This is a genomic window from Tenacibaculum sp. M341 (assembly GCF_004337695.1).
Lineage (GTDB): Bacteria > Bacteroidota > Bacteroidia > Flavobacteriales > Flavobacteriaceae > Polaribacter.
The window spans coordinates 1-57,671 of sequence record NZ_SJXJ01000012.1; the positions used below are offsets into that span (position 1 = coordinate 1).

The following is a 57,671-nucleotide window of genomic DNA, read 5'->3' on the forward strand; positions in this document are numbered from 1 at the left end:
GTAATTAATAACTCTGGTAGTATAAATTTTAAAACCTCTAGTGATAATTCCAAGTAATAATCTATTTTTTACAAAAATCAACATTCTATTTTAATTCACACACAACTTTTGGGATTGATCCATTATTTTATTTCCAAGATGAAGAGAATAGAAAAAAGTAATTTTAATGTAGAGGTGTAAGTTTTTGTTTTTTAGAAGGCTATTGTTTTATCTGTAGTAAAGTTTGATGAAATTAATTTAAAAGTGATTAATTTTTTTGCGTATTTGTAAAAATGTTGTAGATTTGCGGTCTCAAACAAGGTATTGGCCTATGGTGTAATGGTAACACACCGGTTTTTGGTACCGATATTCAAGGTTCGAGTCCTTGTAGGCCAACGAAAGCTTCTAGATTTTCTAGAGGCTTTTTTGTTTTTAGAAAAACTTCTCTCATTTTTCATAGTATAGCAGTTGTAATAGCAAATCTTATAGCTAAAAGTTAAATGTTTACCATGTTTTTTATAAATAGGTTAAAAAAGAGCGCGATATGGACTGAAAGAAGTGAGTTTTAAAGGGATTATGTTCTGTATACATTTGTTTGGTATAAAATAAGTTCCTATATTTGCACAGAATTTCTCAATAATGATGAATGTAGGGGACGAAAGTCCCCTCTTTTTATATCTAAAATGAATCAAGATAGAGTAAAACAATTATTAGAAGAAGCTTTAAGTGAAAATGAATCATTATTTTTGATAGACTTAAAGTTTCTGCCGAATAATAAAATTCAAGTTATAGTTGACGGAGATTCAGGTATTCCCCTGAGTGAGTGTGTGAGGATAAGTAGGAATATTGAGCATAACTTAGATAGAGAAGAAGAAGATTTTTCTCTTGAAGTAACCTCTCCTGATATATCTCATCCATTAAAGGTAAAACGTCAATACAACAAGAATTTAAATAGAATAGTAAAGGTTAAAACGGAAACTCAAGAGTTTGAAGGAACACTGTCTGAAGTTAAAGATGACAGTATTGTTTTAAAATGGAAAGCAAGAGAGCCGAAACCAATAGGGAAAGGGAAACATACCGTTGAAAAAATGGTAGAAGTTACTTTCGAAGAAATTAAAGAAGCAAAAGTGAAGATTATTTTTTAACAGCAGGAAAATGGAAAACATTGCATTAATTGAGTCATTTTCGGATTTTAAAGACAATAAAAGTATAGACAGGGTAACACTAATGTCTATATTAGAAGAGGTGTTTCGTGCGGCATTAAAGCGTAAGTACGGTTCTGATGATAATTTCGATATAATTATAAATCCTGATAAAGGAGATTTAGAAATTTGGAGAAACAGAGTTGTAGTAGCAGATGGAATGTCAGAAGATGATAATGAAGAAATAGAATTATCAGAAGCAAGAAAGATAGAGCCTGATTTTGAAATCGGAGAAGATGTTTCTGAAGAGGTGAAGTTGATAGATTTAGGAAGAAGATCTATTCTTGCGTTACGTCAGAATTTAATCTCTAAAATACATGAGCACGATAGTACAAATGTATTTAAACAGTTTAAAGATTTAGAAGGAGATATTTACAGTGCAGAAGTACACCATATTCGTCACAATGCTGTAATATTACTAGATGATGAAGGAAACGAGATTGTTTTACCAAAAACAGAACAAATTCGTTCAGATTTCTTTAGAAAAGGTGATGCTGTTAGAGGAGTTATAAAAAAGGTAGAGTTAAGAGGAAATAAACCTTCTATAATTTTATCTAGAACGGCTCCTGAATTTTTAGTGAAATTATTTGAGCAGGAAATTCCAGAAGTATTTGATGGTTTAATTACTATTGAAGGTGTAGCTAGAATTCCTGGAGATAAAGCTAAGATAGCTGTAGATTCTTATGATGATAGAATTGATCCTGTAGGAGCATGTGTCGGAGTTAAAGGATCTCGTATTCACGGAATTGTTCGTGAATTAGGGAACGAAAATATAGATGTAATAAACTATACAAAAAACGAACAGTTATTCATTGCAAGAGCATTAAGTCCTGCTAAAGTAACTTCTGTAACTATTCAAAAGTTTGAAGAAGAGAAAAATGGTAAGAAAGGAAGAGTAAATGTTTTATTGAAACCAGAAGAAGTATCTAAAGCAATAGGTAGATCTGGTGTTAACATTAGATTAGCAAGTCAATTAACAGGTTACGAAATAGATGTTCAAAGAGAAGGTTTAGAAGAAGAAGATGTAGAGTTAACAGAATTCTCTGATGAAATAGAAGCATGGGTAATTGAAGAATTCAAGAAGATTGGTTTAGATACAGCGAAGAGTGTATTAGATAAAGACATCACTGAGCTAGTAAAAAGAACCGATTTAGAAGAAGAAACAATTATAGAAGTTCAGCGAATTTTAAGAGAAGAATTCGAGGAATAAGAATAAAATTAATAGGGTTTTTCGATGCCTTTAAATCGAAGTTTAAATAAGTTTTTTAACAAACTTATTTGTAATAAAAGAAGTATAATAACTATTTATGGCTGAAGCTAAAACATTAAGACTAAACAGAGTTTTAAGAGAATTAAATATCTCTTTAGACCGAGCAGTAGAACACTTGGCAAAAAATGGTCACGAAATCGAAGCAAGACCTACGACTAAGATTTCTGATACAGAATATCGAGTGCTTTTAGACGGTTTTCAAACAGATAAGTCTAAGAAGGTTGCATCTAAAGAGGTAAGCGAAGAAAAGCGAAAAGAGAAAGAGGAAATTCGCAAACGATTAGAAGCAGAACAAGAGGCTAAGAGAGCTGAGGAGGTTAAGAAGCAAGAGGTACTTAAGGCAAAGTCAGAAAAACTACAGTTAAAAACTGTGGGGAAAATAGATATTAATAAATCAAAACCTGTAAAAAAGGAAGAGCAGCCTAAAGTAGAAAAGACTCCAGAAAAGAAAGAAGAGAAGGTTGTGACTCCACCACCAGTTGTGGAAGAAAAGAAAGAAGACAAGGTTGAGAAAAAAGCACAACCAAGAAAACCTCTTGTAGAATTAAGAGGTCCTAAAATTATATCTACAATTAAGCAGCCTATTTCTAACAAAAAGAAAGAAGAGCCTAAAAAAGAGGTGAAGCAAACTCCTAAAAAGGAGGAGCCAAAACCAGTGGCTCAACAACAAAAAAAGCAAGCTCCAAAGGAAATTACTCCAGAGAATGCTGAAAAAATTAAAACGAAGTATCAAAAGCTTGATGGTCCTAAAATGACAGGTCAAAAAATTGATTTAAAACAATTTGAAAGACCTAAAAAGAAGAAACCTGAAGCAAAAGATAATAAAGACGCAGACAAGAGAAAGCGTAGAAGAATCTCTAAGCCTGGTACTGGAAATAATAACCAAGGAAACAACACTCAAGGAAACAGAGGTGGTGGACAAGGTAATAACAGAGGCGGCGGTCAAGGAAATCGTGGCGGTGGTCAAGGAAACCGAGGAGGTCAAGGAAATAACCGTGGCGGTCAAGGTGGTAACAGAAGAGGTAACAATAGAAGAGGTAACTTCAGAAGACCAGAGGTTAAGAAGGAAGAGCTTACAGAAGCAGAAATCCAAAAACAAGTAAGAGAAACTCTTGAAAAGCTTCAAGGGAAATCTAATAAAGGTAAGGGAGCTAAGTATCGTAGAGAGAAAAGAGACCAACACCGTCAGCAAGCTGAGGCAGAAATGCAAGCAGCTCAAGAAAAAGTACTTAAAGTAACAGAGTTTGTTACTGTAAGTGAGGTAGCTACCATGATGGATAAACCTGTTACAGATATTATTTCTGCATGTATGATGTTAGGAATGATGGTAACAATGAATCAGCGTTTAGATGCTGAAACACTTAAAATTGTTGCTGAAGAATTCAACTATAAAGTAGAGTTCGTTGGTGCAGAAGTGGAAGAGTCTATTGAAGAGGTAGAAGATAAACCTGAAGATTTATTACCTCGTGCTCCAATTATTACAGTAATGGGACACGTTGATCACGGTAAAACATCGTTATTAGACTACGTTCGTAAGGCAAATGTAATTGCTGGAGAAAGTGGAGGTATCACACAGCATATTGGTGCTTACAGTGTAACTTTAGAAGATGGTCAAAAGATAGCCTTCTTAGATACACCAGGTCACGAGGCCTTTACAGCAATGCGTGCTCGTGGTGCACAAGTTACCGATTTAGTAATTATTGTAATTGCTGCGGATGATGATGTAATGCCACAAACAAAAGAAGCAATTTCTCACGCTCAGGCAGCCAATGTACCTATCGTTTTTGCGATAAACAAGGTTGATAAGCCTAATGCGAATCCAGATAATATTAAAACACAACTTTCTTCTATGAATTTATTAGTAGAAGATTGGGGAGGAAACATTCAATCTCAAGATATTTCTGCTAAAACAGGACAAGGAGTTGAAGAGTTACTAGAAAAAGTGTTATTAGAAGCAGAAGTATTAGAATTAAAAGCGAATCCAGAAAAGAAAGCTATTGGTACTGTAGTAGAAGCTCAGTTAGATAAAGGTAGAGGATACGTTTCAACAATATTAGTACAAGCAGGAACTTTACGTATTGGTGATTACTTATTAGCAGGTAAGCACAGTGGTAAGGTAAGAGCAATGTTTGATGAGCGTGGTAATAAAGTAAAAGAGGCAGGACCTTCAACACCAGTATCTATTTTAGGTTTAGATGGTGCTCCTCAAGCAGGTGATAAGTTTAATGTATTTGAAGACGAAAGAGAAGCAAAACAAATTGCGGCTAAGCGTTCTCAATTACAACGTGAGCAGTCTGTAAGAACTCAGAAAACATTAACATTAGACGAAATCGGTCGTCGTATTGCATTAGGAGACTTCAAAGAGTTAAATATCATCTTAAAAGGAGATGTGGATGGTTCGGTAGAAGCATTAACAGATTCTTTCCAGAAGTTATCTACTGAAGAAATCCAAGTTAACATACTTCATAAAGGAGTAGGAGCAATTACTGAATCTGATGTATTATTAGCATCAGCATCTGATGCAATTATTATCGGATTTAACGTAAGACCTCAGTCAAATGCAAGAATGATAGCAGATAGAGAAGAAGTTGATATTAGAACTTACTCAATTATCTATGATGCTATTAATGACCTTAAAGATGCAATGGAAGGGATGTTATCTCCTGAAATGAAAGAAGAGGTTATTGGTAATGTTGAAATTAGAGAAGTTTATAAGATTTCTAAGATTGGAAACATTGCAGGTTGTATGGTAATGAGTGGTAGAATTACAAGAGACGCTAATATCCGTATCATTAGAGAAGGTATTGTAGTTCATGATGGAGAATTAGCTTCATTGAAACGTTTCAAAGACGATGTTAAGGAAGTTAAGAAAGGATACGATTGTGGTTTACAAATTAAGAACTACAATGATATCAAAGAGAATGATGTTATAGAAGCTTACATTGAAGTTGCTGTTAAAAAGAAACTGAAGTAAGATTTTTATAAAATAATATAAGATGAAAGCCTGTTAATAATAAATATTAACAGGCTTTTTAAGTTAAAAGATTAACGTTTGAATATATTTAGTGATTTAACAAGTTTTTAATATGTAAAACAGTTGTTGATATTACAATTGATTGTCCATGTTTTTAATATAGAGACCAATTTAGTTGAGTCTATTTTATCTATAAGTAAGTTTACATATTATATGTTTTTAATTGGTGAAATTTAATATCCTTATTATTGTTAAATAGTTGTAGTGTATTATGGAGAATTAGCTTCTTTAAAGTGTTTAACGATGATGTTATAGAAGCTTACATTGAAGTTGTTGTTAAAAAGAAACTGAAGTAAGATTTTTATAAAATAATATAAGATAAAAGCCTGTTAATAAACATTAACAGGCTTTCTGATTAAATGGATGCTAGCATTTAAAAATGGATAACACCCACACGTAATTGGGGGACATTACAAAATCATTTTTAGTACTTAAAATAGAAATAGTTGTAATTACTAATACTTCTATTTTCATCCATTTTTAATTGTTGCTATCTAAATTTTATGATAGTACTATATCTGCTTTCAGTTGTTGTACTTTAGCTTTAGTCCAAGCATTTAACATCCAACTTTTCTTTTCTAAATCTTTAATATATCCACCAATTAAATCTATTGTACCTTCATCTTTTACCTTTCCGGCTTTATCTATAATTAAGTTCATTTGGTATAGTAATTTCTTATGATCATCTAACAGAATAAATATCATATCTCTGTCAGTTTGAAAAGGAGAAGTTTCCGAAATGGAAGCAATCTTTAAATATCTACTATATCTACTTACTGGGTGGAATTGTAGCGTAAGTATTCGTTCTGCAATTTCATCAATCTTTACTCTTGCATCTTTATACATGTCTTCAAATTGATCATGTAAATCAAAGAAATTTTCTCCTACGATATTCCAGTGGAAATTTCTTAATTTTTGATAATAGACATGATAATCGGCTAATAATTGATTTAATTCTTTTGCTATTGTTAAGTTTTCTTCTTTATTTCTAGTTAAATAATTCATGTTTAGTATTTTAATTTTATATTAATGTTATGTTGAACAAACTGTGTTGAGTTTGTATAATTCAATCTCTATTTAGAGAGTTAATAAAAAAATTAGAATATTTCAGTCATTATTAATAACTCAGACTCAAGGTTTTCTTCATCTACAGTAGAAATGATAAAATTTCTATCATCATTTAACATTACTTTACCAGTAAATTCTTTAGGAGTGACTAGTGTTGAAACTTCGTAAGATAAAATTTTTGGTTCGTTGTGATAAATACCTTGTAATGAATTGTCTTTTCCTAACTTGTAAGAAACTATATATGCTTCATCATAATTTTTATCTCTATCATTATCAGTCATTACAATTTTTACTACTTCAGTAGCAGTATCAATTCGATCTTGATTTAATTTGTAGCGATCTTTTTCATCAAATTTTACATCTTGTTCTCTTAATGTAATAATTTTTTGCTTTTTAGAAGTTCATTTGTTGTTTTCAAAGACTTTAATTTTTTCAATTTCTGTGGTTTTAATGAAATCAGATTTTAAAGCATCTTGTTGAGAAAATAAAGTTCCGATTCCGAATAGTGTACCTATTAATATTGTTTTGTTCATAATATAAGTTTTAATTAAAAGTATTTTCTTTAAAGATGCATACTACTTTACATCATTGATTGTATTATTAAATAAATACACTACAAAATTACTAGATGTATAGGCTTTGGTTTAGCTCAATACATTTTAAGCTTAACTCATTTAGTAAATAGGTTTTTAAGTTTTACTTTTTTATGAAAAGAGCTAAGATTAAAATTGTAAAAGTCAATTGGTTATGTTTTTTTGTGTAGTTTATAATGAAACAAATAAAACACATATCATGAAAATTAATAAGTATTTAAAGACAAGAAGAAGAAGAGCTAAGCCTTTTAAGCAGAAGTATAGTTCAGCAAAAAATATAATTATCAAATTAGGTATCGCAACATTGTTTATATATATAGTATTGGCAATTATTCTAGTCAACATTGAAATTTGATAGTACATGCTATTTACAAAAAACTGTTTTTTAATATTTAGAAAGTATTTACGAAAATAGATTAAAAGGTATCACATATAGGTTAGCGGATTAAATAGGAGTGAATGTACTGTAATATTGTACACTAATTAATCAACTAGGTTTTATGAAAACAAGATTTCTGTTTGCCTTTTTATTTATAAGTCTACTTTCTTATGGAACTGAAAAGTTCCCAAAAGACTCTTTGTCTGAATTTAAAAGTAGATTCAATTCACGATACAATGTCAATATACATAAAGACATTTCACAGAACTTTACATGGGATAATATAGAACAATGGTATCCGACTAGCACTGAAATTATCGATGATAGAGATAAAGCATCTAGTTCTTTTAAAGTAATAGAAGAACATGAATCTTGGGTAGATTCTTTTTCTAATGAAGACATTCAAGAGTTACCTGTAGGTGTAAAATACACAAACGGGAACATTCAATACGCTATTGGAATTACGCATGCAGATATTTACAAAGATCATACAGAATTAACTGTTTTTGCTAGAGTGCGTTTACCACAAACCAATCAAAATGGTATACCAATTGAGCTATTTTTCGGTGCAAACAATGTGAAGTTATCACATCAGGGAGGAATTATAGGGGAAGCTAATTTAGTTCTGTTAGGAGATATGCACATTCCATTAAATTCAGGAAAATGGATGCTAACGCTTAATGGAGGTTTTGATTATAAATCAGGAAAAACTGAAAATAAAACCTATGTAACGATCACATGTGATGGAGTAAAAGAATTGGCAATTGAAGGAGAAGTAGAGTTTTCTAGAAGCTTAATTTTACCAGTAGAATCGAATGGAAAAGTAAATGAAACCAAAACTCAGATTGCTAAGCAAATAATTACAGAGAATGGAACACAATCTATTCAAGTTCCATATCGAGTAAAAGGAGGTTTTAAAATAGTGGCTTCTGATTGGAATGATTTATTGGTAGGGATTAATCTACAACCTTTTGTATTAGCAAAGAAAAGAAATCAGAAAAACTATGAAGGAAATTTTCAATTCCATGTAAATAATGCAGTATTAGATTTTAGTGATTTAAGAAATGATTCAAAAGTTGTTTTTCCACAGAGCTATCAAGAAAAAGGATTACTACTTCCAGCGGAGGAAACTTGGAGAGGAGTTTATATTAATACTATAGAAGTTAGACTACCTAAAGAGTTTAAAACTTCAGAAACCATTTCTCAAGATAAAAGAATAGCATTTGGTGCTCATCATTTATTGTTAGATAATTATGGAGTATCAGGATCTTTTTACGGAGAGAATATCTTCACTATAGATAAAGGAAGAACCAATAAGAAAAAAGCTTGGGCATATTCACTAGATAGGATAGAAATAACTTTAGATGCTAATAAATTAAAGAAAGCGTCTTTTAATGGAAAAATACAATTACCAGTTTCTAAAAATGACAGAAGAGTAGGTTTAAATTATAAAGGATTAATTTCTGACGAAGAATATTCATTGACAGTTAGTAATGATTCAGTCATAGATTTTAATTTATGGAAAGCGAAAGGAGAACTTTTACCGAATAGTGCTATTGAGTTAAAAGTGAAGGATGGTGAGTTTAAACCTAAAGCAGTATTGCATGGAAGATTGGCAGTAAGTGCTAGTCAAAAGGAAAATTTAGAAAACGAAGGAGAGGAAATTGTAGATGCATCTGGAAAGAAAAAATTAGTTGAGTTTAAAGGAATAGAATTTCAAAACTTAGTTTTAAAAACAGAAGGCAGCGTTTTTTCAGTAGACTATATGGGATATAAAGGTCAAAGTTTACTAGGGAATTTTCCTGTATCCATCTCTAAAATCGGAATTACAGCTAATGAAACAAATGCCAACTTATATTTTGATATTGGCGTTAACTTAATGGGAGAAAACAATGGTTTTGCAGCCAATACAAGTTTAGCCATTATAGGTGCTTTTGAGGAAAAAGATCACAAACAAAAATGGAAGTTTAAAGAACTGAAGTTAGAGGCGATATACTTAAAAGCCGATATGGGAGGCTTCTCTATGGAAGGAAGTTTAAAGTTAATGAATAACGATCCTGAGTATGGAGATGGTTTTGCCGCCAGCTTAAAAGCAGAGTTTAAATCTGGAAAAGGAATAAAAGTAGCAGCAAAAGGAGTTTTTGGAAAGACAGATTTTAGGTATTGGCAATTTGAAGCAATGGTTGATAATTTGCCACCAGGTACCGGAACTGGTTTGATAAACTTAGAAGGTTTTTCTGGAGGAGCATCATACCGAATGCGAAGAACAGATTTTAGTTCTTCTTTTTCTCCATCTGGAATAGGATATACTCCCGATAGAAATGTAGGTTTAGGTGTAAAAGCCATGGTAATGTTTAATGCCATTAAAAAAGAAATTATAAAAGGAGGTGCAGGATTTGAAATTGTTTTTAATAGAAGTGGAGGAGTTAATTTTTTAGGTTTTTATGGTCAAGCAACGTTTATGGATGTAAAAATTCCAGGAATGGATAAAGTAAGCGGATTGATGTCTAAACTAAAAGAGAACACCACAGCTCGAACAAAGTTTTTAGGAGTAACAGACGAAAATGTATCTAATTCTTGGGTAGGGAAAAATTTACTAGACAAAGCTTCAGGAGATTTCCCGCAATCGCCAACAGATAAAATGGCAATTAGTGCTAAAGTGTCTATTACGTACGATTTTGAAAACAAAGTATTACATGGAGAGTTAGATTCTTTTGTAAATGTAGCAGGAGGTTTTGTAAAAGGTGTTGGACCTGGCGGAAGAGCTGGTTGGGCAGTATTACATTTTGCACCTAAAGAATGGTATATCTACGTAGGTACGCCAGAAGATCGTTTAGGATTACAAATAGGGGTAGGATCTATAAGAGTAAAAACAGGTGGTTATTTTATGACAGGTTCAAAACTTTTACCTTCTCCACCGCCGCCGCCTTTAGTAGCAGAAATTATAAGAGTAGATAGGAAAGAATTAGATTATATGCGCGATGAAAACGCACTTGCTAGTGGAGGAGGATTCGCATTTGGTACGAATCTATCTATTGATACTGGAGATTTAAGATTCTTAATTTTTTATGCAAGTTTTAGAGCTGAAGCAGGTTTCGATATTATGTTGAGAAACTATGGAGAAGCAAAATGTTCTAATACAGGAAAACAAGTTGGTATTAATGGTTGGTATGCAAACGGACAAGCATATGCAGCCATGCAAGGAGAATTAGGACTACGCATTAAGCTATTCTTCATAAAAAAGAAAATATCAATTATAAAAGGAGCAGCAGCAGTTTTATTACAAGCAAAAGCACCAAACCCTATTTGGATGCGAGGTTATTTAGCAGGAGAATTTAGTGTACTAGGAGGCTTGGTAAAAGGAGGTTTCCGATTTAAAATGAGTTTAGGGGAAGAGTGTGTGTTTGATACTGGAGCACCGCTGGGCGGATTGAAAATTATATCAGATGTTACTCCTAAAAATGAGTCCAAAGATATAGATGTATTTGCCATTCCTCAAGCAAGTTTCAGCATGAAAGTAGGAGAGCCAATTGTAATTCCTGAAGATGATGGTGATAAAACATATAAAATCATTTTAGAAAAGTACAAGGTATTTCATAAAGGAAAAGAAATTCCGGGTGTTATAGAATGGTCAAGACATAAGGACAGAGCAAATTTTGTATCTACGGATATTTTACCTCCAAATGAGCCTATAACTGTACAAGTAGAAGTTACTTTTAAAGAAAAAATTAATGGAATTTTCAGAACCATTATGGTTGATGGTAAACCTGCAGTTGAAGTAGAAGAAAGAACTTTTACAACAGGTAAAGCTCCAACTAATATTCCGTTACATAATATCACATATGCATATCCAGTATTAGATCAAAAATACTTTTTAGAAGACGAGTATAAGCAAGGGTATATTCAACTAAAAAGAGGTCAGGATTATTTATTTGATAATACACAATGGAAAAGTAATATAGTGTATTATGATGATACAAAATTAATTGGTAAGAGCACCTTCAATTATCATACAGCAGATAATATCATTAGTTATGACTTACCTAACATTTCTCAGCAAACTAAATATCATATAAGTATTGTTAGTGAACCTAAAAATGCAGGAAATACATCAAGTAATTCAAATGATGATGATTATGAAAGAGTAGATTTAAATAATTCAGAAGGAAACTCCGTAGAAATTCAACAAATAAAAGCAGCTAATCTTTCTAAAGAAAGTGGATCTATAGAGCGTTTAGCCTATGATTTTACTACTTCAGAGTATAAAACTTTTAAAAGAAAGGTAAATGCAATGAAGGTAAGTGATTATAAATGGTTTCCTATTTATTCAGATGTCATTTATTTAAATAACTCAATTAAAAAACACGAACCTTTTGATTTAGTAGATTTAAAAGGAGTGGTGTACACAGATTACAAACCATTAGTAACTATTGAGGCAACTTTAGAAGATGATTATTATAAAAAAGATATGAATCCGCCGTTGTATTCAAAATATCCGATGGCTGGCTATCGCTTTACCAACAGAAATGATAGTGAATTAGGAACACCTCCAAAATATGCATTACCAATAGTAGAAAGCTATTTAACAAATTTAGAATATGATGTGAATAAGCATGAATTAGAAACCATGTTTCCTTACAGATATAATTTAGGTTTAGCATATAAATCAGATTGGGTAGATATTCATGAGCAATTAGTAAATGCACACATAGATGGTTTTATACAAGCAAATGATCCTGTATTGAACTTTTTAGATGAAGATTATGTTTTTATGAGATATGGATTTTATAAAACAAAACTGATTTACAATTTACCTGGAGGGAAAAAAGGTTCAGAAGCAATTTTCCAATTTAAAAATCCAAATAAGTTTAGATAATAACATTTACACCCCTAGAATTTATGAAAAGTTTATATATAAAAGCCAAAAAGTATTTGGTTGTTTTACTACTGCTTTTATGGAGTGGTCATATGTTTGGTCAAGTACAAACGCCAGAGGAAAGCATACAAATTATTTCAAGAGTACAAAAAGATAGAGTTTTGTTGCGTTGGGCAGCAAATACTCCAAGTGCTTGGAAAACCACAAATGCATCGGGATTTGTTTTAGAAAAATATGTGTTAGCCAGAGATGGAAAGCGTTTACAAACACTAGAAAAGGTATGGGAAAAAACAATAAAAGCAGATCCGTTAGAAACTTGGGAAGAGTTAGTAAATAATAATGACGATGCTGCGGTAATAGCTCAAGCTATTTTTGGAGAAAGTTTTTATGTGAGTGGTGGAAAAAGTACACAACTAGCAGATATTTATAATTTATCGAATGAAATTACACAGCGTTTTTCATTTTCATTATTAACTGCAGATGCCAATTTTGAGATAGCAAAAAAAGCAGGTTGGGGATATGAAGATACAGAGGTAAAACAGAATGAAAAATATGTATATAAGATAAAAGGGAATACGTTATCTGGAGGAAAGTTTATAAAAGGTACAGCTACTATTGCTTCAACAAAAGAGTATGAACCATTACCAAAACCCATTGATTTACGAGGAGTTTTTGGAGATAAAAACGTAGTGTTAACTTGGGAGTATGCTTTGTTTAAAAAGATATTTACTTCTTATAATTTAGAACGTTCAGAAGACGGTGTAAACTTTAAGCCTCTAAGTAAAGAACCAATTGTAAACTTAAATGATAAGCCAAATGCACCTGCAAAGAGAATCTTTTACATAGACTCTTTGGCTAGTAATGATAAAACCTATTATTATCGTGTAAACGGAATTACTTCTTTTGGAGAAAAGAGTGATTATTCAAAAGTGATTTCAGGAAAAGGTAGTCCTATTTTACCATACACTCCAAGAATAATAGATGTAAAGTTAACGAAGAAGGCTAATGAAGCAGAAATTTTTTGGGATTTTCCTAAAAAAGGAGAAGCAATTATTCAAAAGTTTCAATTATTAATTGCGCCTAAAGATGAAGGACCTTACAAGGTAGAAAAGGACAGTATTGGAGTAACGAATCGAAGATTAATTGTATCTCAATTGGCTTCTTCAAATTATGTGAAGATAAAAGCTGTAGGTAAAAATCCGAAACAACAAAAAAGTTCTTTCTCAACCTTAATTCAACCAGTAGATACCATACCTCCTGATGCTCCAATTAACTTACAAGGAAAGATAGATAGTTTAGGAGTAGTGCGTGTAACTTGGAAACAAAATGAAGAAAGTGATTTATTAGGGTATAGAATTTTTAGAGGTTTTACCAAAGAAGAAGAACCTTCTCAAATAACAGAGACTCCTTTTGCGAATAACTCTTTCACAGATTCAGTTGAAATAGAGAGTTTAAACTCAAAAGTTTATTATCAAGTTGTTGCTGTAGATAAAAGATTCAATCACTCAGAAAAGTCGGTTGTTTTAGTGTTAGAAAAACCTGACGTAATTCCTCCTACAGCTCCTGTTTTTTCAGACTATGATGTACAAGAAGGAAAGATTCAATTAAAATGGATACGTTCTTCAGAAGAAGGAGAAGTAACTCATGTATTATCACGAAAAAACTTAACTGAGAATTCAGAGTGGAAAACAGTGTTAACTACAAAAGATACAATTCAACAATTTGAAGATACACAATTAAAGGGGAATCATACTTACAGGTATCGTATTAAAGCAATTGACAGATCTGGATTATCATCAAAACCATCTTCACCTTTAACAATACAAGCACAATCATTGGAAGTTTTAACAGGTGTTAAAGGCTTGAATTACGTTGTGAATAGAGAAACCAACCAAATTGAAATTTTTTGGAGAGCAGATGAAAAAGAGATTTCTGAATACACTTTATACAAGCAATTAAAAGAAGAAAAACCGAGTACTTGGCGTGTTTTACCAGGTGCTATAAAAAAGGTAATAGACACAGAGGTAAGTCCGAATGAAACTTACATCTATCATGTTAGAGCATCGTTGTTAAATGGCGATTTCACAAAAGTAAAAACCATTGAAGTAAAATTTTAGAAGATGAAAAAGTATATACAAATATTTTTTACGGTCGTATTGTTATCAATAACAGGATTGATACATGGTCAAGAAGCATATTTTGAATTAAGTATTTCAGGATATGTACAAGATGGAGGAAGAAGTTGTGGAAGCCAAAGAGGTTTACAATGGATAGAGTTAGTATATGAAGATGGAAGAGTTGATAGGTATTTTGATCCTGGTATTTATGAAAACAGAGCATTAGTGACTCCTAAAGTAAAATTTTATGACTCTAATAAAATACGAACGATTAGATTTCATACCAATAGAAGGTATAAGAGATTTGGTGATTGTAGGTCTGACAGGTCTACTGGTGAGTATAACATGAGAAGAAGTTATAAAAGATGTAACAATAGAAGGTTAGAGTTTAATGGTTGGCTTAGTGTTGGTGGATATGCAGATATTAAGATTGTACCCGTAATAAAATTAAGAAGACCGCCAGGACTATTTAATTTTGGATCTAAAGATTATTTAAGAATACCAGCTATAAATGGAGGTAGTAGACTAGATTTTCATTGGGAGTATTCATTTAGTCCATTTGGAACCTATACTCCATTACCAGCTTATACTCAGGACAGAAATTTTTTAGAAGTTAAAGGAGAAGATTTCTTAGATCCTGAGAGAGATCATGGGAGATTAGTTTACATAAGAGTAAATACTCGTTGTAGAAGAAATTCACCTGTGCCTGTCTCCAATAGTATTAGTTTTCGCTTTTTCAGAGATGCACCAAGGTTTATTGATAGTACCAGTGAGCCCACAACATGTTACACGGCTACAGATGGAAAGATAAGATTAAGGTTTGATAGAAGTTTGTCACCAGGAGAAGTGTTGAGTATTACAAGTTCAAATCCGAATTTTAGAACAAGCGATTATGCAAATCTTACTGCGAGTGATTTTAGTGCTGGTAATTGGATTGAAATTAAAGATTTAGCTCCAGGTGTGTATCCTTTGGCAGTCTCAGGTTTTTACAGGGGGGCAAATACTTATACAGAATCAATCAATCATAGAAGGACGGTTACAGTTACTCGTCCAGAGCCAGTTGAATTTTGGTTGGATAATACAGATGTTTTTTGTCATGGAGGAAGTGATGGAACTATAAAAATATCTGCAAAAGGAGGAAGAAGTGGAGTGTTTCAATATACATTTAAAGAAGAAACAGATACTTCACCAATAGCAGCAAGCGATTGGAAAACCTTTGTAAATAGAGGAGGATCGCCTTCGTATCAAGTAGCAGAAGTTGTAGAAAACTTAAAAAAGGGAACATATAAAATTAGAGTAAGAGATGCGAATGGCTGTGAAGCTAAAGAAGTGACAAGAGATGCTAGTGGAAATGTAATAGGAGTGAATCCTTTATTAGAAAGATCAATAGAAGTAAAAGAGCCAGAAAAAGCATTAAATGTATCCTTAACAAGTGGAGGAACTATTAATCCTAGTGGATTTGGTTTTTCAGACGGACAAATCGTAGCGCACATTACAGGAGGAACTCCATTGCATGGAGGTCAGTATAATTACATTTGGACACATGAGAAAGATGGAATTATAACTACTTGGTCAGATGTTAAAGAAGAATTTGTATCAGGAGAAGAAGGTTGGTTTTTAACCTTAGAAAATGGAATTGATGGTACCTATTCATTAATAGTGACGGATGGAAACTTTAGCGGAGCGATTAATACAGAAGGTTGTGTTGCAAGTGCCAATACAACATTAATAGAACCAGATAAACTATCTGTAAGTATTCAAAAAACAAATCCGATTTCATGTAATCCTGCAAATACTTTTGGAGATACAGTTGACGATGGTGAATTAACGGCAATTGCTGATGGAGGTATACCTTTTGATCCTTTAATAGATGGAAAATATAAGTACGAATACACTTGGAAGAAAAAAGATGCGGCGGGAGTATATCAAATTATTTCTGGAGAAAATGGAGATGTTTTAAGTGGCAGAGAAGAAGGAGAGTATGCCGTAAATATTAAAGATAAAAATGGAATTATAGTTGGAACTTACATTAGTAATATTTTAGATACTTCTAATGATGCAACTTATAATTTAACACCACCAGATTTATTAAAAATAGAATATACAAAGCAAGATGTTTTTTGTAATAAAGGAACTGATGGCGCTATTGATGTAACAATCAAAGGAGGAACAGGTGCTTACACAATTCTTTGGAGTACCAATGAAACAACTGAAGATATTTCAAATTTAGTAGCTGGTAGTTACACAATTATGGTAACTGACGAAAAAGGATGTAATGGACAAGAAACAATTCAAATAGAAGAACCTAAAGAACCTCTTAAAATAGCATATCGATTTTTTGAACCAACTTTTGCAGGAGCAACAAATGGATGGTTAGAAGCTACAATTACTGGAGGAACTCCATTAGATTCAGGAGAGTATACGTTTCTTTGGCAAAACAGTTTAGGAAATGATTTAGTCAGTCAAGCAACAGTGTCAGCAAATGTAATTACACTGAATGATTTAGGAGAAGATACTTATAAGTTAACGATTCAGGATAAAAATTATCCGTTGGCAATAGACAAACCTAATTGTACCATTATTGAAAGTGAGTATTTCTTAAATGATCCAGAACCTTTACAAGCATCAATAAAAATAAACAAAGAAATATCTTGTAATGGGAATAACATTTATGGCGATCCATTTTCTGATGGAGAGTTGGAAGTAGTTGCTAGAGGAGGAATCAGATTGCAACCAAGTCAAAATGGAGGATTGCCTTATTTCTATACTTGGAAAAAAGAAACAAGTCCAGGAGTGTGGACAGAATTAACTTCTTACACAACCAATATTGCATCTGGATTAGGAGAAGGAAATTATGCTGTAAATATAAAAGATGCTAATGGAATTGTTTTGGGTGAGTATCAGAATAACATTTTAGTAATAGAGAAAGATATTACTCAAGAAATTAAAGAACCAACTTTATTAGAGGTTGATATTAAAAAACAAGATGCTTATTGTATAGGAGGAAGTGATGGTTGGATTGAAGCTTTTCCTAAAGGAGGAACTGCACCATATACTTTTGAATGGGAACATGGTGAAAATACTTCTAAAATAGAAGGTTTATCAAAAGGAACTTATAAATTAAAAATTACCGATAGTAGAGATTGTATTGTTGAAATAGAAGTACCAATTGAAGAACCTAAGCAAGCATTAAGTATTACATTTTCTGAGTTTGCTACACCATCAACAAAAGACGCTTCTGATGGTTGGATAAAAGCTATTATTGAAGGAGGAACACCTACAAATTTAGGAACTTATACTTATTATTGGCAAGATGCTTCAGGGAATTTATTAAATGCCCAAACCAGTTCGCAGTTTATCAATAATAAATTCGAAATTATATTAAATAATGTACCTAAGGGAGCATACTATTTAACTATTGAAGATGCTAACTATAATATTGCAACGACAAAAGAAGGTTGCACACATATTGATGAAGAGTTTATTTTATACGACCCAATAGAGGCTACAATTAGTATTGAAACACCAATTTCATGTAATCAAGATAATACATTTAGTAATCCTTTTTCAGATGGGGCTTTAAAAGTAGTAGTTACAGGAGGTTTACCTTTTAGTACAGGAAACCCTTATAAATACATTTGGAAAAAGCAAAATGATGCTGGAGTTTATGAAGATTTAGGAGTTGATAATGAAATTTTATCAAATATTTCTGACGGAAATTATGCCTTGAATGTAGAAGACAGTAGAGGTGTTGTTATTGGAACATATGATAGTCTTAATTTAATACGAGCTATAGATGAATTGTTCACTTTTGAAGAGCCTGAACTTTTAACAGTAAAGTTAACAGCTACAGAAATATCATGTGAATCGGGTAATAATGGTACTGCTACAGTAGAAATATCTGGAGGAATAGCACCTTATGAAATTCAATGGTCTAATGGAGATACCACGACAACAGCTACCAATTTAATAGCAACTAATTACGTAGTATTTGTAACAGATGCCAGAGGTTGTCAGGCAACAGGAAATATAACATTAGCTCCTCCAGGCGGATTAAGAATAGAACCATTAGTTAAGAAAAATCCGACTTGTTTTAAAGGAAATGACGGAGAGATAGCATTGCAAATTTCAGGAGGAGTTTCACCGTACACTTACTCTTGGAATACAGGCGAAACTTCTACAACAATTTCAAACTTAACAGAAGGTAGTTATGTATTTACATTAGAAGATGCAAAAGGCTGTAAAGCATTTGTTGAATTTACATTAGAACATCCAGAAGAGATAACAATTGACCTAGGAGAAGATAAAACCTTATGTAATAGCCAGTCTTTTGTGTTAAATGGTAGTATAAACGATTCAGGTGCTACTTATGTGTGGACTTCGGATAATGGTTTTGCAGCTTCTGAGGCTGAAGTAACCGTTACAAAACAAGGAATATATACAGTAACAGCAACTTCTGTTGATGGTTGTATAGCTTCTGATACGATAGAAATTTCATATAACAATGCCAATATTGATGCTGACTTATTAATGTCTTCTCAAGCATATGTAAATGAAGAGGTTGTGATTTTTAATGGAAGTGATCATTCACCAGAATTTTTTGAATGGATATTACCAGACAATGTAACAATCATAGAAACTAGAGCAAATTCAATTGTAGTAAAATTTGAAACAGCAGATAGTTATGAAATAGGTCTAAGATCTAAGCAAGGAGAGTGTTCTCAGGAAATTTATAAAACGATTGTAATAGAAGAAGCAAATGAATTGGTAGATGGAAATAATGCTGATAGACCATTTATTGAATCATTTACAATATCGCCAAATCCAAATCCTGGAGTATTTTCTACTTATGTAAAACTAGCCGAACCTAGCGAAATTTCTATCCGAATATTTACAATGCAAGGAGAGTTAATAGATCGATTGAATGTGTCTGAGATATTAGATGAGCATGAGTCTCAGTTCAATGTTTATATGTCATCAGGAATGTATGTTGTTGTACTAGAAACAGCAAAACAGACAAGAGTTAAAAGAATGATTGTAAACTAAAACAAGATGAAACAGTATTTTAAATTAAGCATTATTTTATTGATGTTGTTTGTAGGAATTACTTCTTGTTATGAAGAAACAGTAATTACAGTCAATTCGTTATTTGAAGTAACGTATGTAAACGGAGATCAATCAGTACCAGTAGGTATAAAAATAGCCAACAAAACAGAAGGAGCAGAAACTTATGAATGGACTTTTGAAGGAGCCAATACATCAACATCTTCAGATAAAAATCCAGCTACTATTGTATATACTACACCAGGTACTTATAAAATAACATTAAAAGCTTCTAATGCCGATGGTGAAGAAGATACATTTGAAAAGAATGTAACCATATTAGAAGCAATAGATATTGATTTTTCAGTAGAAATTATAGAGAATAATTTTTCACCAGTAACAATTCAAATAGAGAATAAAACTATTGGAGAAAATTTAAGTTATTCATGGTCTTTTGAAGAAGGAATGCCAGTAACATCTTCTGATAGAAATCCAGAAAATGTAGTTTTTGAAGGAGAAGGAACCTATCGTATTCATGTAAAAGTATCGAACGGATTTGAATCTTTTGAAAAAGAAGTAACAATAGAAGTATTACCAGAATTAGAGGTAGATTTTGATTGGACTTTTGATGGATTTGATGACGATACTCAAGCACCAGCTAACATTACTTTAGAAAATAAAACGATTAGTGCAACTTCTTATGCATGGACTTTTGAAGGAGGAGACCCTGCAACTAGTTCAGAAGAAAATCCAAAGGTGTTATTTCAAAATGCTGGGACTTATGCAATAACATTAGAAGCATCAAACGATAAACAAACGAAACGTACAACAAAAAGCATTACAATTTTACCAGACACTAACCTTCGAACGTTTGAAGAAGTTCAGTTAGGAATAAACATAGCGCATAATACGAATTCGGTTGGAGCATTCTTTTCAAGTGAATTAAGAAAAACGTTATCAGCAAATGAAGTAACTAACGAAAACGGAAGTAAAATAGACATTGCTTTTTTCGGATTAAATGATCGTTTCAATTTTAACAAGTTTGTAAGTCCTGATGAAGTAACAACGAATGGTTTTACAGCCATTCCTAATGCTATACATACAAAATTCATTAACTCAATAGAAAATTGCAATTGTGGAGTAAGCTTTACAGAAGCCCAATTTGATGCAATGGTTAACGATCAACCTTTACAAGCTCTAAATATCACAGAAACCACAGAAGGATTGCTTCATTTTAACAATGATATTGTTCCTAGAATTATACTTTTTCAAACAGCAGACGGACGAAAAGGAGCTATAAAAATCAAGGAATTCATAGCAAATGGCAACAGCTCATATATTATTTGCGACATTAAAATTCAAAAATTGCCGTAACATGAAAACATACATCAATCAAATTATAAAACTGTGCTTTTTAGTACTGTGTATTTCTGTAAATGCACAGCGTTATCCAGTACAAGTTACTCAAACAGTATTACCACCATATTCATCTAAATTAAGTGATTATACCACTGCAACAAATGTAAAACTTCGATTAGATGTTTTATTAACAGATGTAGTAGCAAGTAACAGACAAGTACGATTAAAACTACGAATTAAAGGAAATGGTTTAAACATACAATCTAGAGATGTAGTATCAGGTGCACCCCAGATATTTTTAAACGGAGGAGTGTTGCAACAATTGACAAATTTAGATTTAGGAGCTTATTTTCAATTGAATAATTTGGTAGGTATAAATCCAGAGCAATACAACAAACCTTTACCAGAAGGAATGTATAGTATTTGTTGGGAAGTGTATGATGTTATTACCAATCAGCAAATAAACAACCCAGCAACAGGTTGTTCAGATATTTTTTTAATATTAAATGATCCACCGTTTTTAAATTTACCTTTTAAAGGAGATCAATTAGTAGCTAAAGATCCTATGAATATTATTTTTCAGTGGACACCAAGGCATGTAAACGCTACTAATGTGAGTTATGATTTTGAATTACGAGAAATTTGGGATCGAAACATTGATCCGCAAGCAGCATTTTTAGCTTCACCAAATTATTATACCGAAACGATAAATACCACAACCTTACTATATGATATTAGTAAACCAGTATTATTACCTAAAAAATTATATGCTTGGCGTGTAAAAGCAAAATCAATTACAGGAATATCTGAAAATTCGGTTTTTAAAAATGATGGATATAGTGAAATATACTATTTCACGTATACCAATAGATGTGATGCTCCTTCTTTTATTTTATCGGAAGCATTAAATAGTAGTGGTGTAAAAATTACATGGCAAGGAAGTTTTGATCATAAAAAGTACCATGTTCAATATAAAAGAGAAGATATTCCAGATGCTGAGTGGTTTGATGTTTATACTTATAATAATCAGGCACAAATATCAAATCTTAAACAAGGGGAAACGTATGTATTTAGAGTAGGAGGAACTTGTAATGAATTGAACGATTTTCAGCAAGCATATACTTATAGCAGTATCAGTCAGTTTACCATGCCAAGAAAAGACGAGGTAGCTACATATAACTGTGGAATTATTCCTGAAATAGAAATTAAAAATTTAGAACCTCTTAAAAATATAGGAGTTAATGAATCTTTTACTGCGGGAGATTTTCCGATTACTGTAAAACAAGTACAAGGAGGTAATGGAGTGTTTACAGGTACAGGTTTTATTGTAGTTCCTTATTTAGCAGATACTAAAATTGCGGTTACTTTTTCATCAGTAAAAATTAATGAAGATTATCAGTTAACAGATGGAGTTATAAGAACTACTTACGATCCTACATGGGGAGGTGTTAGTGATGTAAATGATGTTTTTGTAAGTGGAGATGGAGACCTACCTTCAAATACCGTAGATTTTGTAATTGAAGATATACAAGTAGACCCGAATGGAGATATTATAGTTATTGGTACAAATGGAGAAATTGTAGAATTACCAGGAGGAGAAGGTCAGGTAATTACAGATGCTAATGGGCAAACATGGACAGTTGATGCGGAAGGAAATGTTACTGAAACTGGAGAAGCAGCAGAAGGAGGTGCGAGTAATTCAGAAAACACAAATGGGGTAAATAACCAAGGAGAAGCGACTGCAATTACAGCTAAAGGAGTTATAGTAACATTTGAAAATGCAGATGATAACAAATATGGTTTCGATACATACGAGAAATCAGATAAAGTAACGAAAGATTTATATAAGAAACTTAATGATGATTATTTCATTCCTTATAAAGCAGTTGCACATGGAACAACAGAGCGAATTATAGCCAAATTAGATATTACAGATGCTAAAATAAAGCCATCAGACATTGTATTTAAAACCAAAGATGGTATTGCATTAACCAAAGTAGATAGCACGGCAACCTCGTATACTTTTGAATTAAAAGGAACACTTACAGATAATAGTGTAGAAACTCAGGCAGTAATCAAACAAGGCGATAAGTACGAAGTTGCAGGAGCTTTTATTCAATATCAAGCTAAAATAAAAGCAGTTGATATCGTATTGGTAAATACTTCAAATAGTAATACCAATAAAATTAAAGAAACACTTCAACGCATTTATCAGCAAGCATTAGTTCAGCTGAATATTAAAGAAATCAATGACTTTACAAATGATTTGGAGCGTTTGGTATCTGATGATACAATAGAAAGTGGAGAAAGTGAATTTTTATCACAATATACAGAGCAGCAAAAAGCAATTAATGGTGCTTTAAAAGTTCGAAATGATTTTAATAAGAAAGCTTACTATTTAATTTTAACAAACAAGAAACCATCTAAAGGAGGTGAAGAAGGTTTTATGCCTTTAGGAAAACAGTTTGGGTACTTGTTTATGAATAGTGGAGCAAACGAAAGAACAATTGCGCATGAGTTAGGGCATGGAGCTTTTCAGTTGAAACATCCATTTTCATCTAAAAGTTATGGGTATGAAGAAAAAGCAACCAGTTGGTTATTAGATTACGGAAAAGGAGAAAAGATACCATATGTACATTGGAAGGAAATTCATAATCCAAAATTACGACTTGGAATTTTTGATAAAGATGAAGAAGGAGAGCATTATGCCAGACCAGGTTTATTTAGTTCGTTAAAATTTGGAACAAATAGCGATAAAACATTTACGTTTATTACACCATCTGGTCAATACATAGTTTTACCAAATGAAGTAGCAGATGTTTCTAGGTTCTACGGGTACTACGGAACTAGTGGAGAAATGGATAAAACTAAGTTTAATCAGTTTTTAAACATTGTACCAGGTACACTTAGAAAATTTACCATTGACAAAAGAGTATTTACGGCGAAGTTTGAAACTAGTGATGATAGCACTATTTTAACTGGATATTTTGATGAAAAAGGGAAGGCTTATAACTCCAAAGATTTTGGAATAGACTTAGAAAAAACATATGCAGAAAATAAAAAGTCAATTCTTTATGCTTTAGGTAAAAAAGACAACACGTTAAGCTATTATGTTTATTGTATTAATGGAGAAAAAGTAGCTTTAAAACCTTATCAAGAGCAAAGTTTAGTAACAGATATTACAGAGTTTCCGGTACAAAGTATTTCGAGTAATTTAATAAATGACGTAAAGAAAGTAAATTTTGCTACTAAAGGCGGACAACAATCTATTACAGCAGAAAGTATAAAGTGGGCTTTTACAAAGTATAATTCAACTGAAGACCAAATTTTGAGAAACAAAATGGCTGAGTTAAAATCTTTGTACCCTAGATTTATGCAAGAGATTACACGAAGGTATGCAGATTGGAATGATGAAGGTAAACTGTGTATTGGTAGTTTATCTTCAAATTTCGATAGTTATATAAGAGATTTATTTTGTGACAGTACACAATCTTCTGTTCCTATTTCTACACCAGGTCTTAATTCTACAATTACAAATTATATTAGAAATAGTACCAAGTTACCAGCCAATAGTTTTGAATGGCAAAAACTATTTTACAATTATGTAAAAGATAACTTATTTAAGTTAAGAGAAGAATTAAGTGCATCTATTTTAGCGTACAATGCTAATCCAGACTTAATAGATGAACATAATCGTAGCAAAATAGCAAGAGTATCTAATCTAGCTGCTGAAGATGATATCAAACAACTTAGATCTGATGTAATCATTCAACTTTTAAGTAAAATAGTACATAATGGTTTGGTTACAGAGGGAAGTGTGCCTGGAAGTGATTTTGAAGGTGCAATTTTAAATCTTTTGAAAAAAGCAGATAAGAAGAATTATAAAGAAATCTTAACAGGCTTAGAAGGACGAAATTATTATAGTGAAAAAGAGGAAAAAAGCTTCTTGTTTAAAGAACTGTATGATGGAATACATGATTTTGGTACCGAAAGTAAGAATGCATTAAAGTTAGTTTCAATTCTTACGGAGATGACTTTGAAATCGGGAGATTTTTATGAGCAAAGATCTATAGAAACAAACAATGATTTAGGAGAAAGAACTTTTGTTTTAGACTATAATAATTTTGTTGTAGCTACTGGAAAGTCAATTTTGTATGGTAATGTGTTTTTTCAAATAGCAGATGAAGCTTCTAATAATTACCTAGAAAACTCATTAGAAACATACGATATTTCTTACGATTGGTTAAAAGATGAAAATAAAATTAGTTTAGAACAATTTCAAGAAGTAGGATTCATTCCAACAAATTCGAGTAAACCTAAAAAGCTAAGACCATTTGATCTGATAAACTTTATTAATGTTTCTAATTTATCAGGAGTTAAAGATTTAGATAGAAACGTACAAGGTATTCAACAAAGTGCAAAATTAACCGATGTTCCTTTACCTGCAATTGTAGCTATGTATGGCTCAGATAAAGCGGGACAAGAAACGATAGAACAAGGAATAAGTACTACAATTGATGTCGCTTCTTTGTTAGCATCAGGTGGTGCTATTACAGCAATTAAAGGACTTTCTTCTGTAAATAAAATGCGAAAAGCGTTTTATATGTTAGATGTAGCAAGTAGTGGTTTGTCATTAACAGCAACAGCTATCAGTGATTCTGAAGAGAACAGAAAATACAGAGAAGTTCTAAATGCATTATCTGCAATAACAGGACTGGTTTCTATGGGAGATGCAGGTATAGATGTATACGATAAAATTAAGAAGGCATCTACTTTATCAAAGAGAATAGAAATCGCTAAAAACTCAGTAGACTTAGTTAAAAACTTACCAGAAAAGAAAGTTGTTGAAACTGTTTTTGAAACATTTAATAAACTTGATGAAGATGAGCTGGTGAAGTTTTTAAATAAATATCCAGGTCAGTTAGAGAATGCCGTAAAAATCACAATTAAATATTTAAAAGATGCAGTAAAAACTAACAAAGCAAATAAGGTAGATGAAGCTAAAAAGTTGTTAACAACATTGGGTAAAGCTATTGCTAAAAATAAAAGTGGTTTTATAACAAGGTTAGGAAATAATCCAAAATTAGCATCCTTAAAAAAAGAACTAGAAATATTAGAAGCAGAAGAAGCAGGAATTATAGAAAAGTTTGCTGTTGATTTCAAATATTTAACAGACGATGGTTTAGAAGAGTTTGCAAATGATCTTGATTTAATTACTGGTTGGAGAGTTTTACAAAAACTAGAGGCAGAAAGAGCTGTAAAAACAGACATTGATGAGCTTACATCAGTTAGTGAAATTATAGAGAGAGGTGGCGGATATAAAGTATGGAAAGCAAGTGAAGCAGGTAAATCTGATAGATTATGGAATAATATTGCCATAAATGAAGGTACTGGTAATAAAATAGAACTTGAATTATTTGGAGGAGAGAAGTTTAATGTTGGTTTTGTTACTGTAGATAAAGATGTTATAGGATTTGATATCAACTTACCACCTCATTTACAAAAGCAAGGCTTAGGAACAAAAATAGTTGAAGAAGCAATAAAAACTTTTAAACCTAAAAGAATAGAAGTTAGCTGGGCTGTAGATCCGAAAGCATATGAGAACGGAGCAGCATTAAGTTATAATAAATATAGAGAGTTAGAAAAAACAATTTCAGATAAGCATGAGGTAGCTTTAGCAACTCCAGGAGGAAGAGTTATGAAAAAGTTTGGGTACGATAAAGTAGTTGAACTAAAAGATAACGGTAAAAATATTTATGTTCTTTTTGAAACTTCTAAAGAATTTAAACCACTATATAAAAATGTAGTAGTTAAAACTTTCCCTCAAGGAAGTGCTTATCCAGATGATTTTATAGACATCAAGATAGATGAACTAACAACAGTACATCCAGCTCCAAGAAAATCACAACAAAATGGAGTTGAAAAGTACAAAGAAATGTTCTCAACCGAAGGCTTTAAAGTTGTTGATGCCGAAGATGGAATTAACCCTGTTAGAGTTATAAAACTACCAGATGGGACCAATATAGTTCAAGATGGTATGCATAGAGTAGAGGCGATGAAACAGTTAGAAGAAAGTCATATTCCTGTACTGTTTACCACTTATGAAAGTTTGGTAGAATCTTACAAAAAAGGAATGGGAATTGGAATTCTTGAAAATGTATATCGTGTTTTACATATAGGAAAAAGAACTGGATATTATAAAGGTACTTGGATGCCTAATATTCCAGATATGAAAAAGGCAAGTAGAAATGAAATTCTTGAAGATATAAATGACTTCATGAATAAAGAGTTTCCTGATTTAGCAGACTCACCAGAAGGTTTGTTAGCATCTTTAAAAGAAGTTTTATCTACAGATCAACTAAAAGATTTATTTGAGAAAAAGTTTAAAGGAGATTTAAAAGCGTTAAAAAAGTTTGCGAAAAAAATTGATTTATTAGATGAATGGGCTATAAAAAATGCAAATTCAGTTTTCCAAATGAAACATGAAGTATTAACCAATGTGCCTGGAAGATCTGGAGAATATATTGTTATACATGAAGCATCAGGAAAAGAACTTTGTAGTGGTAGTTTCGTAGACAAAATAAATACTGTAGAAGCAGAATTTTCTTTACAGACAAAATTTGATAATACACCTTACGCTTCAGGAAAAGTTGTTAGGCAAGCTGTGATTGATGAAATGTCTGGTGGAGATATTAATAAAATAGATGCTTTAAGATCTGAATGGTTTTCAGTTAAAGATCTAGATGATAACATGAAAGATTTTCAAAAAGCAATAGATAAAGGATTATCTATTGAAGAAGCAATTTTTACAACAAAAGCTGGTCAGTGGAATAAAGAATTAGGGTTTGATAAAGTAGAGGTTTTAGGTAAGTCAGTAAATAGTTCAAATCAGTATAGAAGCATAAAGTTACGTTTTGTTAGAAGTACTTCAAAGGCAAGTCACGTGCCTGTAAATGAAGTCAGAAAAAAGGTGAAGAATGTTTCGCAGCATATTTTAGGAATTGCACATAGTAAAGGAAACTTTAAAAAGGCATCAGTAACAGTTCATGGTAAAAAGTTCGACTTAGAAGGTTTCAAAGGACCTCATACAGAAAAAGCCTTAAAAGATTATGTAGAAAGAAATGGCGGAAGTTATGCAATTGAAAAAATAGAGGTTGATGAAAATGGAGTGTTTAAAGGAGTGCCAATTTTATATGCTCATGATAAAGAGTTTGTAAAAGTTACGGGTAATAATTTCAAGTATCATAAGGGAGTTGGAAATACAAAAGTAGGAGGCGAGTCATCTTTCTTTCCTGTAGATATGACAGATGAAGAAATTTTAGAAAATGTAATTCATGCAGTTAATAATAACAAAGGATACATAAAGAGAGCTGATGGAACGCTGAGCTCTGATTTATTATACGGTTTTTCTAAAGATGGTAAAATTGAAATTAGATTCAAACTAAAACCTGATGGTACTATTGGAACATATTATCCAGTAACCAAAAAAGGGAAACTCGAAAAATTACCAAGCATTAGAAGTTTTGTGCATTCCAATGATGTAAAAAACATTTTAAAAGGAATTTTAGAAGCCAATGAAGGAGCATTTCCTAAAAATATCGACTTGTTAGGATACAAATTAGGAACCAAAGATGATGGTATTATAGACATTATTGTACATTCTAATGATAAAGGTGAGTTTCTAATGAATGTTGAAGGAGAAACAAAAATAGCTTCAGCTTTTATACTTGCTAAAGTAATAGAAGAGCTTCCTGATGGACAAAAAATACGTTTGTTGTCTTGTAATTCAGAAGAGGTAGCAATTAAAATATCAGAGCTAACTAACAAAGAATTTTATGCGAGTCATGGTTCTGTAAAGTTATATGAAGATGGAACCATAGTTCATGAAACTCCGTTTAGAAAATATCATAAAGGAGCTCGTAGTGATTTAGGAGAAATTCCGTCGAACATCAAAGAAGGAACTGGTGATTATATAGAACTAGGACTTTTTGGAGGTAAAAAAACATTAAAAGAACAAGTAGAAGCAGCAACATTATACTTCGACCCTTGGTCATACCATGATTTTATCAGATTAATGTATGCAGATGCCAGTATGAAACAAGATTACGAGGCATTATCTAAAATGTTTGGAATTTATAAAGATTTCAAAGGTAAAAATATAGGGAAAACCAATAAAGATTATTCAAAAGACTTTCAACCTTGGCCGAATAAGTTAAAAGGATCAGATGATAGGGTAAAATATCTAAAAACTGCAGAAGAAAGAAAACCATATGAGGTGTCTGTAAAGAATGGAGTATTGTACACCAACGGTAAAGAACTATCAAAAACTAAAGGATTTCTAGATGGAGAGATCATTTTTATCATGGATAAAGACGGTAGTATTTATGCAGGTATTGGAAGACCAGGATTTTTCCACCATTCAAGTTTCCTAGATGGAGGCGATATTATTACCGGAGGAGAGTTTAGGTTTATAAATAAAAAGACGTTAGAAATTAGACCTAAGAGCGGACATTATTCGCCAAGTTTAGATTCTTTAAAAGCTGTGATAGAGGAATTAGCATCAAGAGGTTTTGACATAAGAAATATGAAGATAAATCCTGATGTTAGGTAATGATTTTAGAAAATTTGTAAGAGTTATTTAAAAGAAAAGAAGGTGAAAAGATTTATAAATAGAATCCTTGTAGTGGTATTATTTTCTTTAGGAATAAAAGTACATGCTCAAAATTTAGATATTGAAGGTATTACAAAATCTACGAAGTTAAAGGTAAACGGAAATATAAATGCAAATGTTATTTATTATAATTCCAATACCCGAAATGCGCGTATACCATTTACTTATTTTTTACAAGGAACCGTAAATGTAAGTTGGTTGACTTTTAGTGTGCCTTTTACCTATAGTTTTTCAAATCAAGGAGAAAACTTTGATTATCAATTGCCATTTAAGTTTAACAGATTGAGTTTGCATCCACGTTATAAATGGATACAAGCACATATTGGAGATGTTACGATGAGTTTCTCTCCATATACATTAAGTGGTCATCAGTTTACAGGAGGAGGTATTGAATTAACACCCAATTCCCCCTTAAAATTCAGTGCTATGTACGGGCGCTTATTAAAAGCAACAGAAGATGATGGAAATGAACAAACGTTGCCAGCCTATAAAAGAATGGGATACGGAGCTAAATTATCTTGGGAGAAGCCAAATTATAAAGTAGGATTGATAGGTTTTTATGCAAAAGATGAAATTAATTCAATAACACCAATACCAGAAGAAAGAAATATAAAACCGAAAGAAAATTTGGTTATAAGTATTAATGGAGAAACGACTATTGCACGAAAATATACTTTAAGAGCTGAGTATGCATCTACAGCAATTACTCAAGATTTAAGAGCTGATGAAAGTACTATTTCACCAAAAAATATAGCTGGAATATTGTTTAATAATAAAACATCTACAGAGTTTTACAATGCGTTAAAAGCAGGGTTAGATATGAATTTTAGCGGTATGAAAGTTGGACTTGGTTATGAAAGAATTGATCCTAACTATGAAACTTTGGGAGCTTATTATTTTAATAATGATTTTGAAAATATAACCTTAAATCTAGCCAGACCTTTTTATAAAAATAAAATAAATGTATCGTTTAACTTAGGGTATCAAAGAGATAATTTAAACAATCAAAAAACACAATCATTAGGAAGAACAGTTGGTAGTATAAATGCAACCTATCAAATAAATGATGCACTTACATTATCAGGAATGTATTCAAATTTCACCTCATTTACCAATCAGAATTTGAATCAATTTGATGATATTAACGATAATGATTTAACAGATGAAGATCAAGAAGCTTTAAACTACAGACAATTATCTCAGAATGCAAATGCTAATTTAAATTGGGTTTTTTCTAAGAAAAAAAATAGTACACAAACTATTAATTTAAATTATTCTTTAGCTTCATCAGCAAATGAAGAAAACGGAATTATTAGAGTAGGGCAAGCGAATAATTTTCATAATGGAAATACAGTTTATACTATTGGTTTTCCTCAGCAATCATTAACAATCTCTTCTTCTTTAAACTATAATTACAGTGATATTGGAAGAGATGATAGCAATGCTTGGGGAAGTTCCTTAAATTTAAACAAACTATTTTTTAAAAATAAACTAAATACAACTTTTGGAGCTGCTTATAATAATAGTAACAATAAAAATATAACAACTGGGGTGCTGAATTTTAGAGCTAGTGCAGGAACCGTATTGGCTAAAAAGCACAATATAAGTTTAAATGCAGTTCAATTGTTCAGAAATACAACCAATCAAGATGCTTTAAGTGAATTAACGGTAACCTTTAATTACAGTTATGCTTTTGATGTAAATAAACCTAAAATATCTTTTGAAAGAGCAAAAAGAGAAAAAAAAGAAAGAGAGTTTCAGTTTAAGTATAGAGAGCATGTATTTAGAGGAATTCATCCGAAAGTAAGTGATGAAATAAATGCTTTAATTTATTTGGATGATTTTAAAACGGTCAGAAGTTTAAAAACAGTTATGAATGACCTTGATTTATTGTCGTTAAACTTAAAAGAAAATGAAAATAATAGCGATAAAAAGTATAAAAAAGCAGCAGTTAGCTATCTAGATTTACTTTACAAATACAAAGATTTCTCTGATGCATATCATAGAATTTCATTTAAAAGTTTAAAAAAGTTATATGCACAATCAGTATTATTAGATGAAAAAGTAAAAGAAGATTATACCAGACTTTTAAATTTAATAACAGCTGAAAAACAAAAAGGGAATTACGTTTTAGAAAGTGATGAGAAAGATTTAAAAGCTAGAGAAAAGAAATATGAAGCACATCGTTGGATGCAAGAGCAGCTTGTAGAATTAACTTATGAGGATGTTTTAAATGATAAAGGAATATTAGCTGATTTTAAAAAGAAATATATTGATAAAGTATTTACGATGATTATTAATCAAAAATCAGAAAAAGAGATTGAGGATTATTTCTCTTTAAAGTATGCTCAATTTTATCATAACAATGCACCAATTAATTTGCCTTAAATTTTTTCTTATTAGAATGTAAGAACTTTAATAATATTAGACTTAGAAAAATTAAAAAAGAAAAATAACATTTTGGAGTGCCGTTTAATGATTTAGGGCACTCCGCGTTATTTGTAAATTGTAATATTGATGCAATTGTAGCAATAGCTAATGCACTTCCAGTTAAAGTATAATAAAGAATGTTCCACCTTCTTTTTAAATGAGAAAAAAAAGGAATTATAAAACATATAAAAATAATTACACATATTGGTATTCCCATAATTTTAGGGCATCCATTAGCTGTTTTTATTTCTTCAATAACTAAATGACCAGAACCAATAATACCTATTATAAATAAAAAGTAAATTAAAAAAGATATTATGGAGTCTTTCATTTTTTTAATGAACAAGTTGGACACTGAAGTCCTTCAACAGAACTTTTTAGTTTTATACCACTCATATGTGTAACTATAAAATCTTGTACAAAAGCATAATTAGCTTTATGGTTATTAACATCAATTTGTTTATCAATATACTTTTCTCTAATTAAATTATCATATTCTTGATCTCCCCAACAATTAGGGCAATATTCATTAGATAATTCAGCATTTATTTCTTCAGATTTGTTTCCGAATATTTTCTTTAAAAAATTAATCATACTAGTTGTTTTTTTGAATTAAATTATTCTCTTTTTGTTCATTATTAAACTCAGTAACCAATTTTTTAACAGTAGGTTTTAAATTTAGTATTGAGTTAATCTTAGGATTTATAATTGATATTTTTTTACCATTGCTTAGAGACATTGAAACTTCTAAAACTTTGTTTTCTTCTCCTAAACCAAAGTGTAATAAAGAAGTTTGATCTGAGGCTAAACCTTCACCAGTAACCAAATACTCACTAAGTTTTTTAGTAGGAGTTTTTACACTAACAGTTGTACCATGTACAGCATAGCTTTCACCTAAATCAATTTGAATAAAGTTGTTTTTACCACCATTGTTTATATAAGCTAAAGAAGGAGAGTTAATATTAGTCCAAATCAAATCTAAATAACCATCTTTATTAAAATCACTAATTAAAGGTGTAATAGCAAAATGAGGATTCACTAAATTACTTTCTTTTTCTGTAGCAGAGAACGTATGATCTTCTTTTTGAATTAACACTCTACTTGGTAACCTAAACAACTTGTTAGGAGCTAAGTCTACATAGTTTTCCGCAACAATTAAATCTTGTAGACCATCATTATTTAAATCAGCAAAAAGAGTACCCCAAGAAAATTCATAGTTTGCAATTTTAGCTTTTTCAGCAACATCAGTAAATTTAAAATTTCCTTCATTTTTAAATAAAATCCATTTTTCATTAAATTTAGAAGCATCTTTAATATCTCCTTTAGCTACAAATCTTGGAAGTGTACTTCCTGTATTTGAAAACATAAAATCGACCAATCCGTCATTATTATAATCACCAACGGCAATACCCATTGGGTAAGCAAATTTTTTGGTTAAAGGGTTTTCTTTTAAGCTATATGTTAAATCACCGTTGTTTTTATATGTTCTAACCTCACCTGTATCATGAGCAACTACTAAATCCAACCAACCATTGTTGTCAATGTCAACAAAAACCCCTTGAAAAGTGTTGTGTACATAGTCTAAACCAGCTTGTTTAGTAATACTAACAAAGTTTTCATTACCTGTATTTAACAGCAATTCACTTGTTGAACCATAATTATAATCTTCAAAAATAGTTTGTCCTTCCATTAACTCTTTTTTAATATAAGTAGCTAAGAAAATGTCTAAATCACCATCTTTATCAATATCACCAACAGTTATTCCTGCGGGGGTAGATTTTTCATTAATAGGAGTTTTAATTTCTTTTAAACTAAATTTACCATTAGAGTTATAGTAAATAACCAGTCCGTTTTCTCTACTGATTAACAAATCAGTGAAACCATTATTATCAAAATCAGCAGAAACTACTCCTACAGATGTTACATCATTACCTTTTTTAGGAAGATTAACATCAGTAGATATGTCTATAAATTTTCCATTTTTAAAAGCAAATAAAGCGTCATCTTGGTTCATTCCTCCACCAAAGAAAACTTCGTCTACATTATCATTATTAATATCAATAAGAGCAGAAGGAGCAATAGGTAAGGATTTTACGTTATTATATTTATGATTAAATCCAAGCTCAACTTCATTAAAAACAGGAACTTTATCTTTGGTAATAAAGTTGTCGTATTTATTAAAATTTGCATCTTTCCAAAAGAATCCTAAAATAAATAATACAATGAGAAGTATTATTAATCCTAATGTTTTGAGAGTTTTTTTAAGCATTTTGATTAGATTTTAAATGTTGATTTAATTGTGTTAGAGAGATAGAAAAAAGTATAAAATGAGTAACATTCATTAGTATAGGTAGCATATGTTTTCCGATATTAGGAATTAATTTACCTATAATAACTAAAGTGATCAGTATAGTGATAGGATTAAAAATAGCCATCCATTTCTTATAATAAGTATTACCTTTAAGTATTGTTATAACAAAGAAAATAGATAGTAGAGCAATTACAATTCTGAGGGCTTCTACTAATATTTCCATATGATTTGTATAATGATTTAGTAATTTTTCATAAATGGAATAATCTAAACTACTTTTTAGGTGAACAATATTTCCAATAGAAGATCTAGAGCCAATCCAAACGCCTCCTACAGCAAAAGCAATAAAACCTAAGGCTAATACCAATTTGGCTAAAAAAGGATTGCCATTTTTTAACATTCTATAAATATGTATGTATCCACCAAAATATAAAGGCAAGCCAATAATAGACAAAAAGTGCCCCCAAGTTAAGTTTCTTTGATTAACAAAACTGAAAAAGTCATAATTATTAGAATGCTCTAAAATATTAGTAGAATAATGTAAAAGATATTCTCCTAGTCCTACAAGAATAGACGCTAAAAGACCAATAATACCTAAAGTTTTTGTTAGTTTCATAATGAGTTATAAACAAATTGATGAAGCTTAAGTCGAGGATTAGTTTTTTTTCTTACAAAATCATTTGTTTTAGAGAAATCCTATTTTTTAGGGGCTTTTTTTGTGTATTATATAAAACGAACTATATTTGTATTTATAGTTTGATTTTTTAAGAATGAATTTTACAAAGCATAAAACATCAGTAGCTTACCCTACAATTATAATTTTTCTAATTATTTGTATGGGCTATGCAGCATTGTATTTTAATTTTAATGCAATGCCTAAATCTTTAATAGTAATAGTAGGTACTTTTTTAGCTTACAGCATTTTTACAATTATTCATGAAGCAAGTCATGGAAATATAGCTAGGGGAAACGCTAGTTTTGAAAAATTAGAAACCATTATTGGTTGGATATCGGGTATGGCATTATTCTTTCCATACAAAGCATTTGTTACCATACACCTCCAGCACCACGCACACACAAATGATTCAGAACAAGATCCTGATGGATATGTTAGAGGAAGTAATCTGTTAGAAGTCTTTTTTAGGTGTTTAACATTAGTGGGGCATTATTATGTGAGTTCTTTAGGAGCGAACAGTAACACTAATGAAGCCATGAAGCGTACAAAAAATCAAACTTGGTTGTTCATCATTTTAAATATAGCAATAGTAACATTATTCATATACAATAATCAGTTTACCTTTTTTCTATATGTTTTTTTACTACCGGCTTTAATAGCAGCACCTATTTTAGGATTTACGTTCGATTGGTTGCCTCACTATCCACATCATAATTTAGGAAAATATCACAATACAAGAATTGTAACCATACCAGGGTTAGAATTTTTGTCTTTTTTTCAAAGCTATCATTTAATCCATCATTTATATCCAAGAGTACCATTTTACAACTACAAAAAAAGGTATCAAATGATTCAAAAAGAATTGATAGAAGCTTCATCGCCGATAGAAGGATTTAAAAAAGGAAATAAAAGTTTATTTGATAAAACAAATACATATTCAGATGTTTTAAATGGATTAACATGGAGTTATTCGTTAGAGGTGGAAGAAATAAAACAGCAAACGCATGATGCTGTATCAATTCAATTTAAAAATTTAGAAAATATTCCATTTCAATACAAAGCAGGACAGTATGTAGTGCTTTCTATGTTGGTAAACGGAGTAAAAGTGAGTAGGTGTTATTCAATATCATCCAATCCAAACAAAGGAAAACTGATTGTTGGAGTAAAAAGAGTAAAAGGAGGGAAGTTGTCAAATATCATAATTGATAAATTATCTAAAGGAGCAAGAGTTAATGTAGCAGGACCTTATGGAAGTTTTCAGTTTGTAAATGATGAATCAATAAAAACTAATGTATTCATTGCAGGAGGTAGTGGAATTACACCTATTTTATCAATGATTGAAAAAGTACTGGAAGATAATTTATCTAAAGTTGTGCTTATTTATGGATGTAGATCTTCTAAAGATGTCATGTTTAATGAACAGTTACAATTATTAAAAAAGCAGTATTCAGATACATTCGGTTTAATCATCACCTACGATATTTTGACTAAAGAAAATCAAGTTAGCTTATTAAAAAATCATACTGAAGTCAGTAATTATTTTTTGTGTGGTCCCAAATTAATGATGAATGCATCGGTACAAGCCTTAAATTCTTTAGGTATTACAAATGAAAAAATATTTAAGGAAGATTTTTCACTAGAAAGTGAAAAGTTAGCAGGAGAAAAATACATGGTCAACTTTCTAGGGAATGATTTTGAAATATATGAATCAGAAACAATTTTAGAAGGAGCTATTAGAAACAAAGTTTCAATACCATACGCTTGTAATCAAGGTCAATGCGGAACCTGTAAACTTAAATTAGAAGAAGGAAAAATAAACTGGAAAACACAAGAACAAACAGTGTTGTTAGACAACGAAAAACAAGCATCTTACATTCTTACTTGTATGTGTATGCCTAATTCAAACATAAAAATAAAGTAATAATCATGAAGCAAAACGAAATAAAAAAATACGATTACGTAATTATAGGAAGTGGTTTTGGAGGATCAGTAAGTGCTTTACGATTAGCAGAAAAAGGGTATAAAGTTTTAGTAATAGAAAAAGGAAAGTGGTTTAAAGCTAAAGACTTTCCTAAAACTAATTGGAACTTAAAGAAGTGGCTTTGGGAACCACGTTTAAAATTACATGGTTTTTTTAAAATGACTTATTTAAATCATGTAACTGTTTTGTCTGGTGTAGGAGTAGGAGGAGGTTCTTTAACATATGCAAATACACTACCTGTGCCTAAAAAAGAATTTTTTAATTCGGGTAGTTGGGCAGGATTGAATAATTGGGAAGAAATGTTACAGCCTCATTACAAAGAAGCTTACAAAATGTTAGGAGCTGAGGATAATCCGTATTTTGGACCCGCAGATGAATTAATTCAAGATTTATCGAAAGATTTAAATAGAGAAAAAGATTTTGACACTACTAAAGTAGCAGTTCATTTTGGAAAAGCAGGACAAACAATTGAAGATCCATACTTCAATGGAAAAGGACCTAAACGAACAGGATGTATTCATTGTGGAGCCTGTATGACAGGCTGTAGACATAATGCCAAAAACACACTAGATAAAAACTATTTGTACTTAGCACAGCAGTTAGGTGTAGAAATTATAGCAGAACATGAAGTGTTTGATGTTGTACCATTAAATAACACTGATGGAGTGGATGGCTACCATGTTTTTTTCAAAAATAGTATTGGTAAAAAAAAGAAAAAGCTAGTACAAACTCAAAGTGTCATTTTTTCTGGAGGAGTTATGGGTACAGTACCTCTTTTATTACAGTTAAAAGAGAAAAATTCGTTGCCTAAACTATCAGCAATGGTTGGAGGCAATATTAGAACCAATAATGAATCGTTACTCTTACTAACTTCCACAGAAAAAAAATCAAAAGATTATACCAAAGGAATAGCAATTGGGTCAATTTTGCATATCGATAAAAATAGCCATTTAGAACCAGTTCGGTATGGTAAAGGATCAAGTTTCTTTAAAATGTTAACCATTCCATCAGTACATCACAAGTATGCAATTGTTAGAATTTTAGGAGTATTTGCAGTATTATTAAAATCGCCATTAAAACTTTTAAAAACAATATTCAGTACTAGTTACAGCACCAGAACAACAGTACTTTTATTTATGCAGACTTTAGATAGTACTTTACGATTCAAATTAGGTAAGGTAACCTTATTAAAAACAGAAAAAGAGTCGTCTATTGCACCTAGCGGATTTATTCCAGAAGCTTCTAAATTAGCCAAGATTTTAGGAAAAAAGGTAAAAGCAATTCCTTATTCAAATTTTGCAGATGTTATGTTAGGTACTCCAACAACGGCACATATTTTAGGAGGAGCTGTGATGGGGAAAGATGTAACTAATGGAGTTATAAACAAAGAAAACAAAGTGTTTGGATATGAAAACATGTATGTGTGTGATGGATCTATGATTTCAGCAAATCCAGGAGTGAATCCGTCATTATCAATTACAGCAATTACAGAGTTGGCGATGTCTAAAATTCCAAACAAAAAATAATTCAATAACTGATACAAAAAAGATATTTTGAATACGAAAGCACTATTACAATCATACACACTTCCTTGTGGAGTAATGATTAAAAATCGAATAGCTAAAGCAGCAATGACAGAGCGATTGGCTAATAAAAAACAAGAGGTAACAAAAGAGTTGATTCATTTGTACGATCATTGGGCAAATAATGGAGCAGGACTTTTAATTACAGGTAATATTATGGTAGATGCAAGGTATAAAGAAGCTTCTGCTAATATTGTTTTAGAAGATGAAAAAGGGGTGTCAAAGCTTTCAGAAATGATAAAAGCTGGAACAAAAAACGATACACAATTATGGGCACAAATTAATCATGCCGGAAGGCAAGCATCTATTTTTTCTACATTCAAACCCATAGCACCATCAGCTATTCAATTAAAGAAGTTAATGCTTTTTGCTAAGCCCAAAGCAATGAATGTAGAGCAGATAAAAGATGTTGAAAATAGATTTGTAAACACAGCAATTTTATCCAAGAAAGCTGGATTTACAGGAGTCCAAATTCATGCAGCTCACGGGTATTTATTAAGTCAGTTTTTATCACCAAAAACCAATCAAAGAACAGATAATCATGGAGGAAGTATACAAAATAGAGCCCGCTTATTATTTGATATTGTTAAAAGAGTAAGAGAAGAATTAGGAGAAAATTATCCTATTTCAGTGAAATTAAATAGTGCCGATTTTCAAAGAGGAGGATTTAATGAAGAAGATGCCTTGTATGTGATAAAAAAGTTAGAAAGTTTACAAATAGATTTATTAGAAATATCAGGAGGAACTTACGAAAACATTATCTTTTTAACTCAGCGTTATCAAAGAGAATCTACAAAGCAAAGAGAAGCCTATTTTTTAGATTTTGCAAAAAAAATAAGAAAAGAAACAGCACTGCCTATGATGGTAACCGGAGGTTTTCGTTCACATGCTTTTTGTAATCAGGTGTTAGAAAATAAAGAACTAGAAATGATTGGTTTTGCCCGACCTTTTTTAGTAGATAAAGATTTTCCTAAGCAGTTTTTAAAAGACGAACAAGCCAAGGTTGATGATGCAACTTTTAATTTTAAAATTAAAAAAATGAAAGATTTTGCAGAGGCTGGTTTTTACGATTATCAAATTCATCAGCTAGCCAAGGGAAAAGAATTAAAGCCTGATTATAATCCTTATCTTGCCGTTTTAAGATTAACAACAAACGAATTACGTAAAGGCTGGTTTTAAATAATTAATGGGAAGAAAGTCAATAGATAAAGAGCGAAAACCGCTATCAAAAAAAGCTACATTATGGGTTGAAGAATTGTTTTTTATTTTACAAGATAAAAAGCTAAATCAATTAACATTAGATGAAATAGCGGCTTCAATTAATAAAAGTAAAAGCACAATTTATACATACTTTAAAACAAAAGAAGAGATATATGAAACAGTTATTTTAATGGTGCTTTCTAATTTAGAAGATGCCATTTACGAAGAGCTACCAGAAAACGTTGATATAGTTGATTTGTACGAAGAGCTATTTTTTAAAATATGCAAGGGAATAGATGGAATGTCTATTGGTTTTTTAAATCAAATTAAACGTTTTTATCCCAATGTTTGGGCAAAGGTTTATGAGTTTACAAATAATGTTTTAAACACGCTGAATTTAATCTATGTTGAAGGAATGAATTTAGGAAGATTTAATCAGTTTAATACGAAGTTACTCATAGCAATGGATGAAGCTTTTATCATGTCTATAATGACAGATGTTTCAAGATTTAAAGAAGATAATTTATCTTTAGAAAATATAGTAAATCAGTATTTTAAACTAAGAATGAAAGCCTTAATAATCGCTTAAAAAAAGCCAGAACTGAATTTTCAGTTCTGGCTTTTTTATATGAGAATTTAAGAAAAACTATAAAGGAATTACTATAGCTCCTGAAAATTTTTCTTTAATTTTATTCAATGCTTTATCAGCTTCTAATCTGTTTTGATACCTCCCAACTTGTACTTTCCAATCAGGTGTTTCATATTTTAACTTAGAGTAAACCCCAGGGAATTTTGAGTTGAAATTTTGTTTGATGTTTCTAGCTCTTTTTTCAGCCCCATTATACAGTTGAATTCTAAAACCAGTTCCGTTTTTATCATTGTATTTTCTCTTCTTAGCTAGCAAAGAGTTGATGCTTTTGTTGTTGGTGTATTCAGACTGAGAATTACCATAAAAACAAGTAAAACAGCCTAATACTAAAAGAATGAAATATTTTCTAAGCATAATTATTTATAAATCTTTATCACAAAAGTAACGACTTGTAGTTTAATAGATTGCTGGATTTTGTTATTTAGAATTGATATAAATTACAAATTAGGAATCTCTTAACATTTCACAATTTATAGATAAGTAGTAATTTTGTCGGTGTTTGTGTAAATGGTATAAAACCAAAGATTGCAAAAAACGTCGTACCTAAATAGACAGAAAAATATATTTGATAGTATGAAAAGTGTGAATTATCACAGTAAATTTAGTCGAATCCTATACAAAAGCCTTACATTTTTGGCTTTATTTTTAGTGAGTTTTTCGATAAACGCGCAAGATGTTGATGTTGAACGTCAGAAAGCAGGGAAGAAGTTGTTTAACGCAAATTGTGCTTCTTGTCACAAGTTAAATGCAAAATCTACAGGTCCTGCATTAGGAGGTGTAGAAGAAAGAAGAGAAAACGCTTGGTTAAAAAAGTGGATTCGTAATAATTCTGCATTAAGAAAATCTGGAGACAAAGATGCAATTGCTATTTATAATGAGTGGAAGCAGGTTAATATGACAGCTTTTCCTCAGTTTACAGATGAGCAAATTGATAATATTTTATATTACACCACTGTAGGTAATATAGGGAGTGGTGGTAAAGATAAAGTTGATGAAACTAAAGAAGATGTTGAACCAGGTGCTTCTAAATCTTTAATTTGGATTTTAGCATTGGCTATTATTGTTGCGTTTTTAATCATAGCTAACTTGTTAAAAACAATCAGCGAATTAAAAGGTGCACCAAAAACTCCAGGTTTAATGGGGCAAGCTGCTGAGTTATGGCAAGGAATTAAGAAGAATACATTTTTACATGTGTTATTTGTAATCTTTGGAGCTTTAATGACAGCATATGTGTTATTTGGAACATTATTCAAAGTAGGTGTTGATCAAGGTTATCAACCAGTTCAGCCTATTTTATTCTCACATAAAATTCACGCAGGAGACAACAAGATTGAATGTCAATACTGTCACTCTGCTGCAAAGCATAGTAAGCATTCAGGAATTCCTTCTTTAAATGTTTGTATGAACTGTCATAAGAATATTGCTGAAGTTGCTGAAGGAACTAAAGTGGTTTTAGAAGACGGAGGAAGAGTTTTAGGAAAGAAAGAATTAGACAAAGAGATCGCAAAAATCTACGAGCATGTAGGTTGGGATAAAGAAAAATTAGAGTACACAGGTGAAACAAAACCTATTGATTGGGTAAGAATTCATAATTTACCAGATTTCGCTTACTTTAACCACTCACAGCACGTTACTGTAGCAGGTGTTAAGTGTCAAGAATGTCACGGATCAATCGAAGAGATGGAGGAAGTGTATCAACATTCACCATTAACAATGGGATGGTGTATTGATTGTCACAAGAAGACAAATGTTGATTTGAAAGGAAACGAGTACTATGCGAAAATCCATGCTGATTTAGCTAAAAAGTACGGTGTAGATCAAGTTACTATCGCACAGTTAGGTGGTAAGGAATGTGGTAAGTGTCACTATTAATAAAGTAAGGAATTAAGAATTCAATAATTGAAAGTTGTAAACTTTCGATCGTTAAATAAAAACAAATAAATGGCTTCAAACAAAAAATACTGGCAAAGTGTTGAGGAACTAAAAGATAGTTCAGTTGTTGATACGCTACGTACTAAAGAGTTTGTTCAAGAAATACCTACAGATGAGTTTTTAGGAGATAAAGAAACCCTAGAGAACACATCTACATCACGTAGAGATTTCTTAAAATATGTAGGTTTTTCTACGGCGGCTGCTTCTTTAGCAGCTTGTGAAGGACCAGTAAGAAAATCAATTCCTTACGTAGTACAACCAAACGACATCGTTGTAGGGGTAGCTGACTGGTATGCAACTACTATTGCAGATGGATATGATTTTGCAAATGTATTAGTTAAAACTCGTGAAGGGCGTCCTATTCAAATAATGCCTAACAAAGAGGCAGGAGGTGCAACTAATGCACGTGTACAAGCGTCTGTGTTATCTTTATATGATGATAGATTACGTTTGAAAGAGCCTAAAAAAGGTGAAGCTGCTATCTCTTGGGAAGATGCTGACAAAGAGATCTTAGCTAAATTAGAAAGTTTAAAGCAAGCAAATGCTCCTGTATACTTAATGACAGGAACTTTAGCTAGTCCATCAACAGAAAAAATCATTGCAGATTTTATTGCAAAGTATCCAAATGTTAAACATGTAACATACGATGCAATTTCTGAAAGTGGAACTGCTGATGCTTTTCAAGCAATGTACGGAACTCGTGCATTACCAAATTACGATTTAAGTAAGGCTAAAGTGATCGCTTCTTTTGGAGCTGATTTCTTAGGAGATTGGCAAGGTGGATATGAAAAATCTTACGCAGAAGGTCGTAAGGTTAAGACAGGTAAAATGTCTTATCATGTTCAAATAGAAAGTAACATGTCTTTAGCTGGTGCTAATGCAGATAAAAGAATTGTAGCGAAGCCTTCAGTTCAAATTCAAGCATTAGTAAAGTTATATAACGAAATTACTGGATCTGGATTACCTTCAGCTGCTACACCAATTGATGCTGAAATTAAAAAGTTAGCAAAAGACTTAAAAAAGGCTGGTAGCAAAGGGGTAGTTTTAGCAGGAATGAATGATAAAAATGCCCAGTTAATTGCATTAGCTATTAACAAAGCATTAAATAGTACAATAATAGACACTGTAGCAACAAAAATGATCCGTCAAGGAGATGATATTAAAGTTGCTCAGTTAATTTCTGATGTAAATTCAGGAAAAGCTAAAGGATTGATAACATATAATGTCAATCCAGCTTATTCAATTGTTGGGTTTGAAGATGCTATGAAGAAGTTAGACTTCTCTGTAGCAATTTCTACGCAAAACGATGCTACTGCAACAGCAGCTAAGTTTGCGTTACCAGCACCTCATAACTTAGAAAGTTGGGGAGATGTAATGGCTATTAAAGGTCAATACAGCTTAATGCAACCAACGATTGCTCCAATATTTAAAACACGTCAAATTCAAGACATTTTATTAAAGTGGACTGGAGCAACTAAGAATTACTACGATACATTAAAAGAGTTCTGGGCAACAACTGGTTTAACAGGTGCTTCTTGGAACAAAGCATTACATGATGGATTTTTTACAGTACCATCTGTAGTTGCTGAAGAAGTTGAAAAAGTTGTGTCTGAAGCAACAGGAGCGGAAGAGTCTACTGTAGATTCAGCAAGTTCTTTAGTAGCAGGAGCTGCACAAGCTTTAGCTAAAATTACTTCTAATAATTACGAATTAACATTATTCTCATCAACAGCTTTAGGAGATGGTAAGCTTGCAAATAACCCTTGGTTACAAGAATTACCAGATCCAATTACTCGTGCTTCATGGGATAACTATTTAACAGTGTCTATTGCAGATGCTAAAGAGTTAAATTTTGAGAATCCAGTAAGAGATAACGGAGCAATTGATGGTAATTATGCTAAAGTAACAGTTAACGGTGTAGATGTAACTGTTCCTGTAATTATTCAACCAGGTCAAGCTAAAGGATCATTTGGATTAGCTTTAGGATATGGTAGAGAAAAAGGATTAAAAGATGAAATGAAGGTAGGTGTAAATGCTTACCCATTATATACAAACAGCAATAACAATCAATTTAATGTTACTGTTAAAAACGTTGGGTCTGGTCACAAGTTTGCTTGTATTCAGGTTCAGAGTACTTTAGCTGGGCGTCACGATATTTTACGTGAAGCTACTTTAGCTGAAGTAAATAATACATCATTAGACCCTAAACATACTTGGAATAAGCCATTCATGGTTTCTTATGATCACCAAGAAGTTGAAGGTAGTACTATTGATTTATGGGATGACCATGATAGAAGTATCGGTCACCACTTCAACTTATCTATCGATTTAACTTCATGTACTGGATGTGGTGCTTGTGTGGTAGCATGTCATGCTGAAAACAACGTACCAGTAGTAGGAAAAGATGAAGTTCGTGTAGGTAGAGATATGCACTGGTTACGTATTGATCGTTACTATTCATCTACAGTAGTAGATAAACAACACGAGGCTAAGATGACAATGGAAGAGTTCAAAGCTCAAAATCCTAACTTAGCTAACCAAGAAGTTGAAAGAAGATATACAGAGAAAGTATTAGAGTTAAGCAAAGGAGATTTATTCGATGCTTTAGAGAATCCAGCTGAAAACCCACAGGTTGCTTTCCAACCTATGATGTGTCAGCACTGTAATCACGCACCATGTGAAACAGTATGTCCAGTAGCAGCTACATCTCATGGTCGTCAAGGTCAAAACCAAATGGCTTATAACCGTTGTGTAGGTACTCGTTATTGTGCAAACAACTGTCCATACCGTGTACGTCGTTTCAACTGGTTCAACTATTCAGATAATGAAGAGTTTGACTTTAACATGAACAATGACTATGGTAAGATGGTATTAAACCCAGATGTTGTAGTACGTTCTCGTGGAGTTATGGAGAAATGTTCTATGTGTATCCAAATGACTCAAGCTACGATCTTAAAAGCGAAGAGAGAAGGAAGAGCTGTTAAAGCTGATGAATTCCAAACTGCTTGTTCACAAGCTTGTTCAACAGGAGCAATGGTGTTTGGAGATGTAAATAACTCTGAAGATACTGTTACAGAATTAGCAGAAGATAAGAGAGCTTTCTTCGTATTAGATTACATTGGAACTAAACCAAATGTAGTTTACCAAGTGAAGGTAAGAAATACAAACGAAGCATAATTAAGTAAAGTGAAAGTTTGCCAGTTAAAACTGGCAAACATATAAAATAAAAATAAACTATATAATAAATGTCGTCTCATTACGAATCATCTTATAGAGAACCTTTAATACTTGGTGAGAAAAGTTACCATGATATTACAGAAGATATTGCAAGACCAATAGAAGGTAAGGCCAATAAGAATTGGTATATCGCATTTTATATCTCTTTAGCAGGAATGCTTTGGGGATTTGGATGTATATTCTACACAGTAGGAACTGGTATTGGTGTTTGGGGATTAAGTAAAAACATCGGTTGGGCATGGGATATTACCAACTTTGTATGGTGGGTAGGTATCGGTCACGCCGGAACATTAATCTCAGCAGTATTATTATTATTCCGTCAAAAATGGAGAATGGCGATTAACCGTTCTGCAGAAGCAATGACAATTTTCGCAGTATTCCAAGCAGGTTTATTCCCAATTATACACATGGGACGTCCTTGGAATGGATACTGGGTATTACCAATTCCTAACCAATTCGGATCATTATGGGTTAACTTTAACTCGCCACTTTTATGGGATGTATTCGCGATTTCTACGTATTTATCGGTATCATTAGTATTCTGGTGGACTGGTTTATTACCTGATTTTGCAACTATCCGTGATAGAGCAGTTAAGCCCTTCCAAAAGAAGATTTATGCATTATTATCTTTCGGATGGTCTGGTAGAGCTAAAGACTGGCAACGTTTTGAAGAAGTATCTTTAGTATTAGCTGGTTTAGCAACTCCATTAGTATTATCGGTACACACGATTGTATCTTTTGACTTTGCTACTTCGGTAAATCCAGGATGGCACTCGACAATTTTTCCACCTTACTTCGTAGCAGGAGCAATCTTCTCAGGATTCGCAATGGTACAAACCTTATTAGGTGTAATGCGTAAGGTAACTAACTTAGAAGCATATATTACTCGATTACATGTTGAGTATATGAATATCGTAATTATTTTAACTGGAGGTATTGTAGCTGTAGCTTATGCAACAGAATTCTTTATTGCTTGGTATACTGGTTCTCCATATGAAAATTACACATACTTATCATTTGGAGCAGAAGCAGGAGCATATGGATGGGCATTCTGGTCATTAATGATTTTTAATATTATCATTCCTCAAATTTTATGGATTAAGAAGTTTAGAAGAAGCTTTATTGTTTCTTTCTTGGTATCTATTGCCATTAATATTGGTATGTGGTTTGAGCGTTTTGATATTATTGCAATTGTATTAAGTAAAGGTCAATTACCATCTACTTGGTGGCGTTTTGAGCCTACTTTTGTTGATGTAGGTATCTTTATTGGTACAATAGGATTCTTTGGTGTTTTATTCTTGTTATATGCAAGAACATTCCCTGTAATTCCTACAGCAGAGGTTAAAACTATTTTAAAATCTTCAGGAGAGCATTATAAAAAATTAAGAGAGGAGAACAATGAGCACTAATAAAGTAATTCACGCATTATACAATGATGATGATATCTTAATGGATGCTGTTAAGAAAGTAAGAGGAGCACATCATCATATCGAAGAAGTTTTTACACCTTTTCCAGTTCACGGATTAGATAAGGCTTTAGGTTTAGCTCCTACTCGTTTAGCTATTACAGCATTTTTATACGGTATCACAGGTACTTCAATTGCAGTATGGTTAACATGGTATACAATGATTGCAGACTGGCCACAGGATATTGGTGGTAAGCCAAGTTTCTCTTGGGCAGAAAATATGCCAGCTTTTGTGCCAATTTTATTTGAATTAACTGTATTTTTTGCAGCGCACTTAATGGTTATTACTTTTTACATGCGTAGTAAAATATGGCCATTTAAAGAAGCAGAAAATCCAGATCCAAGAACTACTGATGATCATTTCTTAATGGAGATTCCTGTACATGATAATGAAGAAGAGTTAAAAACTTTATTAGAAGAAACAGGAGCAGTAGAAATTAAAATAGTTGATAAGCATTAATAAGAAGATATGAAGAGTATAAAAATAATTATTGCTTCACTTACGGTTACAATGTTTGTTTCTTGTAACAATAAACGTCAACCACAAGTACAGTACATGAATGATATGTATGTTTCTGTACCTTATGATGCAAATGGAGCTAATTCAGCAGGAGAGATTCCAGTAAATAGATTACCAGTTGCTGGAACTGTAAGCAGAAAAGGAGTAGTAGCTTACGATATACCTGATTCAAATGCAGGATACGAAAAGGCTAAAACTGAGTTAAAGAATCCTTTAACTGCAACTGATAAGAATTTAGAAAACGGTAAAAAGATGTATGGTATTTACTGTGCAGTTTGCCACGGAACTAAAGGAGACGGAAACGGTATTTTATCTAAAAGAGAAAAGTTCTTAGGAATACCAAATTATAAGGATAGAGATATTACAGAAGGTAGTATTTACCATGTTTTAATGTATGGTAAAAACATGATGGGATCTCATTCATCACAACTTACTTACAAAGAGCGTTGGCAAGTTGTACAGTATGTAGAAAAATTAAGAAACGATTTAAAAAAATAAGTCTTTAATAGATAGTTAAGATATGTACCAGTTTTCAGGAAAATTAAAAATGTTCGCTTTGGGTCTTATTGTTGTAGGATTCATAGGTACAGTTATAAGTTTTATGAGTGCACCTCAATCTCTTGAGGAAGCTAAGGAAATTATGGCTGCACAAGCGGCTTCTCATCATGGTCATGGCGAAGCTCATGGAAGTCATGATACTCATGAAGCTGAAGGAACTCACAAAACAGATCATAAAAAAGCAGACAGTCATTCAGAGGAAAAGGTTTCTGAGCATATTGAACATATGGCAGGAGATCACGCTAAAGAAACTGTGGCTGATCACGATAAACACGGAGGTGAACCAATCGTAAATGAAACGAAAGAAGAGCATGCTGAACATGTTAAAGATAGTACCCATGCTAAAGAAACAGTTGTAGATCATGCAAAACACATGGCTGGAGAGCATGCAAACGAAACTGTTAAAGAGTACAATGATCACGAAGCTGCTAACCATGCAGAAGACACTCGTTTAACCGATAGTTTAAACGGTCATGTTACTGAAAAAGCTCATTTAGCACACAAGACTGATGATGCAGACCATAATGCTGGAGGGCATCATGATGATCATCATGCAGAGCATGTATTCCACCAAATGCAAAATAGACCTTGGTCAGCATTATATGTTTCATTATTATTCTTCTTAGGAGTTACTTTATTAGTGTTTGCTTTTTATGCAGCACAAAGAGTTGCTCAGGCAGGTTGGTCTATTGTATTATTTAGAGTTATGGAGGCTATCACCGCTAACTTACATTATGTAAGTGTTGCAATGTTAATCTTCATTATTTTAACTGCAATGCACAAAGCTCATTTATTCCCATGGATGGCAGAGGGTGTTTTTGATCCTCAACATGAGAATTATGATCCTATAGTAGATGGAAAAAAATGGTGGATGAATTTACCAGGATGGACTATAAGAAGTATCATTTATTTAACTATTTGGAATGTTTTCCGTTTTATCATTAGGAAGAAGTCTCTTCAACAAGATAATGGTGACTTAAAGTTACACAAGAATATTTATAATATTTCAGTTGGTTTTATTTTCTTATTCATGATCACTGAAAGTATGATGTCTTGGGATTGGATTATGGGAATTGATCCTCACTGGTTCTCAACATTATTTGGATGGTATGTATTAGCTACTTTCTTAGTATGTGCTTTAACAGTTATTTGTTTAGTTACACTTTATTTAAGAGCTAAAGGTCAATTACCATTTGTTAACGATAGTCATATTCATGATTTAGTAAAATTCATGTTTGGTTTCTCTGTATTCTGGACGTATTTATGGTTTGCTCAGTTCATGTTAATATGGTATGCAGATATGCCAGAGGAAACAACATATTTCTTACAGAGATTTAATGAGTACAAAGTACCTTTCATAGGAATGGTAGTTATGAACTTTCTTTTCCCTGTATTATTATTAATAAATAGCGATTTCAAAACAATTCCTTGGATTATCTGTATCGCAGGTGTGTTTATCTTAGTAGGTCACTATGTTGATTTATTTGTAATGATTATGCCAGGTACTGTTGGAGGACAATGGGGGTTCGGTTTAGGTGAAATAAGTGGTTTCTTACTTTTCTTAGGAGTGTTTATTTTTGCAACATTTAATGCATTCGCAAAAGCAAATCCATTACCAAAAGGAAATCCTTTCTTACATGAGAGTGAAACACATCACTATTACATCATTGAGCATAGAGGAGAAGACAACGATCATCATTAATATTAAGAAATTAAAAAAATAAGTTTATAACAATGCTAGCTTTATTTTATATTTTCATTGCAGTAGCAGTAGGAGTAAGTTTTTGGCAATTAACGCGCGTAATGAATTTACGTGATGTAATTGCAAATGATAACGATAATAATAAACAAGGAAAGATAGCTCTTGGTTTTATGGCTTTCTTGTACGCAATGATGATTTATTGCCTTTTAGCAATGAATGTTATTATGTTACCTGAAAGTGCTTCTATCGAAGGAGAACATGATGATAGGTTATTCAACATCACGTTTATATTAATAGGAATTGTACAGTTTGCAATGCAATTTTTAATCTTTTATTTCACTCACAAGTATAGAGGGAAGAAAGATCAAAAGGCATTATTCTTCGCTGATAGTCACAAGTTAGAATTGATTTGGACTGTTATTCCAGCAGTAACTATAGTTTTATTAATTGGTTATGGTTTATGGCAATGGAACAATGTAATGAGCGTTGGTGATGATGAGAATCCTATTGTTATTGAAGTGTATTCTCAACAGTTTAGATGGGATGCAAGATATGCTGGTCAAGATAATGAGTTAGGTTTAGGAAATGTAAATTTCATTGATTTAAATAAATTAAATACAATGGGAGTTGATATGTCTGACCCTAAAGCTCAAGATGACAAGCAAGTAACTGAATTGTACTTACCTAAAGGTAAAAAAGTATTATTCAAATTTCGTTCACAAGATGTATTACACTCAGCTTACATGCCTCACTTTAGAGCTCAGATGAACTGTGTTCCTGGTATGGTTACACAATTTGCTTTCACTCCAAAGTATACAACTGAAGAGATGCGTAACAATGAGGAAGTAATAGCAAAGGCTAAAGGAATTAACAAAATAAGACAAGCTAAAGGAGAGGATCCTTATGTATTTGATTATTTGTTATTATGTAATAAAATTTGTGGGGCTTCTCATTACAACATGCAAATGAAAATTACTGTTGTAGAAGAAGCTGAATACAAAAAGTGGTTAGGAGAGCAAAAAACATTAGCTCAGGTTATTAAGTAAGATTTAAATAAACTATTTATAAAGAACATATAAATTATGTCAGCAGAACATCACCATCATAAAGAAACATTTGTAACGAAGTACATTTTCAGTACGGATCATAAAATGATTTCTAAACAATTCTTGATTACAGGAATGTTTATGGGAATTATTGGTGTATTCATGTCAATGTTATTCCGTTTACAGATAGCATGGCCGGAAAAATCTTTTTCAATTATTCAGGCATTTTTAGGAGACCATCAACAAACAGATGGAATAATGAATCCTGATACGTATTTAGCACTTGTTACAATACATGGTACTATAATGGTATTCTTTGTATTAACAGCAGGTTTAAGTGGTACATTCTCTAATTTATTAATTCCATTACAAATTGGAGCTAGAGATATGGCATCAGGTTTTATGAATATGGTATCTTACTGGTTATTCTTTTTATCGTCGGTAGTAATGGTAGCTTCATTATTTGTTGAAGCAGGTCCAGCATCAGCAGGTTGGACAATTTACCCGCCTTTATCAGCATTACCAAAAGCAATACCAGGTTCTGGTGCAGGTATGACGTTATGGTTAGTATCTATGGCAATATTCATTGCATCATCATTAATAGGTTCATTAAATTATATTGTAACAGTATTAAATTTGCGTGTAAAAGGGATGAAGATGACAAGATTGCCATTAACTATGTGGGCTTTCTTTATTACAGCAATCATTGGTGTAATTTCATTCCCTGTATTATTATCTGCTGCTTTATTATTAATTTTTGATAGAAGTTTTGGAACATCGTTTTATCTATCAGATATTTTTATCTCAGGTGAAGTATTACATTACCAAGGAGGATCTCCAGTTTTATTTGAACATTTATTTTGGTTCTTAGGACACCCTGAGGTATATATTATTTTATTACCAGCATTAGGTATATCTTCAGAAGTAATATCAACAAATGCTCGTAAACCAATTTTTGGTTATCGTGCAATGATTGGTTCTATTATAGGAATTGCTTTTTTATCAACAATTGTATGGGGGCACCATATGTTTATTTCAGGAATGAATCCATTTTTAGGATCTGTATTTACTTTTACAACAGTATTAATTGCAATACCATCAGCAGTAAAGGCATTTAACTATATTACAACTTTATGGAAAGGTAATTTACAGTTAAATCCAGCAATGTTATTTTCGATAGGTTTAGTATCTACATTTGTAAGTGGAGGATTAACAGGATTAGTATTAGGAGATTCTGCATTAGATATTAATATTCATGATACATATTTCGTAGTTGCTCACTTCCACTTAGTGATGGGGGTATCTGCATTATTCGGAATGTTTGCAGGAGTTTACCACTGGTTCCCTAAGATGTACGGAAGAATGATGAATAAGGTAATGGGGTACTGGCACTTCTGGTTAACAATTATTGCTGCTTACGGAGTATTTTTCCCAATGCACTTTATTGGTTTAGCTGGTTTACCACGTCGTTATTATACAAATTCAAACTTCCCAATGTTTGATGATTTAGCAGATATTAATGTTTTTATGACTTATATGGCGATATTAGGAGGAGTTGCTCAGTTAATATTCTTAGCTAATTTCTTTATCTCAATGTATAGAGGTCAAAAAGCGACGCAAAACCCATGGAAATCTAACACTTTAGAGTGGACTACACCTGTAGAGCACATTCATGGTAACTGGCCAGGTAAAATTCCAGAGGTTCACCGTTGGGCTTATGATTATAGTAAAACAGATGAGAATGGAAACTATGTTCATGGTCAAGATTTTGTATTACAGACAGTACCTTTAAAAGACGGTGAGGAACCTTCTTAAAAAGTAGAAATATATAAATTAGAAAAAACCTTTCCATTATTGGAAAGGTTTTTTTGTATTTTAGCTATAAACACTGTATTAAACTTATGAAACGTATTATACCCTTAGCACTTATTTTTTGTATGAGTTGTAATAGTAATAAGAAGTTTGTTGAAAATAGCAAATCCAACACAAACGATAACGTAACTAAAGAGCTTATAGAAGAAGGATATTCGAAAGCGATACTACTTAGTGGTACAAAGAATACTTCAGGCTGCGAAAGCTTAATTAAAGTAGAAAAATCAGGAGAATTATTAGATCCAATTAATTTAAAAGATACGAAGTTTGAAGTTTCATCAGAAGAATCTAGTATTTGGGTTAAATATAGCTCTTTGAGAATGATGAATAGATGTGAAAAAGCAAGACCTGTGAATATTACAGCAATAAAAAAAAGAGATGAATAATTTCATCTCTTTTCTTTTTTTATAAAAACTAGTAAGTTTATTTAACTAGTAATTTTACACTTTTAAAGTTTGATTTACCTCCCATTTTTACGATATATAAACCAGGACTAGCATAAGACATATCAAGAGAGTAACTATATTTATTACCTTCTTTAGAAATGTTATTAAATACTACTAATTTTCCAAGCATATCATAAACTCTGAAAGAAAGTAAATCTTGATGTTGAGTTGTTAATTCAAATACATATTGCTTATTAGGTAACGATTGAACTTCAATTTCAGAATTTTCTACATCAAAATCATCAGTACTTAATGTTGCGTCAGTAATATTAACTTTATAATCCTGTACTTCTCCCAATCCATAATCTGAACAAGGATCGTTTACATCACCAGTAGAAGTTGTATTCATCGCTTTCACTCTTAACACATGACTTCCTAATTGAGCAGAAGTAGGAATATCAAAATCAAAATCATTTAAAGATAAAGCACTAGTAAATGCAACTCCCTTTATTAGCTGTTCACTATTTTCAAAAGTTCCATTATCGTTGAAGTCTATCCACATTGATAAACTATTAGAATTACCCCCGGTAACTCTATTATGTTGAGCTTGTAAAGTATATGAATTATTACCTGTTGATCTTTCTAAGTCAGTATTTAAATTAGTTCTATCAGCGTAGCCTGGTTCACTACCAGTTGTATTACAACCTGTAGCTCCTGTTCCAGTGTTAATTGAACCTAAAATAAATTTTTTAATCCCGTCTTGAGCACAGCCTCCAGAATTTGGCTTACAGTAAGTTTTTGAAACTTTTTTAATTTTTCTATCATTAGAATTATTTTCGTCATTTGTAAGTCCAGTGAAAGCTTCAATACTATATTCTCTTCCTCCAATGGATAAATCTGCTGAAGTACTAAAAGTATATTCGATAGTCTCTCTTGATGGAATTGATCCAGTATACATTTCAGTAATAATATTACCGTCAACTGAATAATTTAACGGAAAGTTAGTTTGGGTATTGGTTCCATAATTAGTAACTTTTATTGTAATAGATTCGTTATTTCCTAAATCTCCTGTAGAAGGAGATTCTATACTTAAAACTCCAATATCATTTGTTAAAGGCTTGGAAATTTGAAAAACTCCAACCATATTACTTCTAACGCCACTATTAAAGTATTCTGTAACAAACCAAAAATCTTTGTCGTTTGAGGGGTCAACAGTAAGGTGAGAATAATCAGCATATCTTTCATCAGGGTTATCACTTGTACTTAAAACAATTAATTCTTCTAAAGCAGTCATCGTATTTAAAGGATCTTCTTTAAATCTTCCTGTATACCTAATTGAAATACTTTGATCTTTACTCACAGAAGAATATCCCATTCCAATATTACCTTCCCCGTCCATAGCCATACTAGCACCAAAAGCATGTCTTCCTTCTAAAGCTGTGTAGGTACCTTCTTGGTAGATTGTCCAAGGTTGTCCATCAGCAGTTTGTCTTAATTCATACCAACGAATACCAGCTAATTTATCTGTACTATCAGTATTTACAACAAAATTAAAAACTACAGAATTGTGAGTAGGAAATTTTCTAAACTGAGCTTGATTCATAACAGTAGCTTGCATAGCATCGATATCTGGACCAGATGGTTGTGGTAAATTTGAAAAACTTCCACCATCAAATACACCAGTAAAATCAGCAGTAGGGATTTCAACTGGAGCAGATATAGTAGAGTTAGCTGGAGTTGTCCAATTTACATTAATTGTCCATAATTTTAAATGATCATCATCAACATTAGCCCAAGCATCATCTTGCATATAAACAATTGTAGCATTACCAGCAGCTGGTAAATTACCATCTGTTACATTAAATGCCTGTGGACTATAAAATCCATTAGTTCTAATACCTGTTAATTCAAAAGCTTGAATACCAGCAGTAGTATCTCCAATTAACATTTTATCACGCTCTAAAGCCCATACTTGTCCATTTCTAGTATTACCAGCAGTATCAGTAGCAGGTATGTTAGCGGTTACATAGTATCCATCAGACCAAATAGAAAATTTAGTATAATCAGGAAATGTACCGGTTTGAAATCCATCAGCACTATATACATGCCACCCCCCATTTATAGGATCATTAGTTTCAGAAATCGCTACATGAAATCCATTAGGATCATTCTCAAATTCTGTAACAATATATCTGTCTGCATCAGAATCATATAAAACAATAGGGTCACCTATTGAAACACCAGGAAATAATGTCTCCAACCCAGCTGCATCCATCGCAGGAGAACCATCCTTGTTAAAAATTCTAAAAGCTGTGTTCCATGAAGCAATGTAAAAATTTCTACCTACAGCACCTGTTGGATCTGAAGGAGTCCCTGCATTTCTAGTAGTTTCGAAAGTTAAACTAGTAGATTTGATTTTTCTTTTAGGAGCTCTAGCTTGTTGACTTAATAAAGGATCAAGTCCTTTAGGCATACCTTTACCAGGAACAACTTTGTTTCCATTGAATCTTTTATCTTTTCCATATCTGCTACTTTCATCAGTTCTAGCAGGAACAAATGTTCCTTTTTTAATTTGTTCACTAATACTAGGTACAAATTGATATTTCATCTTTCCATTCCATGCAGATTTTTTGCTTCCGGTTGTGTTATTATCTTGTGAAAAAGCTTTAAAACTTACAGCTAAAATCAAAAATAATAACAAGTTTCTGATAATTAGTTTCATATGAATATTTATATAATTTACTTGCGAATATACAAATTAATGATTTGGCTTTTAAGAATATAATTTAAGCGCTAAATTATTTTATATTTGTTCGTGTATGAATGAACATTTGAATCCAGAAAATACAAACTACTCAAGAGAAGAAATGGATGTAGAGAAAAAACTACGTCCTCTATCATTTGACGATTTTACAGGTCAAGATCAGGCAATAGAAAATCTAAGGATTTTTGTTGAAGCTGCTAATCAGAGAGATGAAGCTCTAGACCATACTTTGTTCCATGGACCACCGGGATTGGGAAAAACTACATTAGCAAATATTTTAGCAAATGAGTTGGGAGTAGGAATTAAGATAACTTCTGGACCAGTTTTAGATAAACCTGGAGATTTAGCAGGTTTACTAACAAATTTAGATGAAAGAGATGTTCTTTTTATAGATGAGATCCATCGTTTAAGTCCTATTGTTGAAGAATATTTATATTCTGCAATGGAGGATTATAAAATAGATATTATGATTGAATCTGGACCAAATGCAAGAACAGTTCAGATTAATTTAGAACCTTTTACCTTAGTAGGAGCTACTACTAGATCAGGGCTTTTAACAGCTCCTATGAGAGCTCGTTTTGGAATTAGTAGTAGGTTACATTACTATTCAACAGAATTACTTACCACTATTGTACAAAGAAGTGCAAGTATTTTAGGAGTTCCTATATCTATGGAAGCAGCAATTGAAATAGCTGGTAGAAGTAGAGGAACACCACGTATTGCAAATGCCTTATTGAGAAGAGTAAGAGACTTTGCACAGATAAAAGGTGATGGTACCATAAATATTGAAATAGTAAAATACTCATTAAAAGCCTTAAATGTTGATGCACATGGTTTAGATGAAATGGATAATAAAATATTAATAACAATTATTGATAAGTTTAAAGGAGGACCAGTAGGTATTACAACGTTGGCAACAGCAGTAGCTGAGAATGCAGAAACAATAGAGGAAGTTTATGAGCCTTTTTTAATTCAACAAGGATTTATAATGCGTACCCCAAGAGGTAGAGAAGTAACAGATTTAGCATATAAACACTTAGGAAAGATAAAAGGAACAAGTCAAGGAGAATTATTTTAAGTGAAACTAAAGAAGATCATACCGCTTTTAGACTGGTTACCAAATTATAAAAAAAGTCAGTTAAAAGGAGATATAGTAGCTGGTATTACCGTAGCTACTGTATTAATACCTCAAGGTATTGCTTATGCATTGATTGCAGGTTTACCACCAATTTACGGGCTGTATTCAGCATTAATTCCCCAAATTGTATATGCCATTTTTGGGTCTTCTCGACAGGTTGCTATTGGTCCGGTGGCAATGGATTCATTAATTGTAGCAGCAGGTGTATCTACAATAGCATTGGCAGGATCTGAAAGTTATATAGCAATAGCGATATTTTTAGCGTTTTTAGTAGGGGCTATTCAATTGTTAATGGGGATATTCAGACTCGGTTTTATTGTTAATTTTTTATCCAAACCTGTAATCACAGGATTTACTTCAGCAGTAGCTTTAACAATAGGTTTAAATCAGTTTAGAAATCTTTTTGGTGTAGACTTTATACAAAGTGATCAAATTCAAGTTTTATTAGAAGATATGTATTTCAGGTTTTTAGAAATAAACATGAATACATCTGCAATAGGTTTGGTTACTTGTTTGTTGATTTTATTATTCAGGAAAATAAATAAAAAAATACCGAATGCATTAATTGTAGTTGTATTGGGTATATTGATAATGTATTTCTTTGAAACTTTATTTTTTGACGTAGCAAT

General features: G+C 31.9%; 33 protein-coding genes and 1 tRNA gene (1 of these 34 running past the window's edge). 25 read left to right on the forward strand and 9 right to left on the reverse strand.

Going from position 1 to position 57,671, the window contains the following annotated elements; all coding sequences use genetic code 11:
• Positions 1 to 304: 304 nt before the first annotated feature.
• From EYW44_RS14345 to infB, 4 genes are all read left to right on the forward strand, one after another.
• Positions 305 to 375, forward strand: a tRNA-Gln gene (locus tag EYW44_RS14345).
• A gap of 287 nt (positions 376 to 662) precedes the next feature.
• Positions 663 to 1,124, forward strand: coding sequence for a ribosome assembly cofactor RimP (rimP, locus tag EYW44_RS14350; RefSeq protein ID WP_132724365.1), 462 nt, complete (start codon positions 663 to 665; stop codon positions 1,122 to 1,124).
• 10 nt (positions 1,125 to 1,134) lie between these two features.
• On the forward strand, positions 1,135 to 2,391 hold the full coding sequence (gene nusA, locus EYW44_RS14355) for a transcription termination factor NusA (RefSeq protein ID WP_132724366.1): 1,257 nt from the start codon (positions 1,135 to 1,137) through the stop codon (positions 2,389 to 2,391).
• A gap of 97 nt (positions 2,392 to 2,488) precedes the next feature.
• On the forward strand, positions 2,489 to 5,425 hold the full coding sequence (gene infB, locus EYW44_RS14360) for a translation initiation factor IF-2 (RefSeq protein WP_132724367.1): 2,937 nt from the start codon (positions 2,489 to 2,491) through the stop codon (positions 5,423 to 5,425).
• 561 nt (positions 5,426 to 5,986) lie between these two features.
• On the opposite strand, the gene EYW44_RS14365 is transcribed toward infB, so the two are convergent.
• From EYW44_RS14365 to EYW44_RS22715, 3 genes are all read right to left on the reverse strand, one after another.
• Positions 5,987 to 6,490 (reverse strand): Dps family protein, encoded by a 504-nt coding sequence (locus EYW44_RS14365; protein WP_132724368.1) that lies wholly within the window; start codon positions 6,488 to 6,490, stop codon positions 5,987 to 5,989.
• Between the two features lie 92 nt (positions 6,491 to 6,582).
• The gene (locus EYW44_RS14370) at positions 6,583 to 6,834 is read right to left on the reverse strand and encodes a hypothetical protein (protein WP_132724369.1); all 252 of its coding nucleotides are present in this window, start codon (positions 6,832 to 6,834) and stop codon (positions 6,583 to 6,585) included.
• Between the two features lie 120 nt (positions 6,835 to 6,954).
• Complete coding sequence (locus tag EYW44_RS22715) at positions 6,955 to 7,086, reverse strand: hypothetical protein (protein ID WP_256369378.1); 132 nt, start codon at positions 7,084 to 7,086, stop codon at positions 6,955 to 6,957.
• Between the two features lie 560 nt (positions 7,087 to 7,646).
• Between EYW44_RS22715 and EYW44_RS14375 the strand changes: the two genes are divergently transcribed.
• Genes EYW44_RS14375 through EYW44_RS14400 form a run of 6 tightly spaced genes read left to right on the forward strand, consistent with a single transcriptional unit; the run spans position 7,647 to position 31,979 of the window.
• Positions 7,647 to 12,401, forward strand: a complete 4,755-nt coding sequence (locus EYW44_RS14375; protein WP_132724370.1) for a hypothetical protein — start codon at positions 7,647 to 7,649, stop codon at positions 12,399 to 12,401.
• Between the two features lie 23 nt (positions 12,402 to 12,424).
• Positions 12,425 to 14,518 (forward strand): hypothetical protein, encoded by a 2,094-nt coding sequence (locus tag EYW44_RS14380; protein ID WP_132724371.1) that lies wholly within the window; start codon positions 12,425 to 12,427, stop codon positions 14,516 to 14,518.
• A gap of 3 nt (positions 14,519 to 14,521) precedes the next feature.
• A complete protein-coding gene (locus tag EYW44_RS14385) occupies positions 14,522 to 19,564 on the forward strand; it encodes a T9SS type A sorting domain-containing protein (protein WP_132724372.1) in 5,043 nt (1,680 codons plus the stop codon).
• 6 nt (positions 19,565 to 19,570) lie between these two features.
• Positions 19,571 to 20,935 (forward strand): PKD domain-containing protein, encoded by a 1,365-nt coding sequence (locus tag EYW44_RS14390; RefSeq protein ID WP_132724373.1) that lies wholly within the window; start codon positions 19,571 to 19,573, stop codon positions 20,933 to 20,935.
• Position 20,936: 1 nt separating this feature from the next.
• Positions 20,937 to 29,531 carry an EndoU domain-containing protein gene (locus EYW44_RS14395; RefSeq protein WP_165872232.1) on the forward strand — a complete coding sequence of 2,865 codons (8,595 nt, stop codon included), beginning with the start codon at positions 20,937 to 20,939 and terminating at the stop codon, positions 29,529 to 29,531.
• A 42-nt stretch (positions 29,532 to 29,573) separates the two neighbouring features.
• The gene (locus EYW44_RS14400) at positions 29,574 to 31,979 is read left to right on the forward strand and encodes a hypothetical protein (protein WP_243643670.1); all 2,406 of its coding nucleotides are present in this window, start codon (positions 29,574 to 29,576) and stop codon (positions 31,977 to 31,979) included.
• On the opposite strand, the gene EYW44_RS14405 is transcribed toward EYW44_RS14400, so the two are convergent.
• The 4 genes from EYW44_RS14405 to EYW44_RS14420 are packed head-to-tail and all read right to left on the reverse strand — an operon-like array spanning position 31,966 to position 34,948.
• Positions 31,966 to 32,352, reverse strand: a complete 387-nt coding sequence (locus tag EYW44_RS14405) for a hypothetical protein (protein ID WP_132724375.1) — start codon at positions 32,350 to 32,352, stop codon at positions 31,966 to 31,968. The two genes, EYW44_RS14400 and EYW44_RS14405, sit on opposite strands and share 14 nt — an antisense overlap.
• Positions 32,349 to 32,615: a hypothetical protein gene (locus tag EYW44_RS14410; protein WP_207893801.1), complete on the reverse strand. Its 267-nt coding sequence runs from the start codon at positions 32,613 to 32,615 to the stop codon at positions 32,349 to 32,351. The genes EYW44_RS14405 and EYW44_RS14410 overlap by 4 nt, the downstream gene beginning before the upstream one ends.
• A gap of 1 nt (position 32,616) precedes the next feature.
• Positions 32,617 to 34,290: a CRTAC1 family protein gene (locus EYW44_RS14415; RefSeq protein ID WP_132724376.1), complete on the reverse strand. Its 1,674-nt coding sequence runs from the start codon at positions 34,288 to 34,290 to the stop codon at positions 32,617 to 32,619.
• Positions 34,283 to 34,948 carry a DUF6796 family protein gene (locus EYW44_RS14420; protein WP_132724377.1) on the reverse strand — a complete coding sequence of 222 codons (666 nt, stop codon included), beginning with the start codon at positions 34,946 to 34,948 and terminating at the stop codon, positions 34,283 to 34,285. The genes EYW44_RS14415 and EYW44_RS14420 overlap by 8 nt, the downstream gene beginning before the upstream one ends.
• Before the next feature lie 154 nt (positions 34,949 to 35,102).
• On the opposite strand from EYW44_RS14420, the gene EYW44_RS14425 reads away from it, so the two are divergent.
• The 4 genes from EYW44_RS14425 to EYW44_RS14440 are packed head-to-tail and all read left to right on the forward strand — an operon-like array spanning position 35,103 to position 40,361.
• Positions 35,103 to 36,929, forward strand: coding sequence for a fatty acid desaturase (locus tag EYW44_RS14425; RefSeq protein ID WP_132724378.1), 1,827 nt, complete (start codon positions 35,103 to 35,105; stop codon positions 36,927 to 36,929).
• Between the two features lie 5 nt (positions 36,930 to 36,934).
• Positions 36,935 to 38,515 (forward strand): GMC oxidoreductase, encoded by a 1,581-nt coding sequence (locus tag EYW44_RS14430; RefSeq protein ID WP_132724379.1) that lies wholly within the window; start codon positions 36,935 to 36,937, stop codon positions 38,513 to 38,515.
• Between the two features lie 27 nt (positions 38,516 to 38,542).
• The gene (locus tag EYW44_RS14435; RefSeq protein WP_132724380.1) at positions 38,543 to 39,751 is read left to right on the forward strand and encodes an NADH:flavin oxidoreductase/NADH oxidase family protein; all 1,209 of its coding nucleotides are present in this window, start codon (positions 38,543 to 38,545) and stop codon (positions 39,749 to 39,751) included.
• A 7-nt stretch (positions 39,752 to 39,758) separates the two neighbouring features.
• Positions 39,759 to 40,361, forward strand: a complete 603-nt coding sequence (locus EYW44_RS14440; RefSeq protein WP_132724381.1) for a TetR/AcrR family transcriptional regulator — start codon at positions 39,759 to 39,761, stop codon at positions 40,359 to 40,361.
• Between the two features lie 57 nt (positions 40,362 to 40,418).
• Here EYW44_RS14440 and EYW44_RS14445 read toward each other — a convergent pair whose 3' ends face one another.
• The gene (locus EYW44_RS14445; RefSeq protein ID WP_132724382.1) at positions 40,419 to 40,775 is read right to left on the reverse strand and encodes an SPOR domain-containing protein; all 357 of its coding nucleotides are present in this window, start codon (positions 40,773 to 40,775) and stop codon (positions 40,419 to 40,421) included.
• A 219-nt stretch (positions 40,776 to 40,994) separates the two neighbouring features.
• On the opposite strand from EYW44_RS14445, the gene EYW44_RS14450 reads away from it, so the two are divergent.
• The 9 genes from EYW44_RS14450 (at position 40,995) to EYW44_RS14490 (ending at position 53,140) form a co-directional block, all read left to right on the forward strand.
• Positions 40,995 to 42,293, forward strand: a complete 1,299-nt coding sequence (locus tag EYW44_RS14450; RefSeq protein WP_132724383.1) for a c-type cytochrome — start codon at positions 40,995 to 40,997, stop codon at positions 42,291 to 42,293.
• Positions 42,294 to 42,362: 69 nt separating this feature from the next.
• The gene (locus tag EYW44_RS14455) at positions 42,363 to 45,530 is read left to right on the forward strand and encodes a TAT-variant-translocated molybdopterin oxidoreductase (RefSeq protein ID WP_132724384.1); all 3,168 of its coding nucleotides are present in this window, start codon (positions 42,363 to 42,365) and stop codon (positions 45,528 to 45,530) included.
• Between the two features lie 68 nt (positions 45,531 to 45,598).
• Complete coding sequence (nrfD, locus tag EYW44_RS14460; protein WP_132724385.1) at positions 45,599 to 46,999, forward strand: NrfD/PsrC family molybdoenzyme membrane anchor subunit; 1,401 nt, start codon at positions 45,599 to 45,601, stop codon at positions 46,997 to 46,999.
• Positions 46,989 to 47,516, forward strand: coding sequence for a DUF3341 domain-containing protein (locus tag EYW44_RS14465; RefSeq protein WP_132724386.1), 528 nt, complete (start codon positions 46,989 to 46,991; stop codon positions 47,514 to 47,516). Before nrfD ends, EYW44_RS14465 begins: the two co-directional genes overlap by 11 nt.
• Positions 47,517 to 47,525: 9 nt before the next feature.
• The gene (locus EYW44_RS14470) at positions 47,526 to 48,074 is read left to right on the forward strand and encodes a c-type cytochrome (RefSeq protein ID WP_207893802.1); all 549 of its coding nucleotides are present in this window, start codon (positions 47,526 to 47,528) and stop codon (positions 48,072 to 48,074) included.
• Positions 48,075 to 48,132: 58 nt separating this feature from the next.
• Complete coding sequence (locus EYW44_RS14475; protein WP_243643671.1) at positions 48,133 to 49,836, forward strand: quinol:cytochrome C oxidoreductase; 1,704 nt, start codon at positions 48,133 to 48,135, stop codon at positions 49,834 to 49,836.
• A 32-nt stretch (positions 49,837 to 49,868) separates the two neighbouring features.
• Complete coding sequence (locus EYW44_RS14480) at positions 49,869 to 50,882, forward strand: cytochrome c oxidase subunit II (RefSeq protein WP_132724387.1); 1,014 nt, start codon at positions 49,869 to 49,871, stop codon at positions 50,880 to 50,882.
• A gap of 36 nt (positions 50,883 to 50,918) precedes the next feature.
• A complete protein-coding gene (locus EYW44_RS14485) occupies positions 50,919 to 52,697 on the forward strand; it encodes a cytochrome c oxidase subunit I (RefSeq protein ID WP_132724388.1) in 1,779 nt (592 codons plus the stop codon).
• Between the two features lie 86 nt (positions 52,698 to 52,783).
• On the forward strand, positions 52,784 to 53,140 hold the full coding sequence (locus EYW44_RS14490; protein WP_132724389.1) for a hypothetical protein: 357 nt from the start codon (positions 52,784 to 52,786) through the stop codon (positions 53,138 to 53,140).
• A gap of 37 nt (positions 53,141 to 53,177) precedes the next feature.
• On the opposite strand, the gene EYW44_RS14495 is transcribed toward EYW44_RS14490, so the two are convergent.
• Entirely contained in the window at positions 53,178 to 55,862 is a 2,685-nt protein-coding gene (locus tag EYW44_RS14495; RefSeq protein ID WP_132724390.1) for a GEVED domain-containing protein, read from the reverse strand.
• A 97-nt stretch (positions 55,863 to 55,959) separates the two neighbouring features.
• Between EYW44_RS14495 and ruvB the strand changes: the two genes are divergently transcribed.
• Both ruvB and EYW44_RS14505 read left to right on the forward strand, forming a co-directional pair.
• Complete coding sequence (gene ruvB, locus EYW44_RS14500) at positions 55,960 to 56,982, forward strand: Holliday junction branch migration DNA helicase RuvB (RefSeq protein WP_132724391.1); 1,023 nt, start codon at positions 55,960 to 55,962, stop codon at positions 56,980 to 56,982.
• A protein-coding gene (locus tag EYW44_RS14505; RefSeq protein ID WP_132724392.1) for a SulP family inorganic anion transporter crosses the window boundary here: on the forward strand, positions 56,983 to 57,671 show its 5' portion. Its footprint extends 1,039 nt past the window's final position; 689 of the gene's 1,728 nt are visible here — the first part of the coding sequence; it begins with the start codon at positions 56,983 to 56,985; its stop codon lies off the right edge, out of view.

Excerpts from the sequence above, each read along its gene's own strand:
- rimP (WP_132724365.1), top strand. The coding sequence starts at position 663 with ATGAATCAAGATAGAGTAAAACAATTATTAGAAGAAGCTTTAAGTGAA.
- nusA (WP_132724366.1), top strand. The coding sequence starts at position 1,135 with ATGGAAAACATTGCATTAATTGAGTCATTTTCGGATTTTAAAGACAAT.
- infB (WP_132724367.1), top strand. The coding sequence starts at position 2,489 with ATGGCTGAAGCTAAAACATTAAGACTAAACAGAGTTTTAAGAGAATTA.
- EYW44_RS14365 (WP_132724368.1), bottom strand. The coding sequence starts at position 6,490 with ATGAATTATTTAACTAGAAATAAAGAAGAAAACTTAACAATAGCAAAA.
- EYW44_RS14370 (WP_132724369.1), bottom strand. The coding sequence starts at position 6,834 with ATGACTGATAATGATAGAGATAAAAATTATGATGAAGCATATATAGTT.
- EYW44_RS22715 (WP_256369378.1), bottom strand. The coding sequence starts at position 7,086 with ATGAACAAAACAATATTAATAGGTACACTATTCGGAATCGGAACTTTA.
- EYW44_RS14375 (WP_132724370.1), top strand. The coding sequence starts at position 7,647 with ATGAAAACAAGATTTCTGTTTGCCTTTTTATTTATAAGTCTACTTTCT.
- EYW44_RS14380 (WP_132724371.1), top strand. The coding sequence starts at position 12,425 with ATGAAAAGTTTATATATAAAAGCCAAAAAGTATTTGGTTGTTTTACTA.
- EYW44_RS14385 (WP_132724372.1), top strand. The coding sequence starts at position 14,522 with ATGAAAAAGTATATACAAATATTTTTTACGGTCGTATTGTTATCAATA.
- EYW44_RS14390 (WP_132724373.1), top strand. The coding sequence starts at position 19,571 with ATGAAACAGTATTTTAAATTAAGCATTATTTTATTGATGTTGTTTGTA.
- EYW44_RS14395 (WP_165872232.1), top strand. The coding sequence starts at position 20,937 with ATGAAAACATACATCAATCAAATTATAAAACTGTGCTTTTTAGTACTG.
- EYW44_RS14405 (WP_132724375.1), bottom strand. The coding sequence starts at position 32,352 with ATGAAAGACTCCATAATATCTTTTTTAATTTACTTTTTATTTATAATA.
- EYW44_RS14410 (WP_207893801.1), bottom strand. The coding sequence starts at position 32,615 with ATGATTAATTTTTTAAAGAAAATATTCGGAAACAAATCTGAAGAAATA.
- EYW44_RS14415 (WP_132724376.1), bottom strand. The coding sequence starts at position 34,290 with ATGCTTAAAAAAACTCTCAAAACATTAGGATTAATAATACTTCTCATT.
- EYW44_RS14420 (WP_132724377.1), bottom strand. The coding sequence starts at position 34,948 with ATGAAACTAACAAAAACTTTAGGTATTATTGGTCTTTTAGCGTCTATT.
- EYW44_RS14425 (WP_132724378.1), top strand. The coding sequence starts at position 35,103 with ATGAATTTTACAAAGCATAAAACATCAGTAGCTTACCCTACAATTATA.
- EYW44_RS14430 (WP_132724379.1), top strand. The coding sequence starts at position 36,935 with ATGAAGCAAAACGAAATAAAAAAATACGATTACGTAATTATAGGAAGT.
- EYW44_RS14440 (WP_132724381.1), top strand. The coding sequence starts at position 39,759 with ATGGGAAGAAAGTCAATAGATAAAGAGCGAAAACCGCTATCAAAAAAA.
- EYW44_RS14445 (WP_132724382.1), bottom strand. The coding sequence starts at position 40,775 with ATGCTTAGAAAATATTTCATTCTTTTAGTATTAGGCTGTTTTACTTGT.
- EYW44_RS14450 (WP_132724383.1), top strand. The coding sequence starts at position 40,995 with ATGAAAAGTGTGAATTATCACAGTAAATTTAGTCGAATCCTATACAAA.
- EYW44_RS14455 (WP_132724384.1), top strand. The coding sequence starts at position 42,363 with ATGGCTTCAAACAAAAAATACTGGCAAAGTGTTGAGGAACTAAAAGAT.
- nrfD (WP_132724385.1), top strand. The coding sequence starts at position 45,599 with ATGTCGTCTCATTACGAATCATCTTATAGAGAACCTTTAATACTTGGT.
- EYW44_RS14465 (WP_132724386.1), top strand. The coding sequence starts at position 46,989 with ATGAGCACTAATAAAGTAATTCACGCATTATACAATGATGATGATATC.
- EYW44_RS14470 (WP_207893802.1), top strand. The coding sequence starts at position 47,526 with ATGAAGAGTATAAAAATAATTATTGCTTCACTTACGGTTACAATGTTT.
- EYW44_RS14480 (WP_132724387.1), top strand. The coding sequence starts at position 49,869 with ATGCTAGCTTTATTTTATATTTTCATTGCAGTAGCAGTAGGAGTAAGT.
- EYW44_RS14485 (WP_132724388.1), top strand. The coding sequence starts at position 50,919 with ATGTCAGCAGAACATCACCATCATAAAGAAACATTTGTAACGAAGTAC.
- EYW44_RS14490 (WP_132724389.1), top strand. The coding sequence starts at position 52,784 with ATGAAACGTATTATACCCTTAGCACTTATTTTTTGTATGAGTTGTAAT.
- EYW44_RS14495 (WP_132724390.1), bottom strand. The coding sequence starts at position 55,862 with ATGAAACTAATTATCAGAAACTTGTTATTATTTTTGATTTTAGCTGTA.
- ruvB (WP_132724391.1), top strand. The coding sequence starts at position 55,960 with ATGAATGAACATTTGAATCCAGAAAATACAAACTACTCAAGAGAAGAA.